The sequence below is a fragment of the Streptomyces coerulescens genome (assembly GCF_042657965.1).
GTDB classification, from domain to species: domain Bacteria; phylum Actinomycetota; class Actinomycetes; order Streptomycetales; family Streptomycetaceae; genus Streptomyces; species Streptomyces coerulescens.
In genome coordinates this window covers 228,172-283,574 of record NZ_JBHSKM010000019.1, presented here as the reverse complement: position 1 = coordinate 283,574, position 55,403 = coordinate 228,172, and the positions used below count along the sequence as shown (strand labels likewise).

General features: G+C 69.7%; 56 protein-coding genes. 29 read left to right on the top strand and 27 right to left on the bottom strand.

Translation table 11 applies throughout. The annotated features are described in order from the left end of the window. The first annotated feature begins 109 nt into the window (after window positions 1–109). Window positions 110–1,519: an MFS transporter gene (locus ACFPQ9_RS24395; RefSeq protein WP_380857002.1), complete on the top strand. Its 1,410-nt coding sequence runs from the start codon at window positions 110–112 to the stop codon at window positions 1,517–1,519. 57 nt (window positions 1,520–1,576) lie between these two features. Here the strand turns inward: ACFPQ9_RS24395 and ACFPQ9_RS24390 are convergent, their stop codons facing one another. Both ACFPQ9_RS24390 and ACFPQ9_RS24385 read right to left on the bottom strand, forming a co-directional pair. Next, entirely contained in the window at window positions 1,577–1,786 is a 210-nt protein-coding gene (locus tag ACFPQ9_RS24390; RefSeq protein WP_380856999.1) for a DUF397 domain-containing protein, read from the bottom strand. A 193-nt stretch (window positions 1,787–1,979) separates the two neighbouring features. After that, on the bottom strand, window positions 1,980–2,894 hold the full coding sequence (locus tag ACFPQ9_RS24385) for a helix-turn-helix domain-containing protein (RefSeq protein WP_380856996.1): 915 nt from the start codon (window positions 2,892–2,894) through the stop codon (window positions 1,980–1,982). A 445-nt stretch (window positions 2,895–3,339) separates the two neighbouring features. Here ACFPQ9_RS24385 and ACFPQ9_RS24380 point away from each other — a divergent pair, with 445 nt between their 5' ends. Further along, window positions 3,340–3,471, top strand: a complete 132-nt coding sequence (locus tag ACFPQ9_RS24380; protein WP_380856993.1) for a hypothetical protein — start codon at window positions 3,340–3,342, stop codon at window positions 3,469–3,471. A 215-nt stretch (window positions 3,472–3,686) separates the two neighbouring features. Here the strand turns inward: ACFPQ9_RS24380 and ACFPQ9_RS24375 are convergent, their stop codons facing one another. From ACFPQ9_RS24375 to era, 5 genes are all read right to left on the bottom strand, one after another. Continuing rightward, entirely contained in the window at window positions 3,687–4,046 is a 360-nt protein-coding gene (locus ACFPQ9_RS24375) for an MmcQ/YjbR family DNA-binding protein (protein ID WP_380856990.1), read from the bottom strand. Further along, a complete protein-coding gene (locus ACFPQ9_RS24370; RefSeq protein ID WP_380856987.1) occupies window positions 4,043–5,350 on the bottom strand; it encodes a hemolysin family protein in 1,308 nt (435 codons plus the stop codon). Before ACFPQ9_RS24370 ends, ACFPQ9_RS24375 begins: the two co-directional genes overlap by 4 nt. After that, window positions 5,347–5,844: an rRNA maturation RNase YbeY gene (gene ybeY, locus ACFPQ9_RS24365; protein ID WP_380856984.1), complete on the bottom strand. Its 498-nt coding sequence runs from the start codon at window positions 5,842–5,844 to the stop codon at window positions 5,347–5,349. Before ybeY ends, ACFPQ9_RS24370 begins: the two co-directional genes overlap by 4 nt. Window positions 5,845–5,859: 15 nt before the next feature. Next, window positions 5,860–6,924: a PhoH family protein gene (locus ACFPQ9_RS24360; protein WP_380856981.1), complete on the bottom strand. Its 1,065-nt coding sequence runs from the start codon at window positions 6,922–6,924 to the stop codon at window positions 5,860–5,862. 131 nt (window positions 6,925–7,055) lie between these two features. Then, a complete protein-coding gene (era, locus tag ACFPQ9_RS24355) occupies window positions 7,056–8,015 on the bottom strand; it encodes a GTPase Era (protein WP_380856978.1) in 960 nt (319 codons plus the stop codon). A gap of 141 nt (window positions 8,016–8,156) precedes the next feature. Between era and ACFPQ9_RS24350 the strand changes: the two genes are divergently transcribed. Then, entirely contained in the window at window positions 8,157–8,495 is a 339-nt protein-coding gene (locus tag ACFPQ9_RS24350) for a P-II family nitrogen regulator (protein WP_380856975.1), read from the top strand. A 46-nt stretch (window positions 8,496–8,541) separates the two neighbouring features. On the opposite strand, the gene ACFPQ9_RS24345 is transcribed toward ACFPQ9_RS24350, so the two are convergent. Then, a complete protein-coding gene (locus ACFPQ9_RS24345; protein WP_380856972.1) occupies window positions 8,542–9,018 on the bottom strand; it encodes a hypothetical protein in 477 nt (158 codons plus the stop codon). 164 nt (window positions 9,019–9,182) lie between these two features. Continuing rightward, window positions 9,183–10,028, bottom strand: a complete 846-nt coding sequence (locus ACFPQ9_RS24340; protein WP_380856969.1) for a helix-turn-helix transcriptional regulator — start codon at window positions 10,026–10,028, stop codon at window positions 9,183–9,185. Between the two features lie 119 nt (window positions 10,029–10,147). Between ACFPQ9_RS24340 and ACFPQ9_RS24335 the strand changes: the two genes are divergently transcribed. Further along, on the top strand, window positions 10,148–11,002 hold the full coding sequence (locus tag ACFPQ9_RS24335) for an NAD-dependent epimerase/dehydratase family protein (RefSeq protein ID WP_380856966.1): 855 nt from the start codon (window positions 10,148–10,150) through the stop codon (window positions 11,000–11,002). Between the two features lie 80 nt (window positions 11,003–11,082). Here ACFPQ9_RS24335 and ACFPQ9_RS24330 read toward each other — a convergent pair whose 3' ends face one another. Genes ACFPQ9_RS24330 through ACFPQ9_RS24315 form a run of 4 tightly spaced genes read right to left on the bottom strand, consistent with a single transcriptional unit; the run spans window position 11,083 to window position 15,063 of the window. Further along, complete coding sequence (locus ACFPQ9_RS24330) at window positions 11,083–12,327, bottom strand: MFS transporter (RefSeq protein WP_380856963.1); 1,245 nt, start codon at window positions 12,325–12,327, stop codon at window positions 11,083–11,085. Beyond that, complete coding sequence (locus tag ACFPQ9_RS24325; RefSeq protein WP_380856960.1) at window positions 12,324–13,658, bottom strand: GH1 family beta-glucosidase; 1,335 nt, start codon at window positions 13,656–13,658, stop codon at window positions 12,324–12,326. The genes ACFPQ9_RS24330 and ACFPQ9_RS24325 overlap by 4 nt, the downstream gene beginning before the upstream one ends. A 46-nt stretch (window positions 13,659–13,704) precedes the next feature. Then, window positions 13,705–13,971 carry a protealysin inhibitor emfourin gene (locus tag ACFPQ9_RS24320; protein ID WP_380856957.1) on the bottom strand — a complete coding sequence of 89 codons (267 nt, stop codon included), beginning with the start codon at window positions 13,969–13,971 and terminating at the stop codon, window positions 13,705–13,707. Window positions 13,972–13,992: 21 nt separating this feature from the next. Further along, on the bottom strand, window positions 13,993–15,063 hold the full coding sequence (locus ACFPQ9_RS24315; protein WP_380856954.1) for a M4 family metallopeptidase: 1,071 nt from the start codon (window positions 15,061–15,063) through the stop codon (window positions 13,993–13,995). A 319-nt stretch (window positions 15,064–15,382) separates the two neighbouring features. On the opposite strand from ACFPQ9_RS24315, the gene leuA reads away from it, so the two are divergent. The 6 genes from leuA to ACFPQ9_RS24285 all read left to right on the top strand — a co-directional run bounded on the left by leuA (window position 15,383) and on the right by ACFPQ9_RS24285 (window position 23,367). Next, window positions 15,383–17,104 carry a 2-isopropylmalate synthase gene (gene leuA, locus ACFPQ9_RS24310; protein ID WP_380856951.1) on the top strand — a complete coding sequence of 574 codons (1,722 nt, stop codon included), beginning with the start codon at window positions 15,383–15,385 and terminating at the stop codon, window positions 17,102–17,104. A gap of 173 nt (window positions 17,105–17,277) precedes the next feature. Continuing rightward, the gene (locus ACFPQ9_RS24305; RefSeq protein ID WP_380856948.1) at window positions 17,278–17,976 is read left to right on the top strand and encodes a TerB family tellurite resistance protein; all 699 of its coding nucleotides are present in this window, start codon (window positions 17,278–17,280) and stop codon (window positions 17,974–17,976) included. Between the two features lie 144 nt (window positions 17,977–18,120). Continuing rightward, the gene (locus ACFPQ9_RS24300; RefSeq protein ID WP_380856945.1) at window positions 18,121–20,205 is read left to right on the top strand and encodes an MMPL family transporter; all 2,085 of its coding nucleotides are present in this window, start codon (window positions 18,121–18,123) and stop codon (window positions 20,203–20,205) included. A gap of 55 nt (window positions 20,206–20,260) precedes the next feature. Next, window positions 20,261–21,493: a sensor histidine kinase gene (locus ACFPQ9_RS24295; protein WP_380856942.1), complete on the top strand. Its 1,233-nt coding sequence runs from the start codon at window positions 20,261–20,263 to the stop codon at window positions 21,491–21,493. Beyond that, window positions 21,490–22,149, top strand: coding sequence for a response regulator (locus ACFPQ9_RS24290; RefSeq protein WP_380856939.1), 660 nt, complete (start codon window positions 21,490–21,492; stop codon window positions 22,147–22,149). Before ACFPQ9_RS24295 ends, ACFPQ9_RS24290 begins: the two co-directional genes overlap by 4 nt. Before the next feature lie 39 nt (window positions 22,150–22,188). Next, a complete protein-coding gene (locus tag ACFPQ9_RS24285; protein WP_380856936.1) occupies window positions 22,189–23,367 on the top strand; it encodes a sialidase family protein in 1,179 nt (392 codons plus the stop codon). Here ACFPQ9_RS24285 and ACFPQ9_RS24280 read toward each other — a convergent pair whose 3' ends face one another. The 5 genes from ACFPQ9_RS24280 to ACFPQ9_RS24260 are packed head-to-tail and all read right to left on the bottom strand — an operon-like array spanning window position 23,368 to window position 29,998. Then, window positions 23,368–24,300 (bottom strand): dihydrodipicolinate synthase family protein, encoded by a 933-nt coding sequence (locus ACFPQ9_RS24280; RefSeq protein ID WP_380856933.1) that lies wholly within the window; start codon window positions 24,298–24,300, stop codon window positions 23,368–23,370. Between the two features lie 2 nt (window positions 24,301–24,302). Continuing rightward, window positions 24,303–25,418: an oligopeptide/dipeptide ABC transporter ATP-binding protein gene (locus ACFPQ9_RS24275; RefSeq protein ID WP_380856930.1), complete on the bottom strand. Its 1,116-nt coding sequence runs from the start codon at window positions 25,416–25,418 to the stop codon at window positions 24,303–24,305. Further along, window positions 25,415–27,403 (bottom strand): dipeptide/oligopeptide/nickel ABC transporter permease/ATP-binding protein, encoded by a 1,989-nt coding sequence (locus ACFPQ9_RS24270; RefSeq protein WP_380856928.1) that lies wholly within the window; start codon window positions 27,401–27,403, stop codon window positions 25,415–25,417. Before ACFPQ9_RS24270 ends, ACFPQ9_RS24275 begins: the two co-directional genes overlap by 4 nt. Further along, on the bottom strand, window positions 27,400–28,359 hold the full coding sequence (locus ACFPQ9_RS24265) for an ABC transporter permease (protein WP_380856926.1): 960 nt from the start codon (window positions 28,357–28,359) through the stop codon (window positions 27,400–27,402). The genes ACFPQ9_RS24270 and ACFPQ9_RS24265 overlap by 4 nt, the downstream gene beginning before the upstream one ends. Window positions 28,360–28,369: 10 nt before the next feature. Further along, window positions 28,370–29,998, bottom strand: coding sequence for an ABC transporter substrate-binding protein (locus ACFPQ9_RS24260; RefSeq protein ID WP_380856924.1), 1,629 nt, complete (start codon window positions 29,996–29,998; stop codon window positions 28,370–28,372). A gap of 237 nt (window positions 29,999–30,235) precedes the next feature. Here ACFPQ9_RS24260 and ACFPQ9_RS24255 point away from each other — a divergent pair, with 237 nt between their 5' ends. The 4 genes from ACFPQ9_RS24255 to ACFPQ9_RS24240 all read left to right on the top strand — a co-directional run bounded on the left by ACFPQ9_RS24255 (window position 30,236) and on the right by ACFPQ9_RS24240 (window position 34,406). Continuing rightward, window positions 30,236–30,949 (top strand): FadR/GntR family transcriptional regulator, encoded by a 714-nt coding sequence (locus tag ACFPQ9_RS24255; RefSeq protein ID WP_380856922.1) that lies wholly within the window; start codon window positions 30,236–30,238, stop codon window positions 30,947–30,949. Window positions 30,950–31,090: 141 nt separating this feature from the next. Next, a complete protein-coding gene (locus ACFPQ9_RS24250; protein ID WP_380856919.1) occupies window positions 31,091–31,501 on the top strand; it encodes a VOC family protein in 411 nt (136 codons plus the stop codon). Between the two features lie 4 nt (window positions 31,502–31,505). After that, window positions 31,506–33,869, top strand: a complete 2,364-nt coding sequence (locus ACFPQ9_RS24245) for an ATP-binding cassette domain-containing protein (protein WP_380856916.1) — start codon at window positions 31,506–31,508, stop codon at window positions 33,867–33,869. Between the two features lie 192 nt (window positions 33,870–34,061). Then, entirely contained in the window at window positions 34,062–34,406 is a 345-nt protein-coding gene (locus ACFPQ9_RS24240; RefSeq protein WP_380858638.1) for a helix-turn-helix transcriptional regulator, read from the top strand. 24 nt (window positions 34,407–34,430) lie between these two features. On the opposite strand, the gene bla is transcribed toward ACFPQ9_RS24240, so the two are convergent. Next, the gene (gene bla / locus ACFPQ9_RS24235; protein WP_380858635.1) at window positions 34,431–35,312 is read right to left on the bottom strand and encodes a class A beta-lactamase; all 882 of its coding nucleotides are present in this window, start codon (window positions 35,310–35,312) and stop codon (window positions 34,431–34,433) included. Between the two features lie 119 nt (window positions 35,313–35,431). Between bla and ACFPQ9_RS24230 the strand changes: the two genes are divergently transcribed. Then, window positions 35,432–36,550, top strand: a complete 1,119-nt coding sequence (locus ACFPQ9_RS24230) for an abortive phage infection protein (RefSeq protein ID WP_380856913.1) — start codon at window positions 35,432–35,434, stop codon at window positions 36,548–36,550. A gap of 80 nt (window positions 36,551–36,630) precedes the next feature. Here the strand turns inward: ACFPQ9_RS24230 and ACFPQ9_RS24225 are convergent, their stop codons facing one another. Next, window positions 36,631–38,112 (bottom strand): alpha/beta hydrolase, encoded by a 1,482-nt coding sequence (locus ACFPQ9_RS24225; RefSeq protein ID WP_380856910.1) that lies wholly within the window; start codon window positions 38,110–38,112, stop codon window positions 36,631–36,633. Between the two features lie 82 nt (window positions 38,113–38,194). Beyond that, window positions 38,195–38,728, bottom strand: a complete 534-nt coding sequence (locus ACFPQ9_RS24220) for a GNAT family N-acetyltransferase (RefSeq protein WP_380856907.1) — start codon at window positions 38,726–38,728, stop codon at window positions 38,195–38,197. A 236-nt stretch (window positions 38,729–38,964) separates the two neighbouring features. On the opposite strand from ACFPQ9_RS24220, the gene ACFPQ9_RS24215 reads away from it, so the two are divergent. From ACFPQ9_RS24215 to ACFPQ9_RS24190, 6 genes are all read left to right on the top strand, one after another. After that, window positions 38,965–39,723: an SCO2525 family SAM-dependent methyltransferase gene (locus ACFPQ9_RS24215; protein WP_380858632.1), complete on the top strand. Its 759-nt coding sequence runs from the start codon at window positions 38,965–38,967 to the stop codon at window positions 39,721–39,723. Window positions 39,724–39,808: 85 nt separating this feature from the next. Continuing rightward, window positions 39,809–41,659 carry an SCO2524 family protein gene (locus ACFPQ9_RS24210; protein ID WP_380856904.1) on the top strand — a complete coding sequence of 617 codons (1,851 nt, stop codon included), beginning with the start codon at window positions 39,809–39,811 and terminating at the stop codon, window positions 41,657–41,659. Between the two features lie 3 nt (window positions 41,660–41,662). Continuing rightward, complete coding sequence (locus ACFPQ9_RS24205) at window positions 41,663–42,580, top strand: SCO2523 family variant P-loop protein (RefSeq protein ID WP_380856901.1); 918 nt, start codon at window positions 41,663–41,665, stop codon at window positions 42,578–42,580. Continuing rightward, a complete protein-coding gene (locus tag ACFPQ9_RS24200; RefSeq protein WP_380856898.1) occupies window positions 42,577–43,557 on the top strand; it encodes an SCO2522 family protein in 981 nt (326 codons plus the stop codon). Before ACFPQ9_RS24205 ends, ACFPQ9_RS24200 begins: the two co-directional genes overlap by 4 nt. Before the next feature lies 1 nt (window position 43,558). Further along, window positions 43,559–44,530 carry an SCO2521 family protein gene (locus ACFPQ9_RS24195; RefSeq protein WP_380856895.1) on the top strand — a complete coding sequence of 324 codons (972 nt, stop codon included), beginning with the start codon at window positions 43,559–43,561 and terminating at the stop codon, window positions 44,528–44,530. Window positions 44,531–44,635: 105 nt separating this feature from the next. Then, window positions 44,636–45,508 (top strand): DUF6879 family protein, encoded by an 873-nt coding sequence (locus ACFPQ9_RS24190; RefSeq protein ID WP_380856892.1) that lies wholly within the window; start codon window positions 44,636–44,638, stop codon window positions 45,506–45,508. Here ACFPQ9_RS24190 and ACFPQ9_RS24185 read toward each other — a convergent pair. Next, a complete protein-coding gene (locus ACFPQ9_RS24185; RefSeq protein ID WP_380856889.1) occupies window positions 45,492–45,767 on the bottom strand; it encodes a DUF397 domain-containing protein in 276 nt (91 codons plus the stop codon). The two genes, ACFPQ9_RS24190 and ACFPQ9_RS24185, sit on opposite strands and share 17 nt — an antisense overlap. Next, window positions 45,749–46,582, bottom strand: coding sequence for a helix-turn-helix domain-containing protein (locus tag ACFPQ9_RS24180; protein WP_380856886.1), 834 nt, complete (start codon window positions 46,580–46,582; stop codon window positions 45,749–45,751). The genes ACFPQ9_RS24185 and ACFPQ9_RS24180 overlap by 19 nt, the downstream gene beginning before the upstream one ends. A gap of 87 nt (window positions 46,583–46,669) precedes the next feature. Between ACFPQ9_RS24180 and ACFPQ9_RS24175 the strand changes: the two genes are divergently transcribed. The 6 genes from ACFPQ9_RS24175 to ACFPQ9_RS24150 are packed head-to-tail and all read left to right on the top strand — an operon-like array spanning window position 46,670 to window position 49,553. Beyond that, window positions 46,670–46,903 carry a hypothetical protein gene (locus ACFPQ9_RS24175; protein WP_380856883.1) on the top strand — a complete coding sequence of 78 codons (234 nt, stop codon included), beginning with the start codon at window positions 46,670–46,672 and terminating at the stop codon, window positions 46,901–46,903. After that, window positions 46,900–47,115, top strand: coding sequence for a hypothetical protein (locus tag ACFPQ9_RS24170; protein WP_380856880.1), 216 nt, complete (start codon window positions 46,900–46,902; stop codon window positions 47,113–47,115). Before ACFPQ9_RS24175 ends, ACFPQ9_RS24170 begins: the two co-directional genes overlap by 4 nt. 30 nt (window positions 47,116–47,145) lie before the next feature. Beyond that, window positions 47,146–47,766, top strand: coding sequence for a DUF1266 domain-containing protein (locus tag ACFPQ9_RS24165; RefSeq protein ID WP_380856877.1), 621 nt, complete (start codon window positions 47,146–47,148; stop codon window positions 47,764–47,766). Between the two features lie 26 nt (window positions 47,767–47,792). Continuing rightward, window positions 47,793–47,948, top strand: a complete 156-nt coding sequence (locus tag ACFPQ9_RS24160) for a hypothetical protein (RefSeq protein WP_380856874.1) — start codon at window positions 47,793–47,795, stop codon at window positions 47,946–47,948. Further along, window positions 47,945–48,691: a DNA repair protein RecO gene (gene recO, locus ACFPQ9_RS24155; RefSeq protein ID WP_380856871.1), complete on the top strand. Its 747-nt coding sequence runs from the start codon at window positions 47,945–47,947 to the stop codon at window positions 48,689–48,691. Before ACFPQ9_RS24160 ends, recO begins: the two co-directional genes overlap by 4 nt. Before the next feature lie 22 nt (window positions 48,692–48,713). Next, complete coding sequence (locus tag ACFPQ9_RS24150; RefSeq protein ID WP_380856868.1) at window positions 48,714–49,553, top strand: isoprenyl transferase; 840 nt, start codon at window positions 48,714–48,716, stop codon at window positions 49,551–49,553. Between the two features lie 58 nt (window positions 49,554–49,611). Here ACFPQ9_RS24150 and ACFPQ9_RS24145 read toward each other — a convergent pair whose 3' ends face one another. From ACFPQ9_RS24145 to ACFPQ9_RS24130, 4 genes are all read right to left on the bottom strand, one after another. Beyond that, entirely contained in the window at window positions 49,612–50,028 is a 417-nt protein-coding gene (locus tag ACFPQ9_RS24145) for a Fur family transcriptional regulator (protein ID WP_380856865.1), read from the bottom strand. Between the two features lie 61 nt (window positions 50,029–50,089). Next, entirely contained in the window at window positions 50,090–50,992 is a 903-nt protein-coding gene (locus ACFPQ9_RS24140; protein ID WP_380856862.1) for a metal ABC transporter permease, read from the bottom strand. Next, a complete protein-coding gene (locus ACFPQ9_RS24135; RefSeq protein ID WP_380856859.1) occupies window positions 50,992–51,759 on the bottom strand; it encodes a metal ABC transporter ATP-binding protein in 768 nt (255 codons plus the stop codon). The genes ACFPQ9_RS24140 and ACFPQ9_RS24135 overlap by 1 nt, the downstream gene beginning before the upstream one ends. A 20-nt stretch (window positions 51,760–51,779) precedes the next feature. Continuing rightward, window positions 51,780–52,736, bottom strand: coding sequence for a metal ABC transporter substrate-binding protein (locus ACFPQ9_RS24130; protein ID WP_380856856.1), 957 nt, complete (start codon window positions 52,734–52,736; stop codon window positions 51,780–51,782). A gap of 162 nt (window positions 52,737–52,898) precedes the next feature. On the opposite strand from ACFPQ9_RS24130, the gene ACFPQ9_RS24125 reads away from it, so the two are divergent. Beyond that, a complete protein-coding gene (locus ACFPQ9_RS24125; RefSeq protein ID WP_380856853.1) occupies window positions 52,899–54,281 on the top strand; it encodes a glycine--tRNA ligase in 1,383 nt (460 codons plus the stop codon). 152 nt (window positions 54,282–54,433) lie between these two features. Continuing rightward, window positions 54,434–55,354: a DUF4394 domain-containing protein gene (locus ACFPQ9_RS24120; protein WP_380856850.1), complete on the top strand. Its 921-nt coding sequence runs from the start codon at window positions 54,434–54,436 to the stop codon at window positions 55,352–55,354. The last annotated feature ends 49 nt before the right edge of the window (window positions 55,355–55,403 follow it).

The window sequence follows — 55,403 nt, the reverse complement described above, 5'->3', positions numbered from 1 at the left end:
CGTGCCCTCGGACACGTCCGGATCCCCCTCATCCCGTTGCCTGGTGGTGCCACCACCAGCACAACTTCCCGCTCCCCACGGCTATTCCGACGCCAGCAGGCTCTTGCCCATGGCGATCGACACTCCCACTCCCACAGCCACCCCACCGCTCGACACCCCCAAGCTGCCGACGCGCGACAGACTCGTCCTGTTCGTCCTGTGCGCCGCCCAGTTCATGGTCGCGCTCGACTTCTCCGTGCTGAACGTCGCCCTGCCCGTCCTCGGCGCCGACCTCGGCATGAGCCAGTCGGCGTTGCAGTGGGCGATCACCGCGTTCGCGCTGCCGTCCGGCGGTTTCCTGCTCCTGTTCGGCCGCATCGGTGACCTCTTCGGCCGCCGCAAGCTGTTCCTCACCGGCCTCGCCCTGTTCGCCGCCGCCTCGGTCCTTGCCACGTTCGCCTGGGACCCGGCGTCGTTCCTCGCCGGCCGCGCCCTCCAGGGCCTCGGCGCGGCGGTCATCGTCCCGACCGGGATGTCCCTGCTGACGACGACCTTCGCCGAGGGCCCCGCCCGGGACCGGGCCCTCGGTATCTCCGGGACGCTGATGTCCCTCGGCTTCACCATCGGCATGGTGGCCGGCGGCATCCTGACCGACGCGCTCGGCTGGCGCTCCACGATGGGCCTGCTCGCGGTCTTCGCCCTGATCGTGCTGCCCCTCGCGCCCGGCCTGCTGCCCGAGTCCCGTACCCCGGAGCGCCCGCACCTCGACGTCCCCGGCGCGATCACCGTCACCGGTGGTCTGCTGTCCTTGATCTACGCCCTGACGACGGCCGCCGACCACGGTTTCGCCCGCGCCGACGTCATCGTGACCCTGATCGTCGGCCTCGCGCTCCTGGCCGCCTTCGTGATCGTGGAGTCCCGCACCGCGGCACCGCTGGTCTCCCTGCCCATGCTGCGCCGCCGCACGGTGGCGTGGGGCAACGTCGGCGGGCTGGTCACCTTCTCGATGATGTCGACGGTGATCTTCGTGCTCACCCTGTACCTCCAGGAGATCCTGCGCCTGTCGGCCTGGGAGACGGGTCTGGTCTTCGGCGTGCAGGGCGTGGTCTCGGTCGTCGCGGGCGCGCTCACCCCGAGGTTCGTCAGCCGCCTCGGCGCCCGCCGCACCCTGGTCTACTCCCTCACAGGACAGGGCGCCTTCATCTCCGCCCTGGTGTTCCTGGACACCGGCACCTGGTCCGTCTGGCTGGCCACGGCCGCCGTCTCGGTGGCGAGCATGTTCCACCTGGGCGCGATCATCTCCTACGGCCTGACGGTCACCTCCGGTGTCCCCGACGAGGAACAGGGCCTGGCCACCGGCCTGGTCACCTCCACCCAGCAGATCGGCCTCACCGTCGGCATCCCGCTGCTCGGCGTCCTCGCCACCACCGCCGACGACCTGCTGTCCGGCACCCGTACGGCGATGGCCCTGAACGCGGCGATCGTCCTGACCGCGGCGGCTCTGGTGGCGCTGGGTCTGCGGGGCGCGGCTCGTCGCTGACCAAGGGGCACAGTGAGAGCGACGGCCCACCTCCGACACCGGAGGTGGGCCGACGCATCAACTTCGGCCGACGGACGGGGACTCGGCGGAATCCTTCACGTGATCGAGGAACGCGCACCAGGCCACCCGGCGAAAGGCGACAACCGCTGCGTGCGGGCGGGTCGAATGGCGTACCAGCAATTCCTCACCGGTCCAGGCCGCTTCCAGACACGCGCTCCCGTCGGGGTTGCTCGCACTGCTCTTGCGCCACGCCCACGAACCGCCCACGCCTTCTCCTCCAGCCCGGGTGCGGAAGGCCAGCCGCGGCTGTCAGCGGGAGGGAAGGACGACATCTGGGATTCGGCTCGGTCGCCTTCCCCACGGCTGGTGCAGGGACACGCAGCACCTCTTCCAGAGTATCGGGCCGTCATTGGAATATGAATGACCCAATTCTCGCCAACGTCCCCTGTGCCAGCGCGAGTTAGACGGTTTCTCCTGACTCGGCGCGCAGGAGCGCCTCCAGGTCGTCCGTGCCGGCGTCCATCCGGGTGGCCAGCAGACGCAGCAGGCTGTCGACGCCGTCCTTGAGCGCGAGGTCCTCCAGCTCCCAGAACCTCTCCAGGTAACGGCCGGTCTCCTCGGGGGCGTTGGTGCTGTAGGTGTCGCCACGGGAGTTCTCGATGAAGAGCGAGTCCGGCATTTCGTCGGTCTCGAACTCGAAGAGCGTGAACGGACCCATGATGCCGGGGTGAGCGCCGACGCTGAGCGGGAGGATCTGCAGCGTGATCCCGGGTTGTGCCGCCAGCTCGGAGAGCCGCTCCAACTGGGCGCGCATCACACCACGGCCACCGACCTGACGCCGTACGACGGCCTCGTCGAGGATGTAGAAGAGCTGGCGGTCACCGCCCGCTCCCGACGTGAGCTGTTCCTGCCGGGCGAGCCTGGCCTCTACGGCACGGTCCAGCTTCTCGTCGGCGATTCCCTTGTCGTAGGCACGCATGATCGCGCGCGCGTACTCCTCGGTCTGCAGCGGGCCGGGAAGCACCAGGGAGCTGTACTGGCGGATGATCGACGCCGCCGACTCCAGCGCGAGGAACTGCAGGACCTCTTTGCTGTAGAGGTCGCGGTACTCGGTGAACGGCATCTTGCGGCTTCCGCGAGCGAGGTCGAGAAGCGCGTCGATCTTGCGGCGGTCGGTGATCCCGTAAGCGGCCAGCAGCGATCGGAGGTCGTTGATCGAGATGCCGACCTCGCCCGCCTCGATGCGGATGAGCTTGGAGGGGCTCCACTCCATCATCTTCGCCACTTCGCGCTGCGTGAGGTCCGCACTGGTCCGCGCCCTGCGGAGCTCCGTGCGCAGTCGTAGCCGCTGCAGTGCCGCACTTGGCGCGCTCATGTTGGCTCCACCCCCAAATGGACCTCGCGGGGTGCAACATAGCAGAATAGCTGCTTACTCATCGAGACCTTCCGGTCCGGTTGTCTTCTTTTCAGCGGAACCCAAAAGCCGCAGGTCGGCAACTCGGTGTATATGGCAGCCATCCCTGCGGCCCAGGTAGCAGAAAGCTACATGGCAGTCTGTCAACTCGCCGACGTGACCCCTCAGTCATCCGGGTGACGTTAGCGACCTGGCAAAGAGCTCTACCCAGGTGCGCACCGCCCGGCTACGCTGGACTGGACCGGTCGTCTGACCTCAACAGGCGGAACCCGAAGGGAGGTTGAGCGCAGCAGCATCGAAGTTGACGTCGGCTCAGCCGTCGGGGCGTCTCTCCCCTCCAGGTCGCGAGCGTCATGGAGCGCCGCGGTCTCCGTGACCTATGGGGACCAGGAAGGAGAACGGCCCCATGGCTGAGGAAGAGCCGCCGGGGCGTCGCAACAATCGCACATGGAACCAGAGGCTCGCACTTGCGCTTCCCTGGTTCAGTCTGCTCATCGCTATCCAGCAGATCGTGGACTGGGTACTTCCCCACGTGTGATGAAAGCGGCCCCGACCTGAGGGCCGGGGCCAAGTAGGCGGACGCCAACGCATATGTTCCACTCCGAGTTTCCCTGGCCGGCAGCCCGGAGTGGGACTGTCTAGGTTCCGCCAGTCCCTCCATTCTGCCGCTCCACACGCGCTATGGCGAGGCATCGCAAGTGGGTTGGTCGCGTGTGGCCGGGAAAGCACCCTTCCGGCCGTCGCGGGGGGTACTCAGGGACGGTCGAGACGGAGCCGGTCGGGCCTCGGCAGGCCCGCCACCACCAGGTCGTACGAGTCCTCCACCAGCTCCCGGACCAGGCGGTCGGGAAGGTCGCCGTCGACCGTCACCGTGTTCCAGTGGCGCTTGTTCATGTGATAGCCGGGAATGATCAGGCCGGGGTACTCGCCGCGCAGGCGGACCGCGTCGTCCGGGTCGCACTTCAGGTTGACCGTCAGAGGGCGCGCATCCAGTCGCGTCAGGGCGAACAGCTTGCCGAGGACCTTGAAGACCGAGGTCTCCGGAGTGAAGGGGAAGTCCTCCACCGACGCGTTGAACGACAGACAGAAGGCGCGCAGCTCCTGAGGTGTCACTCGGACTCCTTCTCCTCCTCCGGGGGCACGAGGGGACCCACCGGCTCGACGAGCACGGTCACGATCTTGTTCCGGCGGCCGGCCGCCGCCTCGGCCGTCAGCCGCAGAGTGCGTCCGTCGGGCAGGTCGACCGACGACGACGCCCCGGCGATCGGCACCCGGCCCAGCGCCTTCGCCAGCAGACCTCCGACCGTCTCCACGTCCTCGTCGTCGTACTCGTCGAGGCCGTACAGCTCGCCCAGGTCGGTGATGTCCAGGCGGGCGGTGACGCGGTAGCGGTCCTCGCCGAGGTCCTCCACCGGCGGCAGCTCACGGTCGTACTCGTCGGTGATCTCGCCGACGATCTCCTCGAGGATGTCCTCGATGGTGACGATGCCGGCGGTGCCGCCGTACTCGTCGATGACGACCGCGACGTGGTTGCGCTCCTTCTGCATCTCGCGCAGCAGATCACCGGCGTTCTTGGTGTCGGGCACGAAGAAGGCGGGCCGCATCGCCGTCGACACCAGCTCGCTCTCCGCGTCCCGGGAGATGTGCGTCTTGCGGGTCAGGTCCTTCAGATACACCATCCCGACCACGTCGTCCTCGCTCTCGCCGACCACCGGGATCCGCGAGAAACCGGAGCGCAGGGCGAGGGTGAGGGCCTGGCGGATGGTCTTGTAGCGCTCGATGACCACGAGGTCGGTGCGCGGGACCATGACCTCCCGCACCAGCGTGTCACCGAGCTCGAAGACCGAGTGCACCATACGGCGCTCCTCGTCCTCGATCAGCGACTCCTTCTCGGCGAGGTCGACCAGCGCCCGCAGCTCCGCCTCGGAGGCGAACGGGCCGCGCCGGAAGCCCTTGCCGGGGGTGAGCGCGTTGCCGATGAGGATCAGCAGATACGGGATCGGGCCCATGACACGGGCCAGCGGCAGCAGGACGTACGCCGCGGCCGTCGCCGTGTTCAGCGGGTGCTGGCGGCCGATGGTGCGCGGGGAGACCCCGACGGCGACGTACGACACCAGGACCATGACGGCTATGGCGACCAGCAGGGCCTGGGTGGTGCTGTCGAACTCCTGGAGACACGCGTACGTCACCAGCGCGGCGGCGGCCATCTCACAGGCCACGCGCACCAGCAGCGCCACGTTCAGATAGCGCGTCGGGTCGGCGGCGACGAGCGCGAGCTTCTCGCTGCCGCGCCGCCCGCTGCGTACGGCCTCCTCGGCCCGGAAGCTGGAGACGCGCGCCAGGCCCGCCTCCGCGCAGGCGGCGAGCCAGGCGACGACCACCAGGGCGATGGCGCCGGAGACCAGGGCGGGACTCATGACACGGTCGGGGCCGGGGAAGGACCGGTCAGGCCCTTCTCCGAACGCCAGCCGTCCACGATGGCCGCCTGGAGACCGAACATCTCGGCCTTCTCGTCGGGCTCCTCGTGGTCGTACCCGAGGAGGTGCAGCACACCGTGGACGGCGAGCAGCTGGAGCTCCTCGTCCATGGTGTGCTGCGTGGGCGCCTCGGCCCCCTGCTTGGCGGCGACCTCGGGGCAGAGCACGATGTCGCCGAGCAGCCCCTGCGGCGGCTCCTCGTCGTCCTTCGAGGGCGGCCGCAGCTCGTCCATCGGGAAGGACATGACATCCGTGGGTCCCGGCAGGTCCATCCACTGGATGTGGAGCTGCTCCATGGCGTCGGCGTCCACGACGATCACCGAGAGCTCGGAGAGCGGGTGGATGCGCATCCGTGTGAGCGCGTAGCGGGCGATGTCGAGGATCGCCTGCTCATCGACCTCGGTGCCGGACTCGTTGTTGACGTCGATCGACATGGGCGTGCGTGGTCTCTACTTCCCCTTGTGCCCGGCTTTGCCGCGGCCCTTGTGTGTGCCGTTCCGGGTGCCGTGCGTGTTGTCGTACTTCTCGTAGGCGTCGACGATACGGCCGACCAGCTTGTGCCGGACGACATCCTGCGACGACAGCCGGGAGAAGTGGACGTCGTCCAGGCCCTCAAGGATGTCCTGCACCTGCCGCAGACCGGACTTGGTGCCGTCCGGGAGGTCGACCTGGGTCACGTCACCGGTGATGACTATCTTCGAGTCGAAGCCGAGGCGGGTGAGGAACATCTTCATCTGCTCGGGGCTCGTGTTCTGGGCCTCGTCGAGAATGATGAAGGCGTCGTTCAGCGTGCGTCCGCGCATGTACGCCAGCGGCGCGACCTCGATGGTCCCGGCGGCCATCAGCCTGGGGATGGAGTCCGGGTCGAGCATGTCGTGCAGCGCGTCGTACAGCGGCCGCAGATACGGGTCGATCTTCTCGTAGAGCGTGCCGGGCAGGAAGCCGAGCCGCTCGCCCGCCTCCACCGCGGGGCGGGTCAGGATGATGCGGTTGACCTGCTTGGACTGCAGGGCCTGCACCGCCTTCGCCATGGCGAGATAGGTCTTGCCGGTACCGGCGGGGCCGATGCCGAAGACGATCGTGTGCTTGTCGATCGCGTCGACGTACCGCTTCTGGTTGAGGGTCTTGGGGCGGATCGTGCGGCCGCGGGAGGAGAGGATGTTCTGGGTGAGCACCTCGGCCGGGGTCTCCTCCGGGCCCTCCCCGTTCTCAGTGGCTCTGAGCATGGCGATCGAGCGTTCCACTGCGTCCTCCGTCATCGGTTGCCCGGTGCGGAGCACCAGCATCATCTCGTCGAACAGGCGCTGTATGAGGGCGACTTCCGCTGAGTCGCCGACGGCGCTGATCTCATTGCCCCGGACGTGGATGTCGGTCGCCGGGAAGGCCGTCTCGATCACGCGCAGCAGGGAGTCGCCGGACCCCAGCACGGTCACCATGGGGTGCTGGGCGGGGACGGTGAACTGTGCTCTCGCCTGCCCCTGCGCGGGTGTGTGAGCTGTGGGTGTCTGAGTCATGGGCCGGCTCGTAGGCCTTGCTCGTCCTCCTCGATACGACTCGCCCGCCACATGGGCGGCCTGGCGATTTCAAGGGTACGCCGGGGGACTGACAGTGCCGTAGGGCTTTTCCCGGGGACAGGCCGAGCGGCTCAGAAGCCCAGCTTGCGCAGCTGCCGGGGATCCCGCTGCCAGTCCTTGGCGACCTTCACGTGCAGGTCGAGGAAGACCGGGGTGCCGAGGAGGGCCTCGATCTGCTTGCGGGACTTGATGCCGACGTCCTTCAGGCGCTTGCCCTTGGGGCCGATGATGATGCCCTTCTGGCTGGGGCGCTCGATGTAGACGAAGGCGTGGATGTCGAGCAGGGGCTTGTCGGCGGGGCGGTCCTCACGGGGGAGCATCTCCTCGACCACGACGGCGATGGAGTGCGGCAGCTCGTCGCGGACGCCCTCCAGCGCGGCCTCCCGGATCAGCTCCGCGATCATGACCTGCTCGGGCTCGTCGGTGAGGTCGCCCTCGGGGTAGAGCGCGGGCCCCTCCGGCAGCAGCGGGACGATCAGGTCGGCCAGCAGGCCCACCTGCTTGTCGCCGACCGCCGAGACGGGCACGATCTCGGCCCACTCGAAGCCGAGCTCCTTGCCGAGTTGGTCGATCGCGATCAGCTGCTCGGCCAGGGTCTTGCCGTCCACCAGGTCGGTCTTCGTGACGATCGCGATCTTCGGCGTCTTCTTGATCGACGCCAGCTCCTTCGCGATGAACCGGTCACCGGGGCCGAGCTTCTCGTTCGCGGGCAGGCAGAAGCCGATCACGTCGACCTCGGCCCAGGTGGTGCGTACGACGTCGTTCAACCGCTCGCCCAGCAGCGTGCGCGGCTTGTGCAGCCCGGGGGTGTCCACCAGGATCAGCTGGGCGTCGGGCCGGTGCACGATCCCCCGCACCGTGTGCCGCGTCGTCTGTGGCTGGTTCGCGGTGATCGCCACCTTCTGGCCGACCAGAGCGTTCGTGAGGGTGGACTTGCCCGCGTTGGGGCGGCCCACGAAGCAGGCGAAGCCGGCGCGGTGGGGGGCCTCGGACGGCTCGGATGACTGATGACGAACGCTCATGGCGCCCATTCTCCCTGATCCACAACCTCCCGCCGCACAAGGTCCCGGACCTTACGGTGCACGCCGGGACCGCCTACGATCGCGGGGTCCCGGGGCACGCAGCCCCGGCACCGCGTCCGCTCCCGCCGCGCAGAAGGTCAAGAAGCAGGCATGAAGCTCATCACCGCGATCGTCAAGCCGTACCGGCTCGACGAGGTCAAGACCGCTCTCCAGGAGATCGGCGTGCAGGGCCTGACCGTGACCGAGGCCAGCGGCTACGGCCGGCAGCGCGGCCACACCGAGGTGTACCGCGGCGCGGAGTACCAGGTCGACCTGGTGCCGAAGGTCCGTATCGAGGTCGTCGTGGACGACGCGGCGGCGCAGGACGTCATCGACGCCGTCGTGACGGCCGCCCGGACCGGCAAGATCGGCGACGGCAAGGTCTGGGCGCTGCCGGTGGACACGGTCGTACGGGTACGGACGGGCGAGCGCGGCCCCGACGCGCTGTAGCAGCCACGACGGCGCCGGGACCGCGCTCCTCAGTGCGTCAGGTGCCTCAGTCGAACACGAACGGGCCCGGCGACTGCGGCCCGGTCGCCGTACAGGTGATGGTGATGCCGAAGACGGACATCTCCAGCGAGCCGCCGAACGCCTCCAGGCTGTCGCCGGAGGCCACGGTGCCCGGGAGCGGGCCGACCTGGACGGGGTCACCGGCGGCCATCGCCGGGTTCACCTTGCCGGTGAACTCGACGCTGCCGCCGCCCGCCTTCGCGAGCGTGAGCTTCGAGGAGATCGAGTCGGCGCCCAGCGCGATCGGCGCGGTGACCGCGGAGGACTTGAGGGTGATGGTCGCGGAGGTGCCGCTCTGGGTCGCGGTGAGCGTGGACTCGCCGCCGCCGAAGCTGCCGCAGTCGGCGTTGATCGTCGCGGTGGCGGGGGTGACGGCGAGAGCGGCGGGTGCGAAGGCGAGGCCGGTGACGGCGAGGGCCCCGGCCGCCAGGGCCGCACCTGCTCCGATACGCGTTCGTCTCATGGGGATTCGCTCCCTTTCGGGGTGGGGGAATTCCGTGGGGGGACAGTTCGGCAGGTGGGTGCGGACACGCTGCGCAGCGAACTGGGATCTGACGGTCCGTCGGAACCGTCGTTTCCATTGATGCGCCTGGGGCGGGGGTCGGCAAGGGTGATTTCCGGCCTCAACTACCCACGGGTCACCATGTCTTGGAGGCCCACCACGCGCAGCAGCCGGAGACGTTCGTAGGAGTCCGTGCCGGGGCGGGCTGAGTGGACGACCAGGAGGTGGTGGTGCTGGTGGCTGACCATGACCTCGCAGTCCAGCTCCAGCAGGCCGACCAGCGGGTGCGCGAAGCGCTTGGTCGTCCGGTCGCGCTGGGACACCTCGTGCTCGTCCCACAGCCGGGCGAACTCCTCGCTGCCGGCGCGCAGTTCGGCGACCAGGCCGGCCGGCTCCGGATCGTCGGGGCGTGCGGCGGCCACCGCGCGCAGGCTGGACACATGGGCACGGGCGTGGCCCGGCCAGTCCTCCTCCGGGATGAGCGTGCGCGCCGCCGGGTCGAGGAAGAACAGCCGGATCAGGTTGCGCTCGCGCCGCGGGCGGGACATCACGTCCCCGACCAGCGCCTTGGCCATGGTGTTCTGCGCCAGCACCTCACCGATGTCGTTCACCACCTGCGCCGGTGTGTCGTGCAGCCGGTCCAGGATCAGCAGCAGCCCCGGGCGCACATGCGCCGACGCGGTCTCGCGCCGCGGCGGCTCCTCGCCGGCCAGATGGAACAGATGGTCCTGCTCGATGTCGGTCAGGCGCAGCGCGCGGCCCAGCGCGGTGAGCATCTGGCGGGACGGGCGCGGGCCCCGGGACTGTTCCAGCCGGGTGTAGTAGTCCACCGACATGCCCGCCAGCTGCGCCACCTCCTCGCGGCGCAGGCCCGGCGTACGGCGCCGGGAGCCGGCCGTGAGGCCCACGTCCGACGGGGTCAGCCGGGCGCGGCCACGGCGCAGGAAGTCGGCGAGTTCGGCTCGGTTCACCCCTCCAGCCTGCGGCACGGCGGGCGCCTTATCCAGGGACTGCCGATCCCCTGATCAACGGGTCTCTCCCGCTTCCACCGGCCCCGTCCGAGGGTGGTCGGTGACGAGAGGAGCAGATCATGCTGACATTGGTGACGGGTACGACGGGACAGGTCGGCCGGCGCTTCGTGCCGCGGCTGCTGGCGCAGGCCAGGGCTGGGGAGCGCGTACGGGTTCTGGTCCGGGACGCGGCACGGGGCGAGCCGTTCGCCGACCTGGGCGCCGAGGTCGTCGTCGGCGACCTGCGGGACGCCGAGGTGCTCGGCAAGGCGGTCGCCGGGGTCGACGCGGTCGTCAACGTCGCGGCGGCCTTCCGCGGGGTCCCGGACGAGGAGGCGCGGGCGGTCAACCGGGACGCGGCCGTGGAACTGGGCCGCGCCGCCCAGGCCGCCGGTGTGCGCAGGTTCGTGCAGGTCAGCACGGGCCTGGTGTACGGCACCGGGCGTGGCAGGCCGATGACCGAGGACGACGAGAGCCGGCCCGGCGGGTCGCTGTGGGGTGCCTACCCCGAGTCCAAGGCGCAGGCGGAGCGGGCTCTGCTCGCGCTGGAGGGCATGGACGTACGCGTCGCGCGGCTTCCGTTCGTCTACGGCGAGGGTGATCCGCATCTGGCCCGGGCCGTGGTCCTGCTGCGGGACTGGGCGGCGACGCAGCGGCTGCACATGGGTCACCATGTGGACGTCGCTCAGGGGCTGCTGCGGATCCTGCACGCGCCGGGGATCGCGGGGCGGGCGTACAACATCGCCGACGACGCCCCGGTCACGGCGGTCGAGCTGCATCAGCTGAACGGGCTCGAGGTGCCGGAGGAGTTGTACGAGCGTACGGATCCCGATCCGTGGGTGGGGGTCATGTCCACCGAGCGGATCCGGCGGGAGCTGGGGTATCGGCCGGTGTTTCCGAGTGTTTATGCGGCTCGGGAGGCCGGGGCGCTGTAACGGGGTGCCGCGAGGGGTGGTCTGGCGGGCGCGGGTTCGTTGTGGCTGGTCGCGCAGTTCCCCGCGCCCCTTGGGCGCGTCTAATCGACGCCTTTGATCTGGTTCACCAGCACCGCCCCCGCCACCCCGATCACCGCCGCCACCGCGTACAGCACCCGGTAGCCGCCCAGGTACGTCACGATCGGGGCGGCGAGGGCGGGGGCCGCGACCTGGGGCAGGGCGTTGGCCACGTTGATCACGCCCAGGTCCTTGCCCCGGTCCCGTGCCTTTGGCAGCACGTCCGTCATCAGCGCGAAGTCGACCGACATGAAGACCCCCAGGCCCACGCCCAGCAGGGCCGCCACGACGATCGCGCTCGGCCAGGTCTGCCAGGCGGCGAGCAGGGCGGTGGCCGCCGCCATCAGGACGCCGGACCAGTGCACGAAGGGCTTGCGGCGGCCCACCCGGTCCGACCGGATGCCGCCCACCACGACCGTGGCCAGCAGGGACACCGCGTTCACCGCGGTCAGGATCAGCACGCCCTGCTCGGGGTCGTCGTGGTGGAGGCGGTCGCGGAGGTAGTAGAGCAGGTAGAGGATCACCAGCGCGTTGCTGAGGTTGATCAGGAAGCGGGTCAGCCAGGCCCAGCCGAAGTCCGGGTAGCGGCGCGGGCTCAGCCAGAAGCCGCGCGTGAAGGAGCGCCAGGACCAGGCCGCCCGGTCCGCGGCGTCCAGCCGGAGATCCCGGTACCGGAGCACGTACGGAAGCACCCCGGCCACGACGAACACCGCGCACGCCGCGTACCCCGCCGCGATCCCGCCGACCGCCGTCGCCAGACCCGTCCCGGCGACCGCCCCGAGGATCTGCGCCGCCCCCAGCCAGCCGCCCACGACGCCCCGTTGGAGCCGTGGCACCCGGTCCGGCACCGCGGCCGTCACCGCCGCGAAGGCCGCGTTCAGGGTCAGCTGGACCAGGCACCAGCCGAGCGCCATCAGCCACAGCCCGCCCGCGCCCGCGAGCAGCAGCAACGACAGCGCGCCGCCCGCCGCCCCGGCCACGATCCACGGCGTACGGCGGCCCCGGCGGGCCGTCGTGCGGTCCGACAGCGCGCCGAAGAACGGGTTCGCCGCCAGCGACACCACCGCGCCCGCACCCGTGACCCACGCCAGCAGGGTCTCCTTCGACATCCCCGTGCCGGGCGCGAAGTCCTCCGCCTGCTGGGCCAGCAGGATCTGGAGCGGGCCGTACCAGCCCACCCAGATCGCCACGTTGGCCAGTCCCAGCGTCGCCGTCCAGCCCCCGCCGACCCGTTCGACCGGATCGGCGAGGGCGTGCGGAGGGTTCACCCCTGCGCCCGGAGCACGTCCCGCAGCCAGCCGTACGACGTCTTGGGCGTCCTCGTCTGTGTCTCGTAGTCCACATGGACCAGGCCGAACCGGCGCGCGTACCCCTCGGCCCACTCGAAGTTGTCCAGCAGCGACCACACGAAGTACCCGCGCACGTCCACGCCCGCCTCCACCGCCCGGTGCAGGGCGCGGATATGGCCGTCCAGATAGGCGATCCGCTCCTGGTCGTCGACGCCCTCGTACGAGCAGCCGTTCTCGGTGATGACGACGGGCGGCAGCCGGTCGCCGTAGCGTTCGCGGAAGCCCGTCAGCAGTGCCGTCAGGGCCTCGGGGACCACCGGCCAGCCGAAGTCGGTCGTCGGCACGCCCTCGATCTCCCGTACCGAGAAGGGCAGTTCGGCGGGCATCGTCACGCCGCCGAAGTCGATCTCGGTGCCCTGCGGGGCGCCCACGCGGGTCGGGGCGTAGTAGTTGATGCCGTAGAAGTCGATCGGCTCGGCGATGACCTTCAGGTCCGACTCGATGTCTCCGGGCATCAACTCGCCGATGCCGTCCGGATATTGACCGAGCAGCAACGGGTCGGCGAACAGCCGGTTCAGGAGCAGGTCGTAGAAGTCGGCCGCCTCCAGGTCCGGCTGCTCCCGTGACGCCGGCCAGGTCGGCCCGTGCGAGTTGGCGATGCCGATGTCGGTGGCGCCGGCCGCGCGCAGGGCCCGTACCGCCAGGCCGTGGGCCAGCAGCTGGTGGTGGGCGACCGGAAGGGCGTCGAAGAGCAGCTGTCCGCCCGGGGCGTGGGTGCCGAGGGCGTGTCCCAGCAGAGTGTGCTCGGCAGGTTCGTTGAGGGTGATCCACTTCTGGACGCGGTCGCCCAGGCGCTCGGCGACCACGGACACGTACTCGGCGAACCGCGCGGCCGTGTCCCGCTCCAGCCAGTCCAGCGTGAGGGGCAGATCCCAGTGGAAGAGGGTCGGGACCGGCCGTACGCCCGCCGCGCACAGCTCGTCGACCAGACGGTCGTAGAAGTCGAGTCCCTTCGGGGAGTTCACCCGGGGCCAGGAGACCGAGAAGCGGTACGCGCCCACGCCGAGGCCGGCCAGCAGTGCCACGTCCTCGCGGTAGCGGTGGTAGTGGTCGCACGCCACCTCGGCCGTGGAGCCGTCCTTCACCCGTCCCGGCTCGGCCGTGAAGGCGTCCCACACGGACCGCTCGCGCTCGTCCACCGCGCCCTCGATCTGATGGGCGGACGTCGAGACGCCCCACAGGAAGCCGTCCGGGAAACGGGGTATCGGTCGGGTCGCGCCGCGCTCATCGATCGCCATGCGCCGGATCATCCGTACCGGCGGTAACGGAAGTCAACGCCCCGACGTGAACTGCCCGTTACGCTCCTTCTTTCAGCACCCTGGTGATCAGCTTGCGCTGCTCCTCGGAGAGCCGGGGGTCCGAGCAGTACACCGTCGTGCCGTCCACGGTGATCTGGTAGCTGAAGCCGTCCGGAACCCCGACCGGGGGCGTGCCCCGGCCGGACGCGACCGCGCGCTCGGCCAGGGCCTGCCACTCCTGGGCGTCGGGCCGCCCCGAGGTGTCCACCTCGGCGAACCGCTCGATGCCCGCGAATCCACCCGTGCGCCGTACCTGAATACGCATGGATCCCTGTCTAGTACGGACTCAGGAGATCCGCACCCCGACCTGCTCCCAAGCCTTCGAGACGGCCTGAAGTTCCTCGCCGCCGTCCCCGAAGCGGTCCTTCGCGGCCTTCACGGTCAGCTTGGCGAAGTCGGTGAACATGGCCCGGTCCGACAGCTCGCCGCCGGTCAGCACGTCGTACCAGACCTGTCCCGCCTTCTCCCAGGCGTGGCCGCCGAGGGCGGTGGCGGCCAGGTAGAAGGCGTGGTTGGGGATGCCGGAGTTGATGTGGACACCGCCGTTGTCGCGGCCGGTGCGGACGTAGTCGTCCATCGTCGCGGGCTGCGGGTCCTTGCCGAGCACGTCGTCGTCGTAGGCGCTGCCGGGCTCCTTCATGGAGCGCAGGGCCTTGCCGGAGACGCTGGGCGCGAGCAGACCTGCGCCGATCAGCCAGTCGGCCTCGGCGGCGGTCTGGCCGAGGGTGTACTGCTTGATCAGCGCGCCGAAGACGTCCGACATGGACTCGTTCAGGGCGCCGGGCTGGCCGTAGTACGTCAGGTTCGCCGTGTACTGGGTGACGCCGTGGGTGAGCTCGTGGCCGATGACGTCGATCGGGATGGTGAAGTCGAGGAAGATCTCACCGTCACCGTCGCCGAACACCATCTGCTCGCCGTTCCAGAAGGCGTTGTTGTAGTTCTCGTCGTAGTGGACCGTGGCGTCCAGTGGCAGACCGTCGCCGTCGATGGAGTGGCGGGCGTAGGCCTTGAGGAAGAGCTCGAAGGTGGCGCCGAGCCCGGAGAAGGCGCGGTTGACCGTGGCGTCCTGGCCGGGGTCCGTGCCCTCGCCGCGGACCTCGGTGCCGGGCAGGGCGGTGCCGTGCCCGGCGTCGTAGACGGTGCGCAGCGGCCGGTCCGACGGTGCCTTCGCCGTCGGGGCGGACGCGAGGGCGAACTCGGTCGTGACACGGCGGCGGCCGCGCAGCTCGCTGTCGCGCATCAGGGTGCGGCGGGCGGGGCCGGAAAGGGCGGGGTCGTCGTTGCGGGCCAGTTTGTCCAGGACGTGGGGTGGTACGACGGTGCAGAAGACGGGCTCGAAGCCCCCGTTGGTCGTCATGTCCGGCACCATTGCACTGCGTTAGCGGGCTGTCACTAGTCGCAACCATGATTGGTGAAATATGCGGATAGAGAGCGGCACTCTCTGTGACGAAGTGGTATGGCGCACGTTTTGCCCTTTTCGTCCCGCGGGTCCCGCATACTGGAACGGCGCCCCGCATCCGAAGAGCCTCGGCTAGCATGCTTCGCATCATGCGTTTCGGGCTGCTTCTTCTTAGCTGCCGCGGCGAGGGCCTGTAGTCCAGGTCGACTCCCTCCCCGCGGAGCTTCGCGTTGCGTCGTCGGCCGTCCTTCCGGACATCCTGAGGAGCCCCGCAGACATGGCGAACCGCCAGCAGCCCAGCGCTATGCCGATCCACAAGTACGGCCGCTACGAGCAGGTCGACATCCCCGACCGGACCTGGCCGGACAAGCGTGTCACCACCGCCCCCCGCTGGCTCTCCACCGACCTGCGTGACGGCAACCAGGCCCTGATCGACCCGATGTCGCCCGAGCGCAAGCGCCGGATGTTCGACCAGCTGGTCAAGATGGGCTACAAGGAGATCGAGGTCGGCTTCCCGGCGTCGGGACAGACGGATTTCGATTTCGTACGGTCGATCATCGAAGAGCCGGGCGCGATCCCGGACGACGTCACCATCTCCGTACTGACCCAGGCCCGCGAGGACCTGATCGAGCGCACGGTGGAGTCCCTGAAGGGCGCCAAGCGCGCGACCGTCCACCTGTACAACGCCACGGCGCCCGTCTTCCGCCGGGTGGTCTTCCGCGGCTCCAAGGACGACATCAAGCAGATCGCCGTCGACGGCACCCGTCTGGTGATGGAGTACGCCGAGAAGCTGCTGGGCCCGGAGACCGAGTTCGGCTACCAGTACAGCCCCGAGATCTTCACCGACACCGAGCTGGACTTCGCGCTGGAGGTCTGCGAGGCGGTGATGGATGTCTACCAGCCCGGTCCCGGCCGCGAGATCATCCTCAACCTGCCCGCCACGGTGGAGCGTTCGACCCCGTCGACGCACGCGGACCGCTTCGAGTGGATGGGCCGCAACCTGTCCCGCCGTGAGCACGTCTGCCTGTCGGTCCACCCGCACAACGACCGCGGTACGGCGGTGGCGGCGGCCGAGCTGGCGCTGATGGCCGGCGCCGACCGCATCGAGGGCTGTCTGTTCGGGCAGGGCGAGCGCACCGGCAACGTCGACCTGGTCACCCTGGGCATGAACCTGTTCTCGCAGGGCGTCGACCCGCAGATCGACTTCTCCGACATCGACGAGATCCGTCGTACGTGGGAGTACTGCAACCAGATGGAGGTCCACCCGCGCCACCCGTACGTGGGCGACCTGGTCTACACCTCCTTCTCCGGCTCCCACCAGGACGCCATCAAGAAGGGCTTCGACGCGATGGAGGCCGACGCGGCCGCCCGCGGCGTCACGGTCGACGACATCGAGTGGGCCGTGCCGTACCTGCCGATCGACCCGAAGGACGTCGGCCGCTCCTACGAGGCGGTCATCCGCGTCAACTCGCAGTCCGGCAAGGGCGGTATCGCGTACGTCCTGAAGAACGACCACAAGCTGGACCTGCCGCGCCGGATGCAGATCGAGTTCTCCAAGCTGATCCAGGCCAAGACGGACGCCGAGGGCGGCGAGGTCACCGGCTCCGACATCTGGGCGGTCTTCCAGGACGAGTACCTGCCGAACCCCGAGAACCCGTGGGGTCGTATCCAGGTCAGGAACGGTCAGTCGACGACCGACACGGACGGCGTGGACACGCTGAAGGTGGAGGCGACGGTCGACGGCGCCGACACCGTGCTGTCCGGTACCGGCAACGGTCCGATCTCGGCCTTCTTCGACGCCCTGCAGTCCATCGGGATCGACGTACGCCTGCTGGACTACCAGGAGCACACGATGAGCGAGGGTGCCTCCGCGCAGGCCGCCTCGTACATCGAGTGTGCGATCGACGGCAAGGTCCTGTGGGGGATCGGTATCGACGCGAACACGACCCGTGCCTCGCTGAAGGCGGTCGTCTCGGCGGTCAACCGGGCGGCTCGCTGACGGTTCGCTCCCAGTTCTCCGTGCCCCTGAGGGGCGCGGAGAACTGTCTGTTTTCGGCCATTGACCTGTGCAGGTCACAGAAAGGTCTCGTTCGGGGTACTGACTCCGCGGTCATGATGTGGCTAACATCACGCCAACGCGGCGATGTTGCCGCGGCATTACGGAGGTGCGACGTGCTGCCAGGACGGGGACGAGACGGCCGTGCCGCCAGGCCTGCGCGCATCCTGGGCACCCGCACCGCATGGTCGGCCGTGGGTGACGGTGAGTTCTTCTGCCCGGGATGCGGAGGCGACCGCAACTACCAGCGGCTGGCCGGCCATCGCCGCTTCACGCTGCTCGGCGTGCCCGTGCTGCCGCGCGGCGAGACCGCCCCCGTGGTGGAGTGCGCGGCCTGCCGCCGCCACTTCGGCACCGAGGTCCTCGACCATCCGACCACCACCCGCTTCTCCGCGATGCTCCGCGACGCCGTCCACACGGTCGCCCTCGCGGTGCTGGCGGCGGGCGGCACCTGCGCCCGTACGTCCCTGGAGACCGCCGCGACCACCGTGCGCGCCGCCGGCTTCGACGACTGCACGGTGGACCAGCTGAGCGCCCTGGTCGAGGCCCTGGCCGCCGACACCGGCCGTGTCTTCGCCGAGCCCTGCGGGGCCGGCCTCGCCATAGAGCTCCACGAGGCCCTGGACCCCCTCGCCGCGCACCTCGCCCCCGCCGGCCGCGAATCGATCCTCCTGCAGGGAGCCCGTATCGCCCTGGCCGACGGCCCCTACACCCCCGCCGAACGGGACGCCCTCGCGACGGTGGGCGCGGCCCTCACGATCTGCACGGACGATGTGACGAGACTGCTGGCGGCGGCGGCCCGAACGCCGTCGTGAGCGCCGTACTCCCCAGGGAGTAATCGCCCCGTCACGTCGCCCCCGGCAGTAGCCCCCAACTCGCCCTCCCGCCCGACGATTCACCGCCCCCCGGCCGGAAGTCTTGAAGCGACTCAGACATCCGATCGGAAGGGGGCCCGTCTCATGGGGGCCGTAGGGACGAGTGGGCGGCGGCGGGCGGTGCCCTGGCTTGTGCTCGGGTTGTGGATCGTCGTGCTGGCGGTGGTGTCGCCGTTCGCGTCGAAGCTCGCCGACGTGCAGCGGGACCGGGCCGTCGACTATCTGCCGGCCAGTGCCGATTCCACGCAGGTGGCCAGGATCCAGGAGCGGCTGCCCGGGGGTGAGGCCACCGAGATGGTCGTCGTGTATCACCGGGACGGTGGGCTGACCGCCGGGGACAGGGCGACCGCCGCCGAGCAGATCGAGCGGATCGCGGGCGAGCACAAGCTCACCGGTGAACCGCAGGGTGTGCCGTCGCGGGACGGGACCACGCTGATGTACCCGGTCGCGAGCACCGAGCCGGGGACCGACGAGGACGCACGCGACCGGCTCGTCAACGACGTCCGGGACGTCGCGCGCGGGAACGACGGGCTGAGCGTCGACGTCGGCGGGTCGGGGGCGCTCGCCACCGACGCCGGCGAGGTCTACAACTCGCTCGACGGGCCGCTGCTCTACACCACCGCCGCGGTCGTCGCGCTGCTGCTCGTCCTCATCTACCGCAGCCCGTTCCTGTGGCTGGTCCCGCTCACCGTCGCCGGCCTGGCCGACTATCTGTCCATGGGCGTCGCCTACGGGCTCAACCAGGGATTCGGGACGTCCGTTTCCGGCCAGAGCTCCGGGATCATGACGATTCTGGTGTTCGGTGCCGGGACCGACTACGCGCTTCTGCTCGTCTCCCGGTACCGGGAAGAACTGCGGCGCATCGAGCGCCCCTACGACGCCATGGTCGCCGCCCTCAGGGGCTGCGGGCCCGCCGTGCTCGCCTCCTCCGGCACCGTCGCCGCCGGACTGCTGTGCCTGCTCGCCGCCGACCTCAACTCCAGCCGGGGCATGGGCCCGCTCGGCACCGTCGGGGTGCTGTGCGCCCTCCTCGCCATGCTGACACTGCTGCCCGCGATCCTCGTCCTGCTCGGCCGGCGCGTGTTCTGGCCGCTCGTGCCGCGCCTCGGCAGCACACCCAAGGCCCGCCGGTCCCTGTTCACGGCGATGGGCGGCTCGGCCGGGCGCCGGCCCCGCACCGTCCTCGCGGCCGGCGCCGTCCTGCTCGGCGCGCTCGCGCTCGGCACCCTCGACCTGCCCGGCAACCTCAAGCAGGAGGACTCCTTCACCTCCAAGCCGGACGCCGTCGCCGCCATGGAGACGCTGGCCGCCGCCTACCCCGAGCGCGGCACCCAGCCCATCAGCGTGATCACGCCGGAGGGCCGCGCCGGGGCCACCCTGGCGTCGATCCGCGACACGCGCGGCGTCGACAGCGCGCGGCAGGGCCGTACCGGAGACGGCTGGACCGAGATCTCCGTCCTCGCCACCGCACCGCCCCAGTCCGCCGGGGAGACCGCCACCATCGAGGCCCTGCGTGAGCGGCTCGACGGCTCCTATGTCGGCGGGGCCAGCGCCCAGCAGCTCGACCTGAAGGACACCAACGCCCGCGACCGCCTCGTCGTCGTGCCGATCGTGCTGCTGTCGGTGCTGCTGATCCTCGTCGCCCTGCTGCGCTCGCTCGTCGCGCCGCTGATCCTGGTGGCGGCCGTGGTCGCGGTGTGGGCGGCGGCGCTCGGCATCGGCGGACTCGTCTTCGGGCCCGTCTTCGGCTTCGAGGGCACCGACCCGGGCCTTGGACTGCTCTCCTTCGTGTTCCTCGTGGCCCTCGGCGTCGACTACGGCATCTTCCTGATGCACCGGATGCGCGAGGAGTGCCTGAGCGGCGCCGAACCGGCCGCGGCCGCGCTCACCGCGCTGCGCACCACGGGCGGCGTCATCGCCTCCGCCGGGCTCGTCCTCGCCGCCACCTTCGCGGTGCTCACCAACATGCCGCTGGTGCAGCTCGTGGAGCTGGGCTTCGTCATCGCGGTCGGCGTGCTCCTGGACACCTTCCTGGTCCGCACCTACCTGGTGACCAGCGCCGGCGTGGCGCTGGGGCGCAAGGTGTGGTGGCCGGGCCCGCTCTCCCGGGGGCCGCAGCCGCCCGTTCCGCCGAAGGAACCGGAGCCCGTGGCCGTGTCCGCCCACTGAACCGACGGGCGCCCCTCCTTCCCGGAGGGGCGCCCCCATCGCGGAGGATGAGCCCGTGCAGGCGAACAGAACACAGGTACGGCCCCGCGTCGGCGAGCGGGTCATGGCGGCCATCAACCGCGACCCCATGACCGCCCCGCACCGCACCCGCAACGACGCGCTCCTGGCCGCCGGGTGGGCCGTCCTCGCCACCGCGATGGCCCTGCTCGCCGACGACGGGCGCCGGCCCGACGCGCTCGGCTGGGCCCTGCTGCTCGCCGCTCACGCCGCCCTGGTGTGGCGGCGCCACCGTCCGCTGCTGGTCCTGCTCGCGGTGATGATCTGCATCGCCCCGTACCACGCCCTCGACAACAACCACGCCGCGCCCATCTTCGCGACCATGGTGGTGCTGTACACGGTCGCCGTGACCGGCACGGTGCGCCGCACCCTGCTCACCGGCGCCGCCGTCCTCGGTGTGACCCTGTTCCTCAACGCCCTCACCAACCCCGACGGGACGGCGGAGCTCCTGCGGATCTCCGGCTGGGTCTTCGCGTTCCTCTTCAGCGGCATCGACGTCCGCTACTACCGCCAGTACGTCGCCGCCATCGTCGAACGCGCCGAGCGCGCCGAACGCACCCGCGAGGAGGAGGCCCGCCGCCGCGTCGCCGAGGAGCGCCTGCGCATCGCCCGGGACCTGCACGACCTGCTCGCCCACAGCATCACCCTCATCGGCGTGCAGACGTCGGTGGCCGCGCACGTACTGGCGGCGGACCCGGAGCGGCTGGACCGCGCGACGATCGCCAAGGCCCTCGACGACATCGCCGAGACCTGCCGTACGGCACGCGGTGAGGTGCGCGGCACGCTGGAAGTGCTGCGCGACCAGGGCGTCGCGGGCGAGACCCGCGGCCCGCTGCCCGGCCTGGACGGAGTGCCGGACCTGGTGGAGACGGCGCGCCTCGCGGGAGCCCGGGTCGTCTCGGACGTACGGGTGCGTCAGGCGCCGCCGGCCGTGGGCGCGGCGGCGTACCGGATCGTGCAGGAGGCGCTGACGAACGTGGTCCGGCACGCGGGACCCGAACCGGCGGTGCGTGTCGCGCTGTACGAGGAGCGGGGCGACCTGCGGCTGTCGGTCACCGACGACGGCCGCTGCCCCGCCCCCGCCGGCCAGGCCCCGGGCCACGGTCTGGTGGGGATGCGTGAGCGGGCCCGCAGCGTGGGTGGCACACTCGACGCCGGGCCGCGCGACCAGGGGGGATTCGAAGTGAGCGCAGTGCTGCCCACCGGCACCGGCCGGGAGGGAGAGCGATGATCCGCGTCCTGCTCGCGGACGACCAGACGTTGGTCAGGGAGGCGTTCGCCATGCTGGTCGAGTCGGCCCCGGACATGGAGGTCGTCGGCCAGGCGGCCACCGGTCGGGAGGCCGCGGAACTGGCCCGCGCCTCGCGTGCCGACCTCGTCGTGATGGACATCCGCATGCCCGACCTCGACGGCATCGAGGCGACCCGTCTGATCGCGGCCGACGAGGATCTGGCCGGGGTACGCGTGCTCGTCCTGACCACCTACGACACCGACGAGAACATCGTGGACGCGCTGCGCGCCGGCGCCTCCGGTTTCCTCGTCAAGGACACCCGCCCGGCCGAACTCCTCGACGCCATCCGTACCGTGGCCGCGGGGGACTCCCTGCTGTCGCCGGGGCCGACCGCACGGCTGATCGAGCGGTTCCTGCGCAGCCCCTCGGCACCCGCGGCCGGCGGGCCCGAATGCCTGTCCGAACGTGAACGCGAAGTGCTGACGTTGGTCGCGCGCGGCCTCAACAACACGGAGATCGCGGAAGCGTTGGGACTCAGTCCCCTCACGGCCAAGACCCATGTCAGCCGCATCATGGGCAAGCTGGGCGCGCGGGACCGGGCACAGCTGGTCGTCGTGGCGTATGAGTCAGGGATGGTGACTCCGGGGAACCTGTGACGGACAGGTCAATGTCTGACCCTCCGTCAAGGGAGCTCGATGACCCTCCTGAGCCGCACACTCCTGGCCACCGCCGTACTCCTGACCCCACTCACCGCCGTCGGCACCGCCTCGGCGGCCCCCGGCTGCACGTCCTCCGTCCCGTACGTCTCGGGCGAGGGCGGCTACGACACGTACCGCATCCCGGCCACCGTCACGACCCCGCAGGGCACGCTGCTGGCCTTCGCCGAGGGCCGGCACGACGGTGCCGGCGACACCGGGGACATCGATGTCGTCCTCAGACGGTCCGCCGACGGCGGCTGCACCTGGGGCCCCCTGGCGGTGGTCGCCGCCGGGGAGGGGGACACACGGGGCAATCCGGCGCCGGTGGTGGATCCGGCCACCGGTGCGGTCGTGCTGGTCACCTCCTACAACAGCGGGGACGTGACGGAGGCCCAGATCATGCGGGGCGAGGTGACGGCGGCGCAGAGCCGTCGGGTGTTCGTGCAGCGCAGCACGGACGACGGCCGCACCTTCGGCTCCCCGCGCGATGTCACGGGGGACGTGAAGCGGGCGAACTGGCGCTGGTACGCGACCGGCCCCGGGCACGCGATCGCGCTGCGGCGCGGCAGGCACGCGGGGCGCCTGGTGGTCCCGTCGAACCACTCTGTGGCCCCGCCGTCCGGATCCGGTGACACCGGGCAGGAGGCGAAGTACTACGGCGCGCACGCCATCTACAGCGACGACGGCGGGCACACCTGGGAGACGGGCTTCGTCGACGAGACGTACGACGGCTACAGCAACGCCAACGAGTCCACCGCCGCCGAACTCCCCGACGGCAGGGTGTACTTCAACTCCCGCGACCAGAACGGCACGAGCGCGGGCAACCGCCTGGACAGCGTCTCCAGCGACGGCGGCGAGACCCTGGACCGCCCGTACACGATCCAGCCCTCACTGAACGACGTGCCGGTGGTCGAGGGCAGCGTCCTCCAACTCCCGGGCACCGGTGCCCCGTTGCTCTTCTCCGGGCCGTCCGTCCCCACCGCACGGCAGTCGATGGCGGTGTGGCGCAGCACGAACGGCGGAGCGACCTTCACCAAGGCACTGACCCTGTCCCAGAAGCGGGCGGCGTACTCCGACCTGGTGGGGCTGGACGGGAGCACGGTCGGCATCCTGTACGAGACGGGCGAGTCGGGGACGTACGAGACGATCGAGTTCCGCCGCCTGTCGATCCCGTAGCTACAGCAACCCCGCCCCCGCCAGGAACTTTCCCACCCGCTCCACTTCCTCGGGCGACAGCGGTACCTGGGGGTCCGCTGTCGCCGGGCAGTCGATGACGCCCCGTAGGTACAGCGCCGCCTTGAACGCGCCCAGGGCCGACGAACTGCCGCCCATCCGCCCGGGATCCCCGACCGTGACCATGCCGAACAGGGCGCACAGACGTTCCTGCTCGGCGCGGGCCGAGGTCAGGTCGCCGGAGCGGTGCAGGCGGTCGAGGCGGACGTAGCCCGCCGGGTCGACGTTGGCCAGGCCCGGCACCGCCCCGTCGGCCCCGATCGCGAGGGCCGCGTCGACGAGGAGTTCGGAGCCGGTCAGCACGCTGAAGCCCTTGAGGTCGGGCCGGTTGCGGACGCCCATGACGACCTCGCGGAAACCGGCCAGATCGCCGCTGGAGTCCTTCAGACCGGCCAGCGCACCCTCGGCTGCCAGGTCCAGGACCACCTCGGCGGGGAGTTCGGTGTGCACGGCGGACGGCAGGTCGTAGGCGATGACCGGGACCGGGCAGGCCGCCGCGATCAGGCGGTAGTGGCGGGCGATCTCGGCGGGGTGGGTGCGCGCGTAGAACGGGGCCGTCGCCACCACGGCGTCCGCGCCCGCCTCCGTGACCTGCCGTACGTGGTCCAGGACCCGTGGCGTCGTCATGTCGATCACGCCGGCCAGGACCGGAAGCCGGCCGCCCGCGTGTCCTACGGCCGTCTCCACCACCAGGCGCCGCTGCCGGTCCGTCAGATACGCCACCTCCGACGTCGAGCCGAGCACGAACAGACCGTGCACCCCGCCCTCCGTCAGATGGTCGATCAGCCTGCGCAGTGACGGGACGTCCACCTCGCGGTCCGGTGTCAGGGGCGTGCAGACGGGCGGGACGACACCGGTGAGCGGGGTGGGGATCATGGTCAGGGCTCCCTGGAACTGTGACTCTGCCGTACGAGGTCGCGGGTGGCCTCGCCCTCCTCCACCGGATGGTGACACCTGTAACGATGCTCGGGGCGAGACGTGGCCGAGAAGTCCGGCATTGCCTCCGCGCATACCTCGTTCGCCTTCCAGCATCGCGTCCGGAAGGGACATCCGCTCGGTGGACGGGTCGCCGAGGGGACCGGACCGACCAGCGGGATCGGGTCGATCGGGTCCAGCAGACCGGGGGTCGCCGAGAACAGGGCGCGGGTGTACGGGTGCCGGGAGCCGTCGGTGACATCGGCCGCCGGGGCCTCCTCGACGATCCGGCCCAGGTACATCGTGATCACCCGGTCGCTCATCCGCCGTACCGTCTGGATGTCGTGCGAGACGAAGACCAGGGCCAGGCCGAGGCGCTCCTTGAGGTCCAGGAGGAGGTTCAGGATCTGGGCGCGCACCGACACGTCCAGGGCGCTCGTCGGCTCGTCCGCCACCACCAGGTCGGGATCCAGGGCCAGCGCGCGGGCGATGGCGACGCGCTGACGCTGACCGCCCGACAGCTGGCCCGGCAGGGCGTCGGTCAGGGCGCGGGGCAGGCCCACCAGGGACATCAGCTCCCGCACCCGGTCCTCACGCTCGCGCTTGGTGCCGCGTTCGTGCACGTCCAGCGGGTCGCGCAGGATCTGCCGGACCGGCAGCCGGCGGTTCAGGGCCGTGGAAGGGTCCTGGAAGATCATGCCCGTGCCGGCGCCGATCGTCGTCCTGCGCTCGGCCGGCGTCATGGTCCACAGGTCACGGCCACGGAAGGCCACCGTCCCCGACGTCGGCCGCTGCACCCCCACCAGCACCTTCGCCAGCGTCGACTTGCCGCACCCCGACTCGCCGACCACGCCCACCGTCTCGCCGGGCGCGATGGTGAGGTCGGCGCCGGTCAGGGCGTACACCTTGTCCCGGGTGAACAGCCCGCCGCTGCGCGCCTTGTGCACGACGTGCGCGTCGGACAGCGTCACCAGCGCGTCCGGGTCGACCGGGCCCGCGGTCACCTCGCCCGCGGTCACCTCGCCCACGGTCACGTCACCGGTGCTCACATCATCCGCGTTCGTCTCGCTCGCGCTCATGTCACCGCCTCGCTCTCCGAGCGGTCCGTCGGCGCCAGAAGGATCGCCGGGTGATGGCAGGCCGCCGTGTGCGTCCGTGTGCCCACCAGGGCCGGCGCGGTCGTACGGCACACCTCGCTCGCCAGCGGGCAGCGGTCCGCGAAACGGCAGCCCGCGGGGAAGTCGGCGGGGGAGGGGACCACGCCCTTGATCTGCGTCATCCGCTCCTGCGCCGACTCCAGGGAGAGCACGCTGCCGAGCAGACCCCGCGTGTAGTGGTGCGCCGGTGCCTCCACCAGGTCGGCGGTCACGCCGGTCTCCACGATCTGCCCGCCGTACATCACGACCACCCGGTCGGTGACGGCCGAGATCAGCGCGAGGTCGTGCGAGACCAGGATCAGCGCGAAGCCGAGCTCCTCCCGCAGCCTGAGCAGCAGCTCTATGATCTGCGCCTGCACGGTGACGTCCAGCGCGGTCGTCGGCTCGTCGGCCACGATCAGCTTCGGGTCCCGGGACAGGGCCATGGCGATCAGGACCCGCTGGCGCTGGCCGCCGGAGAGCTCGTGCGGATAGCTGCGCAGGGTGCGTTCGGGGTCGAGGCCGACCAGGGTGAGCAGTTCGTGGGGGCTACGGCGCCCTCCGCGGCGTACGACCTGCTTGAGCTGGGTGCGGATCGTCATCGCCGGGTTCAGCGAGGACAGGGCGTCCTGGTAGATCATCGCCATCTCGTGGCCCAGCAGCTTGCGCCGGACGCGCATCGGCTCGCCCACCAGCTGCCGCTGGTTGAAGCGGACGTGACCGCGCACCCGGGCGCCCTTCGGCTCCAGGCCCATCACCGCGAGCGCGGTCAGCGACTTCCCGCAGCCCGACTCGCCGACCAGGCCGAGGACCTCGCCGGGCTGCACCTCGAAGCTGATGCCGTCGACGATGTCCACGCCGCCGTGCCGGCCCTCGAAGCCGATGGCCAGGTTCTCCACCGCGAGCACCGGCAGCCGTCCCCCGGGCAACGGCCGGGCCCGGGACCGCAGCCGGGCCGCCGCCTCCGTGAGCCCGGGCAGCTGCAGCACCTGGCCGCTGCCCGGCTCGGGTGCCTCCAGCCGGTCGTGCTGCTCCTTGACGTCGACCTCGCGCGCGGACGGCGCCGCCCACGCGTCCGACACGCCCTCGGAGAGGATGTTCAGGCACAGCACGGTCACCAGCATCAGCAGCCCGGGGAAGACGGTCGCCCACCAGCCGCCGGTGAGCACCATGTTCTTGCCGTCCGCGATGACGCTGCCCCAGGACGGGTCCGGCGGCCGCACGCCCGCGCCGATGAACGACAGCGACGCCTCGAAGACGATCGCCTCCGCCACCTGCACCGTGCAGAACACCAGCACCGGGGCGGCGCAGTTGATCGCCACGTGCTTGAGGACGATGTGCGGGGTGCGGGCGCCGATGACCCGTTCCGCCGTCACATAGTCCTCGCCGTACTGGTCGAGGACGTTCGCCCGGACCACCCGGGCCACGGGCGGGGTGAACAGGAACGCGATCGCGCAGATCAGGACGGTGATGCCGCCGCCGAAGACCGCGACGAGCACGGCGGCCAGCGCGATGCCCGGGAACGCCATCACCACATCGAGACAGCGCATCAGCGTCTCGTCGACCGCCTTGCGGGAGGTCGCGGCGACCGCGCCGATCAGGGCGCCGACGACGAGCGCGAGCAGGGTCGCGCCGAGCCCGATCGCCAGCGACCAGCGGGCCCCGTACATCAGCCGGCTCAGGATGTCCCGGCCGAGGCTGTCCTGGCCCATCCAGTGCTCGGCGGACGGATGCCCGGTGCCGTCGACCGGCGGTTGCTGGTCGAGCGGGTCGTGCGGGGCGAGCAGCGGCGCGAACAGCGCCACCAGGACGACGACGGCCAGGAAGCCGACGGCCACCTTCGACAGCAGCGGCAGCTTGCGCCAGCCGCGCAGACGGATGCCGGGCCGGGACAGCGCGTCGGCCAGACGCTTGCGGTTGAACGTCACGTCGCCTCCCGCAGCCGCGGGTTGACCAGCAGATACAGGATGTCGATGACGAGGTTGACGACGACGAAGCCGATCGCCGTGGTGAGGACGACGCCCTGGACCACGGCCGGGTCACCGTTCTTCACCGCGTCGATCATCAGCTTCCCCATGCCCGGCAGGGAGAAGATCGTCTCGATGACCACAGCGCCCCCGAGGAGATATCCGACGCGCAGGCCGAGGACGGTGAGTGGGTTGATGAGCGCGTTGCGCAGGACGTTCCGGCCGACGACCACGCGGGGCGGCAGCCCGCTGCCGATCGCCGTACGGACGTAGTCCTTGTCCAGCTCCTCCACCACCGCCGTGCGCACGATCCGTGTCAGCTGCGCCGCCACCGGCAGCGACAGGGCTAGGGCGGGCAGGGTCATCGTCTTCAGCCAGCCGGTGAAGGAGTCCGCCGGGTTGATGTAGCCGCCGGTCGGGAACCAGCCGAGGTCGACGGCGAGGTACTGGATCATCAGCAGCGCCAGCCAGAAGCCGGGGGCGGCGACCCCGGTGAGGGAGACGACGCGGATGATCTGGTCGGGCAGGCGGTCGCGGTAGATGGCGGCCGTCACGCCGCCGACCAGCGACAGCACGACCGCGATGCCGAGGCCGAGGAAGGTGAGCTGGATGGTCAGCGGCAGCGCGGTCATGACCTGGTCGACGACCGGCGCCCGGGTCAGGGCGCTGGTGCCCATGTCGCCGTGGACGAGGTCACCGATGAAGGCGACGTAGCGGACGGGCAGGGGATCCAGCAGGCCGTTCTGCTCGCGGAAGTCGTGCAGTTGCTGGGGTGTCGGGTTGGCGCCCTGGAAGAACGCGGACGCCGGGTCGACGTCCGAGAACCGCATGACCAGGAACACGAACAGCACGATGCCCAGCATCAGCGGCACGAGCAGCAGAACGCGCCTGGCCAGGATCCTGACGACGGTGATCACTCAGTGACTCCTAGGCCCACTTGGCCTGGAGGAGGTTGATGCCGGGGTACGGCTGTGCCCTTATCCCGGTGAGCTCCTTCGGGTTCCACGCGGTCATCAGCTCGTTGTGCACGACCGGGTAGAGGACGGCCTGCTCGGCGACGATGTCGATGTAGTCCTGGACCATCGTCTTCTTCTTCTCGGCGTCCGACTCCTGGGTCGCCCGGTCCATGTCCTTGAACAGCGCCTTGGCGACGGAGTTGTCGGCCCACCGCGTGTACTGCATCCACAGGTTCTCGGGCCCGTAGTTGTAATGCATGATCAGATCGGCGTCGAGGCCGAACTGGTTGGGGTTCGAGGCGGCGGCGACGACCTGGTAGTCCTGCTTCTGGTCCATCTTGGTGAAGACGGCCGTCGTCTCCTGCGGCGAGAGGGTCGTCTCGACGCCGATCGCGTCCCAGGACGCCTTGATGGTCGGCAGACAGTCCACGATCCAGCTCACGTTCACCGCGAGGATCTCGACCTTCAGCCCGCTGACCCCGGCCTGCTTCAGCAGTGCCTTCGCCTTGTCCGGGTCGTAGTCGTAGACCGTCTTGGCGGGCCGGAAGCTGGGGTTGGACTCGTTGAGGAAGGACGACGACGGCTTCCCGTGCCCCTTGAGGGCGACCTCGATCATCTTGCCGGTGTCGATGGCGTAGTGCAGGGCCTGGCGGACGCGGACGTCGTCGAAGGGCTTGTGCTTGGTGTTGAACATCAGGAACAGGTTGTTCATCCCGGCGCCGCCGGCGACCGTCAGCCCGCTCCCCTCCAGCTGCCCGATGTTGGCGTACGGGATGTTGTCGGCGATCTGCGCGCCCGCGCTGGCCCCCGAGATACGGGCCACGCGCGGCGCCGCGTCCACGATCGTCAGCCAGTTCATCTTCTTGAAGGCCGGCTTGCGCGGACCGTTGTAGTCCGGATACGCCTCGAAGGTGGTGTTGGACTTCGGGTGGTGCGCGCTCTGCACATACGGCCCCGAACCGATCGCCTTGCCCTTGATGGCCTCGTCCCAGCCGCCCGGCCGGGAGAACACGTGCTTCGGCATGATCTTGGCGAGGGTGAGCCGGGCGAGCCCGTCCGGGAAGGGGAACTTGAGCACCAGCTCGACGTTCTGCGCGTCGATCTTGCGCACTTCCTTCAGCCAGCTCACGAAGAAGCCCTTGGCGAGGGTCTGGGTCTTCGGGTCGAGGATCCGGTCGAAGACGAAGACCACGTCGTCGGCGGTGACCGGCTTGCCGTCGTGGAACGTGGCGCCGGCGCGCAGGGTGAACTTCCACGACGTGGCGTTCGGGTCGGCCGGCACCTGGGTGGCGAGTGCGGCGTACGGTTCGCGGGAGATCGGGTCGGTGTCGAGGAGGCCCTCGTAGATGTGGTTGTTGGCGGCCATGCAGAAGGCCGACGCCGTCTGGGTGGGATCCCAGCTGCCGTCGTTGCCGTAGCCGATCACCGCAGTGAGGGTCCGGTTCTGGCCACCGCCCCCGCCGGTCTCGTTCGTGGACTGAGGCCCCGACGAGCAGGCCGACAGCGACGCGGAGACGGCGGCGGCCGCGCCCAGCGCGCCGGAGTACTTCAGGAACGACCGGCGGTGCAGCGCCGGCACGTCGTGGGTCACGTCGCGCACGGTTCCTCCAGCGGAGAGAGCTCGGAAGGATCTCGGAAGGTCTGAGGAGATACGACGTCCTACGTCCTGACGGTCAGCGCGACCATAGGTGGGGCGATGGGGGCGGTCAAGGGATCTCACACGAATGGCGCATCTGCCACAGGTCGGACCAATGGCGCTGTGAAATGGCGCGAGTTGACCCCCCGTCAGGGGCGTTTACGACAGACATGGGACGTGGGACGTCCGGGTGCGCGTACGATGCGCCGCATGCCCGGGCAGCCCAGGAACAGTCGTACGTCCGAGGAGTCCAGGAACAACCGGATCCAGCGCCAGGTCATGCAGTTGATCATCGACCGCAGGCTCCGGGCCGGCGCTCTCCTGCCCACCGAGGCCGAGCTCATGGAGGACCTCGGCGTCAGCCGCAACTCCGTGCGCGAAGCGCTGAAGGCGTTGCAGGCCCTCGACATCGTGGAGATCCGGCACGGCTACGGGACCTACGTCGGCCAGGCCTCGCTGACTCCGCTGATCGACGGACTGACGTTTCGCACGCTGGCCCGGTACGACCACGACGACTCGGGCGCGCTCGCGGAGATCCTCCAGGTGCGCGAGGTGCTGGAGGAGGGGCTGATCCGGCGGGTGGCGGCGACGGTCGGCGAGGACGAGCTGGACCGGCTGGAAGCGGTCGTGTCCCGGATGGAGGCGGCGGGGCGGTCCGGGCGGCCCTTTCCGGAGCTGGACCGCGAGTTCCACGAGCTGCTGTACGCCTCGCTCGGCAATGACCTGGTGCCGCAGCTGCTCGCCGCGTTCTGGACGGTCTTCCGCCGGGTGAACGGCGCCCGCGGCCGCCCCGACGACCCCTCGCCCGAGGTCACCGCCCGCCGGCACCGCGACATCGTGACGGCCTTGCGTGCCGGTGACGTGGAGGGGGCGCAGCGGGCGATGACGGTCCATTTCCGGGGCATCGCGGGCTGAAACTCGGCCCCTCCGGCGTTTGAGGAGCGGGGTCCGGGGCGGAGCCCCGGAAGGATGGGACGGGTAGGGGCGGCGGGGGCGAGGAAAAGGGGGTCAGGAATCGAGAAGCGCCGCCACCGGGCCACGGCTAGCGTGACGGACATGGACATCAGCATTCACGCCAGTTTTCTTCCGCACGACGACCCCGACGCCTCCCTGACCTTCTACCGCGACGCCCTCGGCTTCGAGGTGCGCACCGACGTCGGCCAGGGCAAGATGCGCTGGATCACGGTCGGCCCCGCCGACCAGCCCGGTACGTCCATCCTGCTCGCACCCCCCGCCGCGGACCCCGGCGTCACCGACGACGAGCGCCGCGTCATCGCCGAGATGATGGCCAAGGGCACCTACGGCTGGATCCTGCTGGCCACCGGGAACGTCGACGACACCTTCGAGAAGGTGCAGGCGAGCGGCGCCGAGGTCGTCCAGGAGCCCACCGACCAGCCGTACGGCATCCGCGACTGCGCCTTCCGCGACCCCGCGGGCAACCTGGTCCGTATCCAGGAGCGTGGCTGAGCCGATGACCGAGCCGCACATCGCCGACAGTCACGAACTGATCCGCGTGCACGGCGCGCGGGAGAACAACCTCAAGGACGTCAGCATCGAGATCCCCAAGCGCCGGCTGACGGTGTTCACCGGGGTCTCGGGCTCGGGCAAGAGCTCGCTGGTGTTCGACACGATCGCCGCCGAGTCGCAGCGGCTGATCAACGAGACCTACAGCGCGTTCCTGCAAGGGTTCATGCCGAACCTCGCGCGGCCCGAGGTCGACGTCCTGGACGGCCTGACCACCGCCATCACCGTCGACCAGCAGCGCATGGGCTCCGACCCGCGCTCCACCGTCGGCACCGCCACCGACGCCAACGCGATGCTGCGCATCCTCTTCAGCCGGCTCGGCAAGCCGCACATCGGCCCGCCCGCCGCGTACTCCTTCAACGTCGCCTCGGTCTCGGCGCAGGGCGGTTTCACCGTCGACCGGGGTGCCGACAAGACCAAGACCGAGAAGGTCAGCTTCAGCCGCACCGGTGGCATGTGCACGCACTGCGAGGGCCGGGGCCGGGTCTCCGACATCGACCTCACCCAGCTCTACGACGACTCCAAATCGCTCTCCGAGGACCCGTTCACCATCCCCACCTACACGGGAGACGGGTGGGTCGTGCGGGTCATCGCCGAGTCGGGCTTCTTCGACAAGGAGAAGCCGATCGCGAAGTACACCAAGAAGGAGCGGCACGACTTCCTGTACCGCGAACCGACCAAGGTCAAGATCAACGGGGTCAACCTGACCTACGAGGGCCTGATCCCCAAACTCCAGAAGACCTTCCTGTCCAAGGACCGCGAGTCGATGCAGCCGCACATCCGGGCCTTCGTGGACCGGGCGGTCACCTTCGCCGAGTGTCCCGACTGCGGTGGCACCCGGCTCAGCGAGCCGGCCCGCTCCTCGAAGATCGGCAAGGTCAACATCGCCGACGCCTGCGCGATGGAGATCCGTGACCTGGCCGAATGGGTGCGCGCACTGAAGGCGCCGTCGGTGGCGCCGCTGCTCGCCAAGCTCCAGCACAGCCTCGACTCGTTCGTGGAGATCGGCCTCGGCTATCTCTCCCTCGACCGGGCCTCGGGCACGCTGTCCGGCGGTGAGGCGCAGCGCACCAAGATGATCCGCCACCTAGGCTCCTCGCTCACCGACGTCACCTACGTCTTCGACGAGCCCACCATCGGTCTGCACCCGCACGACATCCAGAGGATGAACTACCTGCTGCTGCGGCTGCGCGACAAGGGCAACACGGTGCTCGTGGTCGAGCACAAGCCGGAGACCATCGCCATCGCCGACCATGTGGTCGACCTCGGTCCCGGCGCCGGGACGGCCGGCGGCACCGTCTGCTACGAGGGCACCCTCGACGGGCTGCGCGCCTCCGACACCGTCACCGGCCGCCATCTCGACGACCGGGCCAAGCTCAAGGAGTCGGTGCGCACGCCCACCGGCAAGCTGGCGATCCGCGGTGCCACCGCCAACAACCTCCAGGACGTCGACGTCGACATCCCGCTCGGCGTGCTCTGTGTCGTCACCGGCGTCGCCGGCTCCGGCAAGAGCTCGCTCGTGCACGGCTCGATCCCGGCCCCCGAGGGTGTGGTCTCCGTCGATCAGACCCCGATCCGCGGCTCGCGGCGCAGCAACCCGGCGACGTACACCGGACTGCTGGAGCCGATCCGCAAGGCGTTCGCCAAGGCCAACGGCGTCAAGCCCGCCCTGTTCAGCGCCAACTCCGAGGGCGCCTGCCCCACCTGCAACGGCGCCGGGGTCATCTACACCGACCTGGCGATCATGCAGAGCGTCGCCACGACGTGCGAGGACTGCGAGGGCAAGCGGTTCGACGCGTCGGTGCTGGAGTACCACTTCGGCGGGCGGGACATCAGCGAGGTGCTCGCGATGTCGGTGACCGAGGCGGAGGAGTTCTTCCGGGAGGGGGAGGCCCGGATCCCGGCCGCTCACCGGATCGTCGAGCGGATGGCGGACGTGGGGCTCGGCTATCTCACCCTCGGGCAACCCCTCACCACCCTGTCCGGCGGTGAGCGGCAGCGGCTGAAGCTGGCCGTCCACATGGCCGACAAGGGCGGGGTGTACGTCCTCGACGAGCCGACCACCGGTCTGCACCTGGCCGACGTCGAGCAGCTGCTCGGCCTGCTGGACCGGCTCGTGGAGTCCGGCAAGTCGGTCATCGTCATCGAGCACCACCAGGCCGTGATGGCGCACGCCGACTGGATCATCGACCTCGGACCCGGCGCCGGTCACGACGGCGGCCGGATCGTCTTCCAGGGCACCCCCGCCGACCTCGTCGCCGAGCGCTCCACCCTCACCGGTGAGCACCTCGCCGCCTACGTCGGCGGCTGAGCGGCGATGTGCGTGAATTCCGCACCGGTGCTGGCTCTTCTCTCGTCCCGCTCCCGCCGATCGCGGGAGTGGACGAGATGGGAGCCGACCGGGGAAGATGCGGGTGTGCGATCCAGCCGGTCGACGTCCCAGCCGACGTCCGAGGAACAGCGCCTGCGCACCCTCGCCGCGCTGCGCCGCGTACGTGACCGGATGGACCGGGAGTACGCCCAGCCGCTGGACGTCGAGGCCCTCGCGCGGGGCGTGCACATGTCGGCCGGCCACCTCAGCCGCGAGTTCCGGGCCGCCTACGGTGAGTCGCCGTACAGCTACCTGATGACCCGGCGCATCGAGCGCGCGATGGCGCTGCTGCGCCGGGGTGACCTCAGTGTCACCGAGGTGTGCTTCGAGGTCGGTTGTTCGTCGCTGGGCACCTTCAGTACGCGGTTCACGGAGCTGGTCGGGATGTCGCCCAGTGCGTACCGCCGGGAGGCGGCGGATGCGACGGAGGGGATCCCGTCGTGTCTGTCGAAGCAGGTGACACGGCCGAGGCGCTAGCCCCTTCAGTACCCGCCCGGTGCCTCAGACGAGGGTCTCGGCGAGCAGCTTCGCCGTCTCCACGATCAGCTCGTGGTCGTAGGCGGCGTCCTGCTCCGGCAGCGTCGTCTGGACCGCCAGGACGAGCGGGGTGCCGTCCTCGGTCCAGGCGATGCCGACGTCGTTGTTGGCGCCGTAGAAGCCGCCGCCGGTCTTGTCGGCGACCGCCCAGGTCGAGGGCAGGCCCGCGCGGAAGCGATTGGTGCTGGTGGTGTTGTTCAGCAGCCAGTGCGTGAGCAGGTCGCGGTCGCGGTGGTTCAGGGCGTCGCCGAGGACCAGCCGGGCGTAGGTGCGGCCGATCGCGCGTGGGCTGGTGGTGTCCGTGACACGCCACGGCTCCGCCGAGTTGAGCTCGGTCTCCCAGCGGTCCAGACGGGTCACCCGGTCGCCGAGCGAGCGGGCGAAGCGGGTGACGGCGGTGGGGCCGCCGAGCTCGCGAAGCAGCAGGTTGCCCGCCGTGTTGTCGCTGAACCGGATGGCCACGTCGGCGAGTTCACCGACGGTCATGCCGGTCGCCAGGTTTTGCTTGGTCTTCTCGGAGTTGGCCACCAGGTCCTCCGCCGTGTAGTGGATCCGCTTGGCGAGCACCTCGCCGTGCCGGTCCAGGTCACGCAGGACGGCCGCGGCGGCCAGGGGCTTGAACACCGAGCAGATCGGGAAGAGCTCGTCGGCGCGATGGGTGACGGCCTTCCTCGTACGGACGTTGTACGCGAACACGCCAAGACGGGCGCTGTGCTGCCGCTCCAGTTCGCGCAGGCGGTCGGTGGTGGCGTGGGCGGGCGCGCCGGTGAGGAGTGCGGCGGCGGTGGCGGTGCCTGCGGTGAGCAGGGTGCGTCGGCCTAGGATCTCGGTCTCCTTCGCTCGGATTTCGTCTGACGGATGACGACGTTCTCTTCAATGATCGACGCCAAATGTCATTCCTTGGTTGCCGTGTCGTAGACCATCGGCGGACGGCCAACGCCGCGCCCGCTGGCGACAGTTGACGTATGGAGAACACCAAGGGGATCAGCCGGGCACGATTTCTCGCGGGGGCGGCGGCCGCCGGACTGGCGGGGGCGGTGGCGCTGCCCGCGGGGCAGGCCGCGGCGGCCTCCCGGGAGCAGAGGCACCGGGGCCTGAAGCACCGGGGCGTCGTCTACACCGTCGGCGCGGGTGAGACGCCCGGCACCGCGTGGAGCGCCGCCCGCATGCGCCGGGACATCCGTGTCATCCGCGACGAGCTGCACGCCGACACCGTCGACGTCACCGGCGACGGCGTCGACCGCCTCACCGTCACGGCCGCCGAGGCCGCCGAACGCGGGCTGCACATCTGGCTCCAGCCCACCCTCGGGGACATCCCGGAGAAGGAGATCCTGGACTCGATCGCCGAGTGCGGCCGGTTCGCGGAGCGGCTGCGGCGCCACGGCGCGAGCGTCGACTTCAGCGTGGGCTGCGAGTTCTGGCTGTTCGTGCCGGGGATCATCCCGGGCGAGACGGTCCTGGACCGGGTCGAGAACCTCCAGAACGGCACGGTCGACATGGCGGCGATGCAGCGCCGCCTGGCCCGCTTCACCGCGAAAGCCGCCGCGGTCGGCCGCTCCGTCTTCCACGGCCACCTCAGCTACGCCGCCGCCCAGGACGAGACGTTCGAGCCGGTCGACTGGAGCCTCTTCGACATCATCGGCATCGACTACTACTCCTATTTCCGCGACCCCTCCGACTACGTCCGCGAGCTGCGCCGCCATCTGCGCTGGGGCAAACCCCTGGCCATCACCGAGTTCGGCACCTGCGCCTATGTCGGCGCCCCCGAGACGGCCGGCATGGGCTGGAACATCGTCGACTACACGAAGGAGCCCCACGAGATCAAGGGCGACCCGGTACGCAGCGAGCGCACCCAGGCCGCCTACCTGATGGATCTCCTGGACGTCTTCGAGTCGATGAACCTCTACGCCGCGATGGCCTTCGAGTTCATCACCCCCGACGCCCCCCACCGCCCCGACAACCCCCGCTACGACCTGGACCTGGCGAGCTACGCCATCACCAAGCCGATCCCCACAACCCCGTGGCACTGGGAACCGAAGGAGGCGTTCCACGCTCTGGCCGATCGATACGCAGGTTGCCGCTGAGCGAGCGGCCCAGCAACGCCCTCAGGGGCGCGGGGAACTGCGCGACCAGCCACAACGGCGCCGCACCCGGCACACAACACTCACCCGCAGTACAGATCCCGCTCAGGCCGCACCCCCGACACCAGATACCGCGAAACCGCCGCATCCCCACACGCATTGCCGTTCCCCAGATAGGCCTCATGCCCAGTGGAGTCCACGGTGACCATGACGGCCCTCCTGCCGAACGCCTCGCGCAAGCGAACCGCACCACTGAGCGGCGTAGCCACATCCCGTTCGTTCTGGATCATCAGAACGTTCGACGGCCCCCGATCGCTCACCCGCACCGGCGCCTCCTTCGGCCGCCCCGGCCACGCGACGCACACCATCGCGTTCCTCGGCATGCCCGCCGTCAGCGGATACTTCGCCCGGCTCGCGGCCACGCCCTTCTCGTACACGGAGGCCGCCCTCGGCCACGCGGCGTCGTTGCAGATGGTCGCCGCACCGACCGCGGTGTAGTTCTGGAGCGCCTCCTCCGGCGGGCTCGGCGGCGCCGGCGGCAGCGTCCCCTGCCGCGCGGCCAGCATCAGCTTCGCGAGCCCCGGATAGTCGTCGGGGTCGTAGAGGCTGTTCAGCATGGCCTGGCGCAGCACGTTGCCGTTCAGCTCCGCCGGATTGGCGCCAGGCCACGGCATCGGCTCACGGTCCAGTCGGTCCGCGAGCGCCAGGAAACGCGCCCGCACCTCACCCGGCGTGTCCGCGACCCGGTCCGGATTGCCGGGCCGGGACGCCCACTTGGCGAACTCGGGGAAGTTGTCCTCGACGCCCACATCGAACGCCTTCAGCCATGCGCGCTCCGCCTGCACGGGGTCGGGGTTGTCGCTGCTGTCCAGCACGATCCGGTCGGTGCGCCGCGGGAACAGCTCGGTGTAGGCGGCGCCGATATACGTGCCGTACGAGACGCCCCAGGCGGACAGCCTGCGCTCGCCGAGGGCGGCTCGGATGCTGTCGATGTCGCGGGCGTTGTTCTTGGTACTGATGTGCTTCATCAGCTCACCGCCGTTGCGGGCGCAGGCGTCCGAGATGCGCCGGGCGGTGGCCATGTTCTCGGCGACGGACCCGTTCGGGGCCGGCCAGGGGCGCAGCGCCGTGAGCGCGAGGTCCCGGTGCTCGACCTCACAACTCACCGCGGTCGACGGGGCGTTGCCCCGCGGCGCGAACCCGACCAGGTCGTAGGCCTCCCGCACCTCGCGCGGCATCAGCTTTCCCTTGTCGGAAGGGTGGGCCAGGCTGTCCCCGCCCGGCCCGCCGGGGATCATCAGCAGGACGCCCCGGCGGGCGGACGGGTTCTCGCTGCGGATACGGGAGACGGCGATGTCGATCTTCGGGCCGCCGGGGTCGGCGTAGTCCATCGGCACGGACACGGTCGCGCACTGCTGGCGCGGGTCGAGTCCGGCACCCTCGCACTCGGTCCACTTCAGCGGCGCGGGCGTGCCGGTGGCGGACGCGGTGAGCGGGGTGACGAGTCCGAAGACGACTCCGGAGGTGGCGGCGATCAGGGTGGCACTCTTCGTGATCTGCTTCATGCACAGCAGCCTGACGGATCGTGACGGAGCGTCACATACGGCCAACTCCCCGATCTCCCCGGGGGATTACCCCCGGCCCGCCCTACGCGGAACCCAACCCCAGCACCATGATGAGCCGGTCCTCCCCGGGACCCAGATAATCCCGGTGCATACCTCCGTCGGTGTCGAACCCCAGGGTGCGGTACAGCGTGATCGCCGCCGCGTTGGTCGGCTCGACGGTCAGCCGGACCTCGCGCACCCGCTCCCTGCGCAGCTGCCGCAGCACCTCGAGCATCAGCCGTTTGCCCAGGCCGCGGCCGCGCTGATCGGCGCTGACGGCCAGGCTCAGCACCCAGCACACATAGCCGTCCGAGGTGGTCACGAAGAGGACATAGCCGTGCAGGCACTCCCCGTCGTCGAGGACCAGGATCCGGTCGCCGTGCACGTCGATGTGCTGGCGCAGCACGAAGTACGGGTACGGGTCGTCGGGGAAGACCTCCCGGTCCACCCGGAGGAGCTCGGGCAGGTCCGTATCGGTGACGCCCCTCATCGTCAGTGGCCGATCGCTGCTGTCGGCGAGAAATGCCTGATGGGCGCCGCGACCCAGAAGAGGGAAACGTTCCTCCGGTACAGCCATCAACTGCCCCCTATGTGATGGAATGGTCTCACTCGTGTGGGTGAGCGCCCGTTGCCCGCCGTTTCAGCTGCTCAGTTGGAGATCCGCCCATCTTGAGCAGGGCAATCCAGCGGTTCAAGAGTGCGGCGGGAGTGCGAGATGGCTTTGCCTCGACGCGCTCCCAGTGCGCCTTCCTTTGGTACCGTGAGTGAATGACCCAGAGATCGTCGGGGGGCGTCCAGTTGAAGAACGCTGAGGTGCGCTGGGCGGCATTCGACCCGATCGCCTACGTTGATCACAACTACCGCGACTTACAGGCGGAGGACGCGGAGATCCTGCACATGCTGCGGGATCATTTCGGCGATCATTTCCGGAAGCAGGGCAGCGGCCCCGTGTCCGGTATCGATGTGGGTGCCGGCGCCAATCTCTATCCCGCGCTCTCCATGATGCCGTGGTGCGACGAGATCACGCTCTTCGAGCGCTCGTCCGCGAACGTCGCCTACCTCAGGAGCCAGACCGAGTCCTACGACCGCAACTGGGACCAGTTCTGGAGCGCCCTGTGCCGGCACGAGGCGTACAACTCCCTTGGTGTGGACCCGCGTGAACGGTTCCGCAAGGTCGTCTCGGTCGAGCAGGGCGACCTGTTCGACCTCGCGCGGTACGAGGGGCGGTGGTCCATGGGGACCATGTTCTTCGTCGCCGAGTCCATGACCACGTCCCAGCAGGAGTTCCGGCTCGGCGTCGAGCGTTTCATGCGGGCCCTGGCCCCGGGCGCGCCCTTCGCGGCGGCCTTCATGGAACATTCCAAGGGCTATCACGCGGGTGAGCATTTCTTCCCGGCCTGTGACGTGGGAGAATCCGAGGTGCGCGCGAGTCTTGAGACATTCGCGGGTGACTTCAAGGTGCAACGGCTCGAATCCGCGGCCGAAGTGCGTGACGGTTATTCCGGAATGATCGTCGCCTACGGGTGGCGCAGCAATTCGGACTCGATCATTCCGGTCATTCCGATCGACTGATCAGTGAATTTTCGCAGTGAAGCTTCACAACAGAAGAGGGATATTCCTCGACTGAGGGTAGTGCGGCCTGTGTGAGGGGCATGGGATGCAGATCAAGCCACGCCAGCATCTGCTGGACATCTGGCAGGGAATCGCTCGCCACTCTTTCGACGGGGGAGAGTGGGAATGGGGCGAATGGGGCGGAGAGAGCAGTGTGGCCGACGCCGAGCGGCTGCTCTGCCTGCTGTACCCGGCAACCGAGATCCCCGCGTTCCGGCTCGACGACCCCGACACCACCCAGGAGGACGTCCAGCAGGTCCTGAAGAAGGCCGGTGGGCGACTGGACATCCCGGCCAACCTCGTGACGGCCGCCGCCGACTTCATGCGCACCCACACCGGTGACGACAAGCGGCCCACCTTCGCCGGCGGCTACTACTTCGGCTCGGCGGACAAGAAGAAGGAAGTCACCGAGGAACAACGCCAGTTGGGCGTCGTCGACTCCTACTCCATGTCGATCACCCTGTGCCTGGCGACCCTCGGCTTCCTCAAGATCTACGAGACCAGAACCCGGCGCAGCGACGTCCGGGACACGATCGCCGAACTGCGCCAGGCCACCAGCAACCGGCTGACCGCCGCCATGGTGAGCCTGCTGCGCTCCTTCGTCGTCAACGTCTTCGACACCGACTCCTCGCAGGGCCGCACCCTCACCGAACTCCTCGGCCAGGGGCGGCTGTCGCAGCGCCAGGTGCTGAACAAGTACCAGAGCCGCTTCCGCGCGTTACGCGCGGCGATCGTCGAGAGCGTCTACCTCGGTATCGACGTCCAGGAAGGCCTCAAGGACGAGAACCAGCTCTTCGAGTGCGGCTGGGCCTGGACCATGGTCAAGGACGCGCCCGAGGTCGAGACCACCGAACCCGTCGGCCCGCAGCCCGAGGGCGTCGCCAACCCGGTGCCGTACCTGTACTTCACCGTGGTCGCCCTCGACGGTATCCAGGACCTCTTCTCCGACCGTACCCTCACCCTCGGTCTGCTCAACACCGAACAGCAGCGGCTCGCCGAGGCGCTCCGGCTGCGGTGGGAGCTCACCCAGCAGTACTGGTCCCGCATCGCCCGCTTCGACGAGGACCGCTGGCCCCTGGAGGACATCCCCTGGCGTACGACGGGACAGAAGCTGGAGTCCGAGTACTTCTCGCTCTCCGTCGCCGCCATCCTCGTGCACGACCTGATGCGCCGCCGGGCCACCGACGACGACCTCACCCGCACCGTCGGCATCATGGAGCGCCTCGCCGAGCGCGGCCGCATCACCAGCCGTATGACCCGCGACGACCCCATGGTCCACCAGCTGCACAACGTCGGCGTCGCCCTGCCGTTGCAGGGCAGCGAGCGGCTCGGACCGCCCATGACCTGGGCCATGACCGACTTCTCGGCCCAGCTGCTGAAGCGGACCGTCCAGCTGTGCACGCTGTCGCGCAACCTCGGCTCGCACGACCGGCTGCTGCGGCTCTCCGAGGACATCTTCGACCACATGTGGCGCCGCCGGATCCGGGACGGCGAGGGCGTCGGCCTGTGGGACAACGTGCACGCCGCCTATCCCGACGCGGAGATCCACAAACGGCGTGTACCGGTGTCCTGGAGCATCACCGAGCGTGTCACCGAGGTGATGGTGCAGGCCCACGCCATGTACCGGCAGCCCCCGATCCGCAGCCTCGAACTGACCGATCTGGCAAGGGCGTTGCTCAGTGAGTCCGCGCACCTGCTGGGCAACGAACAGATGGAACCCGCGCCCTCGGACGCCGGCCGGCACGGTATGCAGCTCAGGAACATCGAGGTCAAACTGCGCCGCGCCCGCAGCCTCGTGGACGAACAGCCGGGTACCGCCTACGCGTTGACGCTCGACGTGCTGGGACAGCTCGACTCGCTCGCCCGTGCCCGCGAAGCCGCGGACCGGGGAGTGTGAACCGTGCTGATCTTCGCGGCCTCCGACAAAGGAGGCACGGGCCGCTCCGTCACGAGCGCCAACCTCGCCTACCACCGCGCGATGGCCGGGGACGACGTCTGCTACCTGGACTTCGACTTCGGCTCGCCCACCGCGGCGGCCGTCTTCGACGTGGGCGACGCCCGCCAGGCCACCGAGGACCGCGGACTGCACGCCTACCTCATAGGAGAGGTCAGCGAACCGGCCCGGATCGACGTATGGGCCGAGACGGAGCACCAGGTGCTGCGGTTCCCGCCCCCGGGCAGCGGACGTCTGGTGCTGATGCCGGGTGACGTCAGCGGCGGCGAGTTCGCCACCAGCGACGACAACCTGCGCCGCTGCGTCGACCTGCTGATGACGCTGTACTACGAGTTCGACCTGGTGATCGTCGACCTCAGCGCCGGCCGCTCCTACGCCGTCGACATGGTCCTTGAGGCCACCGCCCAGGCCGAGATGAGCGAGGTCACGGCCCGCTGGCTGGTCTTCCACCGCTGGACCCGCCAGCATGTGGGCGCCGCCGCGAGCCTGGTGTTCGGCAAGCGCGGCATCGTCGCCGGCGGGGTCGAGCGCGGCCACGGCGAGGACGCGCTGCGCAACTCGATCCGCTTCGTGCGGGCCGCCGTACCCGACCCCGAGTCACCGCTGTGGTCGCAGGTCTCGCCCACCCAGTCGGCGTGGATGCGCAAGACCGACGGCGACCTCAAGCAGCTCGCCTCCACGCACGGCATCGGCTACAGCCAGGTCCTCGGCTCGGTCCCGCTCGAACCCGTCCTCCAGTGGCGTGAGCAGCTCATCACCGACGAGGACGTCCTCGACAGCCAGATCGCCAACCAGGAGACCTGGCAGGCGCTCAGCCAGCTCGCCGGGCGGCTGACCGACGACAAGTACTGGGAGCAGGCGTGAGTGAGGCCGTGTTCCAGGAGACCACCGCGGAGCGGCGCACCCAGTCCGTCCCGCTGGCCCACCTCTCGCTGGAGCTGGGCCACCTCTACATGGAGGACTTCGAGGCGGGCCCCGAGCGGCTGGCCGAGCACTTCGCCGAGGTGCGGATCTGGGTGGACGCCGTGCGCGCCTCGGCGGCCCGCCGCAGCAAGCGGCCCCGGATCAGCACCTGCTTCCTCATCGACGACTACTTCACCCGCTTCTCCACCCCGGCCGAGCTGATCCCGATGGTGCTCAAGGAGGCCGAGAAGGCGGGCCTGGTCATCGACTACCTGGCCCGCGAGTCGGCGTGCGCGGTCGCGGAACGTGTCGAGATCGCGGAGTCCGTCATGCACCGCCTGGTGGAGTCCCCGCCGCCGGGCAGCTACGGCGCCCGGCCGTCCGTCAGCCACTCCGGCTGGCTCGCCAACGGCCAGCGCACGCCCTCGACGTCCCGCAGCGCCCTGGGCGAGGTCAAGGGCTGGGCGGCACCCCAGGAGACCGCGGCCCGCAACCACTCCATCTTCATGGACGTCGAGCTGTGGTCCGAGAAGGACGGACAGCGGCTGTGGTCCTGCCCGTTCCTGGCCGCCGTATGGCAACTCGCCAGGCTCGGCCTCTTACGTCACCTCGGCGAGCCCGTGCTGGTGCCCACCCAGTGGGAGGGCGGCGAGTTCCCGCAGGACTGGGACCGGCTGGCACCACTGCTCAGGCTCACCGACACCAAGGCCGCCTTCAGCGCGTACCGCACCTGCAGCCTGATGCCGAACCGCTTCCTCGCCGTCGAGGACGCCGTACGGCTCATCCTGGACCAGATAGACGTCGACGCCGGAGCGCTCCAGCAGGTCGCCGAGCGGTCCGCAGGCGAGGGGATGCCGGTACCCGCGGCGGTCGCACAGCGCGCCACCTACGTCTACTACGAGGAGCCCGGCGACTCCTCCGAGGCCGAGGGGACCTGAGATGGCGACGGCTTTCGGACAACCCGCGCGCTCCGTCCTCGCCTGCGGCGAGGTGCGCACCTGTCTGCTGCCGTCCCATCAGGCGCTGGACGGCCGGGCCGCCGCCCAACTGCTCAGGCTGCGCGCCGACGAACACGTCCGGGTCTCCGAGCGGCCGTCCATGTACGCCCTGTCGCCCGAGGTCCTGACCGGAGTGGACTGCCGGCTGCCCGCCTCCAACGGCTCCAAGGTCCGGGCCGTCGGTACGGTCGCCGTCCGGGCGTCGCTGACCGAGGGCCGGCTGCTGCAGTCGACGGCGTACTTCAGCCTCCCGGCCTCCGGCCCCGACATGCGCCGTCCCTGGGGCCAGTATCTGGTCCGCCCCGGCCTGGTCGAACCCTTCGGCAAGCTGCCCCAACAGGCCACCGCAGAGGGCGTGTTGCAAGGCGCCCGGCGCGGTGAGCTGGACCTCGGGATGATCGCCGAGGGACTGCTGGCCGAGCTGCGCCGCCATCCGCTGCTCGACCGCCGGGTGCCCTTCAAGTCCAGCCCCACGAGGCTGCGTTGGGTCGCGCGCCGCACCACCGACGGCGAGCGGGCGTCCTTGCTGAACTTCACCGTCGCCGAGGGCGGGCTGCGGACCATGGAGCTACGGCTGCCGGAGCACATCCCGGCGGCATCGGCGGCAGGCATTTGCGAGGATCTCGCCCTGCACGACTGGCTTTTGACGACTGTTCAGCACATGCTTGACAACAGTCGGCTCGGTACGGCGGACGGCCCCTCGGTGGTCGAGACGCTGCAACCGGTCGTCGTCCATCTGCTGCATCTGTGGATGCCGCGCGCACACGTGGACCCCGCGCTGGTTCACCTGTGGGACGTGCTGGAGGACAAACCGGGATTCTCCCGCCAGTGGGAGAACCTGAGCCGGCGCATCCGAGATCGACTGGCCCTCCAGGCCGTGGCGACGCCGCACCAGGCGCTGAGCGCACGCTGAGGGACGGTACCGGAAGACACACCCGACGGGGGATGAGAGATGAGTGGAACGCCGTCGTTAGGAGCGGGAAGCAACGGACACCCGGCACCACGGCAGGATCAGCGCATGCCCAAGATGTTCTGGCGGATCCTGATCACGGCCGGAGCGGCGGCCGGCGCCTTCCTGCTGACCAGCGTCCTCAGTGAGGACGACGGCAACATCTGGCAGTGGGTGGCGTCCATCGTCATCGGCAGCGCGGCGCTGATCGTGCAGTTCCTCATCGACTTCGGCGAGCGGTTCGAGAAGGTCGACACCCGCTTCAACGAGATCCTCGCCGCGACGACGCTGTTCAGCCAGGTCGACGGTTCGGTGCTGCGCTCCGACGAGGTGACCCGGCTGGTCCTCGGCTACACCAAGGTCCGTGAGCAGGGCGGCGACATCGTGCAGGCCTTCGCCGAGAAGGAACTCGGCCGGCTCGCCAAGATGATGGAGGGCCTCGGCAGCGGCAGCGCGGACTGCCCCGGCGAGAACCACGAGTGGCTGATCGACATCACCGACTGCGTGAAGATGACCCTCGACGCCACCAGTACCTCGGTGGACCGGGAGTTCTGGAACAGCGGCCCGGCCGAGCGGTACCTCGCCGCGCAGGAGAAGGCGATCAAGCGGCGCGGCGTGGAGATCCGGCGGCTGTTCATCGTGCGGGACCCCGACGAGGTCACCCCGGAACTCAGAGCGCTGTGCGAGAGCCATCGCCGACGGGGCATCGACGCGCGTATCGCGGTCCGGTCCCTGATGCAGTCCAACCCCAGGGTCAGCGACTTCATCGTCTTCGACAGCGAGCTCTGCCACGAGATGAGGCCGGACCAGGAGAACAACCCGGACAGCACGCTGCTGAACACCGAGCCGGACCATATCGAGGACCACATCACCCAGTTCACCGAACTGTGGGCAGAGGCGGAACGTCAGCAGACGGCGCCGCGGGTCACTTCAGAGACGTGAGGAAGCCGTCCCAGGCGTAGGCGGGGATGAGGAGTACGGGACTGTCCGAGGCGAGCTTGGAGTCTCGGACAGGGATGACGCCGGGGACTCCGTCGGCTACCTCGACGCAATTGCCGCCATCGCCGTTGCTGTAGGAGCTCTTGCGCCAGCGGGCGGCGCCGGGGAAGTCGTACGCGACTTCGACGCAGTCCTCGCCGCCGCTCCCGCCGCTGTAACTGCTCTTGCGCCAGCGAGCCTTGCTCAGGTCGTACTCGCGCATCGTCTGTAGTCCTCCGCTGCCGACTCGATCAGGGCCAGGGATGCCTCCCCCGACAACGCGGTGGCCCTGAGCAGATCGTAAGACGACCGGACCCGCTTCACCACAGCTGGGTCGTCCAGCAGATTCCCCGAAAGCACGCCCTCTGTATAGACGGTTGGTGGGGCGTCCTCGAACTCCATCAGCTTGATCATCTTGCCCATCTCCGGATGAGCCCCTGCCGCGGATGACAGCACCTGTACCAGCACCTTGCGCTCTCGCATCAGCGCCGCGATGTGGTCCAGCTGTGCCGCCATGACCTCAGGGGAGCCGACCGGGATGCGCAGGGCCGCCTCGTGCAGGACCGCCCAGTACACGGGCCGTGTGGCGTCCTTGAGGAGCCGAGTCCGCTCCATGCGGCCCATGAGCAGTTCCTCGATGTACTCGTCGGCCGCGAGCGGATTGCTCGCCAGGAACACCGCCCGCGCGTACTTCGGCGTCTGGAGAAGCCCCGGGATCACCATCGGCGCGTACTCGTAGATCTCCGTCGCCAGGCGCTCCAGTTCCGCCACATGCGCGAAGTACTCGGTGTAAGGCTGCTCCTTGATGAGCTTTCGCCAAAGTCGCTCGAAAATACCGTCGGTTTGCAGGGCCTCATCAATCCGCTGGGCCACGTCGAGTTGCGGCTTTCGAATTGCCTGTTCGAACTGGCCGATGTATCCACCGGAGACAAATACCCGGGAACCCAACTCCACCTGAGTGATACCGGCGTTCTCCCGGCGCCGTTTCAGCTCCGCTCCGAAGAACTCCCACGCCGCCTGACGCGAACCGTTGGCCATGGCCAACCCCCTTGCACTGCCCCGCACTTGTAGGGCACAGACTCCTGCCGAGTGTAGGCGTCGCAGGTCACCATGGAGATGGGAAGCGTGAAACCCGAATTCGAGGGGAGTCAGGTGACGGCACGACACTCGGCGCGCTGCGTCGAAGAAGCGGAGGAAGCAGTGAAGGAATTGCGGGCGGTGCTGGAGAACGCAGGAATTACGCTCCCGACACTCCGGATCGATCCGGCGAGTCTTGCGCGTGAGGCTCCGTGCCCGCTCGTCGAATTGGGCCGTTGTTCCGTGGAGACCGCGCAGCGCCTCGCCGCGGTGCTGCGATGAAACCGCCGATCGGTGCGTATGTCGTCGACACCCGTTCGGGTCGCATCGGCATAGTGATGGGGCACGAAGGTCCGTACGTACAGCTGAGACCGTACGGCGGCGGCAAGGAATGGGACGCCGAGCCGGCGGCCGTACGTACCGCGACGCCCGCCGAGCGGCTGCGGGCCGCGACGGCGTACGCGAACGCACGCAGCAGGGGTGAGGTTCCTTGACGTAGGGGGGTGCGCATAGGGTGCGGCGGCATGGCCTTGTGGAGATGGAGAAGGCGTGGTGTGAAGGCGGCCCGCCGCTACCCCGTGCCGCTCACCACGCACCAGCTGTGGATGGTGTCGCTGAGCGCGCCGGTGAGCCGGGACAAGAGCGCCTCGCGGACGACGCTGTACCCGTATGTGCGGATCGACGACGACAGTGCCCGGCGCTGGCTGGCCGACCAGTGGGAGATCACCTCGCGTGAGGAGCTGGTCGACCGGCTCGACGACCTGTCCCGCAGCGGTTACCGGGCGCGGGCGTACCGGCAGATCGGCGTCTCACCGCTGGCCTGGGACGCCGCGCTGTACGTCGACATCACACGGCGCGGCTTCGCCTGCGGGCTGATCGGTGAGGCCGACGCCTGGACCGCCCTGAAGAACATCGTGCCGACGGTGGTGCGGCAGTACGCCTCCTGGCAGGAGTACGCCGATCACTATCTGCTCGGACGGCAGGTGTGGCGGGCCGGGCTGCGGGACGCGGCGGAGTCCGATCTGCCGGCGTCGCAGGCGGTCGCCGACGAGCATCTGAAGGCGCTCCTGGACCCGGCGAACCGCGCCAGCCCGTGGAACCGGGCCCCCTGGGACGCGATCAGTCACCCCGACCGCACCCCCTGACCCCCGCCGTACGCGAGAATGGCCCCATGAGTCTGTTCCGCGACGACGGCATCGTGCTGCGCACCCAGAAGCTGGGTGAGGCGGACCGGATCATGCTGTGCTTTCCCGGGGGACGCTGCAATCGATTGCGGCTGCGCCGCGGGCCGGACCCCCGGCCGGAACACAGCGGAGGCCGGCGATGAGTCTTTTCCGGGATGACGGCATCGTGCTGCGCACCCAGAAACTCGGTGAGGCGGACCGGATCATCACGCTGCTCACCCGGGGGCACGGGCGGGTGCGGGCCGTGGCGCGGGGCGTACGGCGGACCAAGTCGAAGTTCGGTGCCCGGCTCGAACCGTTCTCCCACGTCGACGTGCAGTTCTTCGCGCGGGGGAGCGAGCTGATCGGGCGCGGGCTGCCGCTGTGCACCCAGAGCGAGACCATCGCGCCGTACGGCGGCGGGATCGTCAGCGACTACACCCGCTACACCGCCGGCACGGCCATGCTGGAGACCGCCGAGCGGTTCACCGACCATGAGGGCGAACCGGCGGTGCAGCAGTATCTGCTGCTGGTCGGGGCCCTGCGGACGCTGTCCCGCGGGGAGCACGCGCCCCACCTCGTTCTCGACGCCTTCCTGCTGCGGTCGCTCGCCGTCAACGGCTACGCCCCGACCTTCAGCGACTGTGCGAAGTGCGGTATGCCCGGACCGAACCGCTTCTTCTCGGTCGCCTCCGGGGGCTCGGTCTGTGTCGACTGCCGGGTGCCCGGTAGCGTCGTACCGTCCCCGCAGACCCTGGAACTGCTCGGGGCGCTGCTTACGGGCGACTGGGAGACCGCGGACGCCTGCGAGCCGCGCTACGTCCGGGAGGGCAGCGGACTGGTGTCGGCCTATCTGCACTGGCACCTGGAGCGCGGACTGCGTTCGCTTCGGTACGTGGAAAAGTAAGAGCAAGGGAGACGACGGGCACATGGCTGTGAGTGGGTTCCTGGGGCGCCGGCGACGCGAGTACAAGGCGCCGGAGCCGCACCCGTCCGGCGCCCGCGCGCCGAAGCTCCCGGGTGAGCTGATCCCGAAGCATGTGGCGATCGTCATGGACGGGAACGGCCGCTGGGCCAAGGAGCGCGGACTGCCGCGCACCGAGGGCCACAAGGTCGGCGCCGAGCGGGTGCTGGACGTCCTCCAGGGTGCCGTCGAGATGGGCGTGGGCGCGATCTCCCTGTACGCCTTCTCCACCGAGAACTGGAAGCGCTCGCCCGACGAGGTGCGCTTCCTGATGAACTTCAACCGGGACTTCATCCGCAAGACCCGGGACCAGCTGGACGAGCTGGGAGTCCGGGTGCGCTGGGTCGGGCGGATGCCCAAGCTGTGGAAGTCGGTCGCCAGGGAGCTGGAGATCTCCCAGGAGCAGACCAAGGACAACGACAAGCTGACCCTGTACTTCTGCATGAACTACGGCGGGCGGGCCGAGATCGCGGACGCCGCGCAGGCCCTCGCCGAGGACGTACGGGCCGGTCGGCTCGACCCGTCCAAGGTCACCGAGAAGACCTTCGCGAAGTACCTCTACTACCCGGACATGCCGGACGTGGACCTGTTCCTGCGCCCGAGCGGCGAGCAGCGCACCTCCAACTACCTTCTCTGGCAGAGCGCCTACGCCGAGATGGTCTTCCAGGACGTGCTGTGGCCGGACTTCGACCGGCGTGATCTGTGGCGCGCCTGCGTGGAGTTCGCCTCGCGCGACCGGCGGTTCGGCGGCGCGATCCCGAACGAGGAACTGCTCGCCATGGAAGGCCGCACCGAGGAGAGCTGACCTCCCGCACACAGCCGAACGGCCCCGCTCCACCGAAGTGGTGCGGGGCCGAGACGGTTCAGCGGCTGGCGGTCGCGCAGTCCTCGCAGGTGCCGAAGATCTCCACCGTGTGCGCCACGTTCACGAAGCCGTGCTCCGCGGCGATCGCGTCCGCCCACTTCTCCACGGCCGGGCCCTCGACCTCGACCGCCTTGCCGCAGACGCGGCAGACCAGGTGGTGGTGGTGCTCGCCGGTCGAGCAGCGGCGGTAGACCGACTCACCGTCGGAGGTGCGCAGGACGTCGACCTCGCCGGCGTCGGCCAGGGACTGGAGGGTGCGGTACACCGTGGTGAGGCCGACCGAGTCGCCCTTGTGCTTGAGCATGTCGTGGAGCTCCTGCGCGCTGCGGAACTCGTCGACCTCGTCCAGGGCCGCCGCCACGGCGGCCCGCTGTCGAGTCGCGCGGCCCTTCACGGGCGGTCCAGCGGTCGTCACCGGTTTGCCTCCTCACGTCTGCGCCTTGCCGGGCCATTGTGCCAGCCCGGACTGAGCGCGGTCAGACGCTCACCTTCCCGTCGCTGTCCCTGCTGGCCGGAATTGCGCACTCCGCCGGGTCGCCCGAGGGCTGCGCAGCCGCCAGGGCACGGGCCCTGCGCCGGGCCAGCGGTGTCGCCAGCGCGGTCAACGCGATGAACGCGCCAATTGTCAGCAGCACGATCGTCGCGCCGGGCGGCACGTCCTGGTAGTACGACGTCACGGTGCCGCCGATGGTCACCGTGATGCCGATCGCCACGGCGATGGCGAACGTCGCCGCGAAGCTGCGCGTCAACTGCTGCGCCGCCGCCACCGGTACCACCATCAGCGCGCTCACCAGCAGCAGGCCGACCACCCGCATGGCGACCGTCACGGTCACCGCCGCGGTGATCGCCGTCAGCAGGTTCAGGGCGCGCACCGGAAGGCCGGTGACGCGCGCGAACTCCTCGTCCTGGCTCACCGCGAACAGTTGACGGCGCAGACCGAGTGTGACAAGCACCACGAAGGCGGCGAGCAGAACGATCGCCGTCACGTCCGACTCGCTCACCGTGGACAGGGAGCCGAAGAGGTACGACGTCAGGTTCGCGTTGGAGCCGTTGGGCGCGAGGTTGATCAGCATCACGCCGCCGGCCATGCCGCCGTAGAACAGCATCGCGAGCGCGAGGTCGCCGCGCATCCTGCCGTACCAGCGGATCAGTTCCATGACGATCGCGCCGAGCACCGACACCAGCGTCGCCATCCACACCGGCGACCAGGAGAGCAGGAAGCCGAGGCCCACGCCGGTCATCGCGACATGGCCGATTCCGTCGCCCATCAGGGCCTGGCGGCGCTGCACGAGGTAGATGCCGACGGCGGGGGCGGTGATGCCGACCAGGACGGCGGCGAGCAGCGCCCGCTGCATGAAGTCGTAGTTCAGGAGGTCCATCAGCTCAGCAGCCCCGTCCGGATCGGTTCGGCGTCGTGAGCCGCGTGCGGGTGTACGTGGTCGTGGCCGGGCAGCGCGTGCTGGCCGAGCGCCTTCGGGGGCGGCCCGTCGTGCAGGACACAGCCGTCGCGCAGGACGACCGCCCGGTCGATCAACGGCTCCAGGGGGCCCAGTTCGTGCAGGACGAGCAGGACCGTCGCACCGCCCGCGACCTGCTCCCTGAGCGTGTGCGCGAGCACTTCCTGGCTGGCCAGGTCCACGCCCGCCATCGGCTCGTCCATGATCAGCAGCTCGGGCCGGGAGGCCAGCGCGCGGGCGATGAGCACCCGCTGGTGCTGGCCGCCGGACAGCGCGTTCACCGAGTCCTTCATCCGGTCCGCCATGCCGACCAGCTCCAGGGCCTGCCGTACGGCCGCGTGGTCGGCCTTGCGGAAGACGCCGAAGCGGGTGCGGGACAGACGGCCCGAGGAGACGACCTCGCCGACCGTGGCGGGCACGCCGCCCGCGGCCGTGGTGCGCTGCGGGACGTAGCCCACCCGCGCCCAGTCGCGGAACCGGGACCGCGCGGTGCCGAACAGCTCGATCTCGCCGGCGCTGACCGGCACCTGGCCGATGACGCTGCGCACGGCCGTCGACTTGCCCGAGCCGTTGGCGCCGAGCAGGGCGACGACCTCACCGCGGCGCACGGTGAGGTCGATGCCGCGCAGGACGGGGCGCGAACCCAGCTCGGCGCGGACGCCGCGCAGCGATATGACGGGCTCGGTCATGCCGTCCTCCATGGGGTTGATCATTTGGCTCCCAGGGCCTTCTCCAGGGCCGCGAGGTTGGCCTGCATGACCGCGATGTAGTCGTCGCCCTTGGACTTGTCCGTGATGCCTTCGAGCGGGTCGAGGACATCGGTCTTCAGACCGGCGTCGTCGGCGAGGGTCTTCGCGGTCTTGTCGGACACCAGCGTCTCGTAGAAGACAGTGGTCACGCCGTCGGCCTTGGCCTCCTCCTGGAGCTCCTTGATCCGGGCCGGGCTGGGCTCGCTCTCCGGGTCGAGGCCGGAGATGGCCTCCTGGGTCAGGCCGTAGCGCTCGGCGAGGTAGCCGAAGGCGGCGTGGTTGGTGAAGAAGACCTTGGTTTTGGTGTTCTTGAGGCCGTCCGCGAACTCGGTGTTCAGCCCGTCGAGCTTCTTGACCAGGGCGTCGGTGTTCTTCTTGTAGTCGGCCGCGTGGTCGGGGTCCGCCTTCTCGAAGGCAGCGCCGACGCCCTTGGCGATCTCGGCGTACTTCACCGGGTCGAGCCAGACGTGCGGGTCGAGCGCGTGCTCCTCCTCCTCGGAGTGCGCCTCCTCGCCCTCGTGCTCGTGCTCGACGTCGCCGTGGTCCTCCAGCTCGGTGAGGGTGGCGGCGTCGATCTTCGTCTTCAGACCGGCCTGGCCGATGGCCTCGTCGACCGAGGGCTGGAGACCCTTGAGGTAGAGGGCCGCGTCGGACTCCTCCAGCTGGGCCCGCTGCTGGGCGCTGATCTCCAGGTCGTGCGGCTCCTGGCCGGGCTCGGTGAGGCTGGTGACCTTCACATGGGAGCCGCCGATCTGCTCGGCGAGGAAGGCCATGGGGTAGAACGACGCGACGACGTCGAACTTGTCCGTGTTGCCCGCGGCCGCGCTGTCGGAGGAGCAGGCGGAGAGGGTGCCGATACCGAGAGCGGTGACGGCCGCGAGGGCGATCCCGGATATGTGAGGTCGTCGTACGTTCATGACAGTCATTTTCAGCAAAGTTGGAAACGATTGTCAACAAGCGTGAGCGGCCGTCCACAGAGGGCTACCGATTTGGTTGAGGGGGAGGCCCCGCCGGTACCCTGAAGCATTCGCTGTGAAGCGCCTCGCTTCGTCGCCCGTCGTCGTAATGAAGAGAGCACCGTGGCCGCCGACAAGATCGACACCATCGTCAGCCTGAGCAAGCGCCGTGGCTTCGTATTCCCTTGCAGTGAGATCTACGGCGGCCAGCGCGCCGCCTGGGACTACGGGCCGCTGGGTGTCGAGCTCAAGGAGAACCTCAAGCGTCAGTGGTGGCGCTACATGGTGACCTCGCGCGAGGACGTCGTCGGTATCGACTCGTCCGTGATCCTGGCCCCCGAGGTCTGGGTCGCCTCCGGACACGTCGCCACCTTCACGGACCCGCTCACCGAGTGCACCTCCTGCCACAAGCGGTTCCGTGCGGACCACCTGGAGGAGGCGTACGAGGCCAAGAAGGGCCACCTCCCGGAGAACGGCCTCGCGGACGTCAACTGCCCGAACTGCGGCAACAAGGGCCAGTTCACCGAGCCCAAGCAGTTCTCGGGCCTCCTGTCCACCCACCTCGGCCCGACGCAGGACTCCGGCTCCATCGCCTATCTGCGCCCCGAGACCGCCCAGGGCATCTTCACCAACTTCGCCCAGGTGCAGACCACTTCGCGCCGCAAGCCGCCGTTCGGCATCGCCCAGATGGGCAAGTCGTTCCGCAACGAGATCACGCCCGGCAACTTCATCTTCCGCACCCGTGAGTTCGAGCAGATGGAGATGGAGTTCTTCGTCAAGCCGGGCGAGGACGAGAAGTGGCAGGAGTACTGGATGGAGCAGCGCTGGAACTGGTACACCGGTCTCGGCCTGCGCGAGGAGAACATGCGGTGGTACGAGCACCCGAAGGAGAAGCTCTCCCACTACTCCAAGCGCACCGCTGACATCGAGTACCGCTTCCAGTTCGGCGGCAACGAGTGGGGCGAGCTGGAGGGCGTCGCCAACCGCACCGACTACGACCTGGGTGCGCACTCCAAGGCCTCCGGCCAGGACCTCTCCTACTTCGACCAGGAGGCCGGCGAGCGCTGGACGCCGTACGTCATCGAGCCCGCGGCCGGTGTCGGCCGCGCGATGCTGGCGTTCCTGCTCGACGCCTACGTCGAGGACGAGGCGCCGAACGCCAAGGGCAAGATGGAGAAGCGCACCGTGCTGCGCCTGGACCACCGGCTGGCTCCCGTGAAGGTCGCGGTCCTGCCGCTGTCCCGCAACCCGGAGCTCTCGCCCAAGGCCAAGGGCCTCGCCCAGGCGCTCCGGCAGAACTGGAACATCGAGTTCGACGACGCCGGTGCCATCGGCCGCCGCTACCGCCGCCAGGACGAGATCGGCACGCCGTACTGCGTGACGGTCGACTTCGACACGCTCGAGGACAACGCGGTGACGGTGCGTGAGCGCGACTCCATGAAGCAGGAGCGCATCTCCCTCGACCAGATCGAGGGCTACCTCGCGAGCCGCCTCGTCGGCGCCTGAGTGATCCGCTGAAAACCCCGATTCCGTTACGGACGTCACAGACGTAACGGAATCGGGGTTTTTGCCGTCCATGGGGCGGTCCGCTCCGAAGGAGAGGTCATGCGCGGCCCGCAGCGGGCGGGGCGCGGCGAGGAACCTCTCACGGGGGCATCATGCGCAAGCAAGCAGTGATCGGGGCGTCCGTACTCGCTCTGGCGATCGGATCGGTCGGCTATGTGGCGGCGAGCGACGGTGACCGGAACGCCGGCTCCGCCGCCGGTATCGAGGCGAAGGGCGGCGTCGGGGGCGCGCTGCCGCAGGCGGCCGGGAACCGGCTTGTCGCCGTCGGACTCACCGCCGACCAGCGTCTGGTCCGCTTCCGGGTCGAGCGGCCCGGAGTCGTCCTCCCGCTGGGCGGGGTGAGCGGGCTCAAGGGCGACAGCAGGCTCGTCGGCATCGACTACCGGGTGCAGAACAACAAGCTGTACGGCGTCGGCGACAAGGGCGGCGTCTACACGATCCGTGAGATCGGCGCGAAGGCCACCAAGGTGTCGCAGCTGAGCGTCGCCCTGCAGGGCCGGTCCTTCGGCGTCGACTTCAACCCGGCCGCCAACCGGCTGCGCGTCATCAGCGACACCGGCCAGAACCTCCGCCACAACATCGACGACCCGGCCGGCGCACCGGCCGCCGGCACGACGGCCGTCGACGGCACGCTCACCAACCCGCCGGTGCCGCCCGCGACCACCGGTGCGACGGCGACGGGGGTGACGGGAGCGGCGTACACGAACAACGACCTCGACCCGGCGACCGCCACGACCTTGTTCGACCTCGACACCGTCCAGGACCAGGTCTCCGTGCAGTCCCCGGCCAACGCGGGCAACCTGGCGCCGACGGGGAAGACCGGCGCGGACCTGCCGTCCGACGCGGGCTTCGACATCTACAGCTCCCCGTCCGCCGCCACCAACACCGGCTACGCGGTGACCGGTTCACGCACCCTGCGGATCGACCTCCTGACCGGCAGGGCGACGGTCACCGGCGGCTTCCCGAAGAGCCGGCAGGTGGTGGACCTGGCTCTGCCGCCGCGGCAGGGCTGAGCCCGGGACGAGGCGTCGCGCCGGGGAGCGGATTGGTCCGGCAGCCAGG

Bases quoted from the DNA above. Each gene is read 5' to 3' on its own strand.
- ACFPQ9_RS24395 (WP_380857002.1), top strand. From the start codon at position 110: ATGGCGATCGACACTCCCACTCCCACAGCCACCCCACCGCTCGACACC.
- ACFPQ9_RS24385 (WP_380856996.1), bottom strand. From the start codon at position 2,894: ATGAGCGCGCCAAGTGCGGCACTGCAGCGGCTACGACTGCGCACGGAG.
- ACFPQ9_RS24380 (WP_380856993.1), top strand. From the start codon at position 3,340: ATGGCTGAGGAAGAGCCGCCGGGGCGTCGCAACAATCGCACATGGAAC.
- ACFPQ9_RS24370 (WP_380856987.1), bottom strand. From the start codon at position 5,350: ATGAGTCCCGCCCTGGTCTCCGGCGCCATCGCCCTGGTGGTCGTCGCC.
- ybeY (WP_380856984.1), bottom strand. From the start codon at position 5,844: ATGTCGATCGACGTCAACAACGAGTCCGGCACCGAGGTCGATGAGCAG.
- ACFPQ9_RS24360 (WP_380856981.1), bottom strand. From the start codon at position 6,924: ATGACTCAGACACCCACAGCTCACACACCCGCGCAGGGGCAGGCGAGA.
- era (WP_380856978.1), bottom strand. From the start codon at position 8,015: ATGGGCGCCATGAGCGTTCGTCATCAGTCATCCGAGCCGTCCGAGGCC.
- ACFPQ9_RS24350 (WP_380856975.1), top strand. From the start codon at position 8,157: ATGAAGCTCATCACCGCGATCGTCAAGCCGTACCGGCTCGACGAGGTC.
- ACFPQ9_RS24345 (WP_380856972.1), bottom strand. From the start codon at position 9,018: ATGAGACGAACGCGTATCGGAGCAGGTGCGGCCCTGGCGGCCGGGGCC.
- ACFPQ9_RS24335 (WP_380856966.1), top strand. From the start codon at position 10,148: ATGCTGACATTGGTGACGGGTACGACGGGACAGGTCGGCCGGCGCTTC.
- ACFPQ9_RS24325 (WP_380856960.1), bottom strand. From the start codon at position 13,658: ATGATCCGGCGCATGGCGATCGATGAGCGCGGCGCGACCCGACCGATA.
- ACFPQ9_RS24320 (WP_380856957.1), bottom strand. From the start codon at position 13,971: ATGCGTATTCAGGTACGGCGCACGGGTGGATTCGCGGGCATCGAGCGG.
- ACFPQ9_RS24315 (WP_380856954.1), bottom strand. From the start codon at position 15,063: ATGACGACCAACGGGGGCTTCGAGCCCGTCTTCTGCACCGTCGTACCA.
- leuA (WP_380856951.1), top strand. From the start codon at position 15,383: ATGGCGAACCGCCAGCAGCCCAGCGCTATGCCGATCCACAAGTACGGC.
- ACFPQ9_RS24300 (WP_380856945.1), top strand. From the start codon at position 18,121: ATGGGGGCCGTAGGGACGAGTGGGCGGCGGCGGGCGGTGCCCTGGCTT.
- ACFPQ9_RS24290 (WP_380856939.1), top strand. From the start codon at position 21,490: ATGATCCGCGTCCTGCTCGCGGACGACCAGACGTTGGTCAGGGAGGCG.
- ACFPQ9_RS24285 (WP_380856936.1), top strand. From the start codon at position 22,189: ATGACCCTCCTGAGCCGCACACTCCTGGCCACCGCCGTACTCCTGACC.
- ACFPQ9_RS24280 (WP_380856933.1), bottom strand. From the start codon at position 24,300: ATGATCCCCACCCCGCTCACCGGTGTCGTCCCGCCCGTCTGCACGCCC.
- ACFPQ9_RS24275 (WP_380856930.1), bottom strand. From the start codon at position 25,418: ATGAGCGCGAGCGAGACGAACGCGGATGATGTGAGCACCGGTGACGTG.
- ACFPQ9_RS24255 (WP_380856922.1), top strand. From the start codon at position 30,236: ATGCGCCGCATGCCCGGGCAGCCCAGGAACAGTCGTACGTCCGAGGAG.
- ACFPQ9_RS24250 (WP_380856919.1), top strand. From the start codon at position 31,091: ATGGACATCAGCATTCACGCCAGTTTTCTTCCGCACGACGACCCCGAC.
- ACFPQ9_RS24245 (WP_380856916.1), top strand. From the start codon at position 31,506: ATGACCGAGCCGCACATCGCCGACAGTCACGAACTGATCCGCGTGCAC.
- ACFPQ9_RS24240 (WP_380858638.1), top strand. From the start codon at position 34,062: ATGGACCGGGAGTACGCCCAGCCGCTGGACGTCGAGGCCCTCGCGCGG.
- ACFPQ9_RS24230 (WP_380856913.1), top strand. From the start codon at position 35,432: ATGGAGAACACCAAGGGGATCAGCCGGGCACGATTTCTCGCGGGGGCG.
- ACFPQ9_RS24225 (WP_380856910.1), bottom strand. From the start codon at position 38,112: ATGAAGCAGATCACGAAGAGTGCCACCCTGATCGCCGCCACCTCCGGA.
- ACFPQ9_RS24220 (WP_380856907.1), bottom strand. From the start codon at position 38,728: ATGGCTGTACCGGAGGAACGTTTCCCTCTTCTGGGTCGCGGCGCCCAT.
- ACFPQ9_RS24210 (WP_380856904.1), top strand. From the start codon at position 39,809: ATGCAGATCAAGCCACGCCAGCATCTGCTGGACATCTGGCAGGGAATC.
- ACFPQ9_RS24195 (WP_380856895.1), top strand. From the start codon at position 43,559: ATGGCGACGGCTTTCGGACAACCCGCGCGCTCCGTCCTCGCCTGCGGC.
- ACFPQ9_RS24190 (WP_380856892.1), top strand. From the start codon at position 44,636: ATGCCCAAGATGTTCTGGCGGATCCTGATCACGGCCGGAGCGGCGGCC.
- ACFPQ9_RS24185 (WP_380856889.1), bottom strand. From the start codon at position 45,767: ATGCGCGAGTACGACCTGAGCAAGGCTCGCTGGCGCAAGAGCAGTTAC.
- ACFPQ9_RS24180 (WP_380856886.1), bottom strand. From the start codon at position 46,582: ATGGCCAACGGTTCGCGTCAGGCGGCGTGGGAGTTCTTCGGAGCGGAG.
- ACFPQ9_RS24170 (WP_380856880.1), top strand. From the start codon at position 46,900: ATGAAACCGCCGATCGGTGCGTATGTCGTCGACACCCGTTCGGGTCGC.
- ACFPQ9_RS24165 (WP_380856877.1), top strand. From the start codon at position 47,146: ATGGCCTTGTGGAGATGGAGAAGGCGTGGTGTGAAGGCGGCCCGCCGC.
- ACFPQ9_RS24160 (WP_380856874.1), top strand. From the start codon at position 47,793: ATGAGTCTGTTCCGCGACGACGGCATCGTGCTGCGCACCCAGAAGCTG.
- recO (WP_380856871.1), top strand. From the start codon at position 47,945: ATGAGTCTTTTCCGGGATGACGGCATCGTGCTGCGCACCCAGAAACTC.
- ACFPQ9_RS24150 (WP_380856868.1), top strand. From the start codon at position 48,714: ATGGCTGTGAGTGGGTTCCTGGGGCGCCGGCGACGCGAGTACAAGGCG.
- ACFPQ9_RS24140 (WP_380856862.1), bottom strand. From the start codon at position 50,992: ATGGACCTCCTGAACTACGACTTCATGCAGCGGGCGCTGCTCGCCGCC.
- ACFPQ9_RS24135 (WP_380856859.1), bottom strand. From the start codon at position 51,759: ATGACCGAGCCCGTCATATCGCTGCGCGGCGTCCGCGCCGAGCTGGGT.
- ACFPQ9_RS24130 (WP_380856856.1), bottom strand. From the start codon at position 52,736: ATGAACGTACGACGACCTCACATATCCGGGATCGCCCTCGCGGCCGTC.
- ACFPQ9_RS24120 (WP_380856850.1), top strand. From the start codon at position 54,434: ATGCGCAAGCAAGCAGTGATCGGGGCGTCCGTACTCGCTCTGGCGATC.